General features: G+C 64.9%; 59 protein-coding genes (2 of these 59 cut by a window edge). 18 read left to right on the top strand and 41 right to left on the bottom strand.

Going from position 1 to position 55,406, the window contains the following annotated elements:
* The 26 genes from JIP62_RS07085 to JIP62_RS06965 form a co-directional block, all read right to left on the bottom strand.
* A protein-coding gene (locus tag JIP62_RS07085; RefSeq protein ID WP_201104289.1) for a hypothetical protein crosses the window boundary here: on the bottom strand, window positions 1-42 show its 5' portion. The gene continues 813 nt to the left of window position 1, outside the view; only the first 42 of its 855 coding nucleotides appear in the window; the start codon lies at window positions 40-42; the stop codon falls past the left edge of the window.
* Between the two features lie 12 nt (window positions 43-54).
* Window positions 55-1,878, bottom strand: a complete 1,824-nt coding sequence (locus JIP62_RS07080) for a hypothetical protein (RefSeq protein ID WP_201104288.1) — start codon at window positions 1,876-1,878, stop codon at window positions 55-57.
* A complete protein-coding gene (locus tag JIP62_RS07075; protein ID WP_201104287.1) occupies window positions 1,875-2,291 on the bottom strand; it encodes a hypothetical protein in 417 nt (138 codons plus the stop codon). The genes JIP62_RS07080 and JIP62_RS07075 overlap by 4 nt, the downstream gene beginning before the upstream one ends.
* A 17-nt stretch (window positions 2,292-2,308) precedes the next feature.
* On the bottom strand, window positions 2,309-4,126 hold the full coding sequence (locus tag JIP62_RS07070; RefSeq protein ID WP_201104286.1) for a hypothetical protein: 1,818 nt from the start codon (window positions 4,124-4,126) through the stop codon (window positions 2,309-2,311).
* Window positions 4,114-4,524, bottom strand: coding sequence for a DUF6950 family protein (locus tag JIP62_RS07065; protein ID WP_201104285.1), 411 nt, complete (start codon window positions 4,522-4,524; stop codon window positions 4,114-4,116). Before JIP62_RS07065 ends, JIP62_RS07070 begins: the two co-directional genes overlap by 13 nt.
* On the bottom strand, window positions 4,521-5,099 hold the full coding sequence (locus tag JIP62_RS07060) for a hypothetical protein (RefSeq protein ID WP_201104284.1): 579 nt from the start codon (window positions 5,097-5,099) through the stop codon (window positions 4,521-4,523). The genes JIP62_RS07065 and JIP62_RS07060 overlap by 4 nt, the downstream gene beginning before the upstream one ends.
* A gap of 1 nt (window position 5,100) precedes the next feature.
* Entirely contained in the window at window positions 5,101-5,691 is a 591-nt protein-coding gene (locus JIP62_RS07055) for a hypothetical protein (protein ID WP_201104282.1), read from the bottom strand.
* Window positions 5,691-8,063: a coiled-coil domain-containing protein gene (locus JIP62_RS07050; protein WP_201104280.1), complete on the bottom strand. Its 2,373-nt coding sequence runs from the start codon at window positions 8,061-8,063 to the stop codon at window positions 5,691-5,693. The genes JIP62_RS07055 and JIP62_RS07050 overlap by 1 nt, the downstream gene beginning before the upstream one ends.
* A 2-nt stretch (window positions 8,064-8,065) precedes the next feature.
* On the bottom strand, window positions 8,066-8,191 hold the full coding sequence (locus JIP62_RS15245; protein WP_269145473.1) for a hypothetical protein: 126 nt from the start codon (window positions 8,189-8,191) through the stop codon (window positions 8,066-8,068).
* Between the two features lie 32 nt (window positions 8,192-8,223).
* Complete coding sequence (locus JIP62_RS07045) at window positions 8,224-8,685, bottom strand: GTA-gp10 family protein (RefSeq protein ID WP_201104279.1); 462 nt, start codon at window positions 8,683-8,685, stop codon at window positions 8,224-8,226.
* Window positions 8,685-9,149: a hypothetical protein gene (locus tag JIP62_RS07040; protein WP_201104278.1), complete on the bottom strand. Its 465-nt coding sequence runs from the start codon at window positions 9,147-9,149 to the stop codon at window positions 8,685-8,687. The genes JIP62_RS07045 and JIP62_RS07040 overlap by 1 nt, the downstream gene beginning before the upstream one ends.
* A 38-nt stretch (window positions 9,150-9,187) precedes the next feature.
* Complete coding sequence (locus tag JIP62_RS07035; RefSeq protein ID WP_201104277.1) at window positions 9,188-9,607, bottom strand: DUF3168 domain-containing protein; 420 nt, start codon at window positions 9,605-9,607, stop codon at window positions 9,188-9,190.
* Window positions 9,604-10,116 carry an HK97-gp10 family putative phage morphogenesis protein gene (locus JIP62_RS07030; RefSeq protein WP_201104276.1) on the bottom strand — a complete coding sequence of 171 codons (513 nt, stop codon included), beginning with the start codon at window positions 10,114-10,116 and terminating at the stop codon, window positions 9,604-9,606. Before JIP62_RS07030 ends, JIP62_RS07035 begins: the two co-directional genes overlap by 4 nt.
* Window positions 10,106-10,471: a head-tail adaptor protein gene (locus tag JIP62_RS07025; RefSeq protein ID WP_201104275.1), complete on the bottom strand. Its 366-nt coding sequence runs from the start codon at window positions 10,469-10,471 to the stop codon at window positions 10,106-10,108. Before JIP62_RS07025 ends, JIP62_RS07030 begins: the two co-directional genes overlap by 11 nt.
* A gap of 400 nt (window positions 10,472-10,871) precedes the next feature.
* Window positions 10,872-11,501, bottom strand: a complete 630-nt coding sequence (locus JIP62_RS07020; protein WP_201104274.1) for a head-tail connector protein — start codon at window positions 11,499-11,501, stop codon at window positions 10,872-10,874.
* Window positions 11,470-11,856: a hypothetical protein gene (locus tag JIP62_RS07015; protein WP_201104273.1), complete on the bottom strand. Its 387-nt coding sequence runs from the start codon at window positions 11,854-11,856 to the stop codon at window positions 11,470-11,472. The genes JIP62_RS07020 and JIP62_RS07015 overlap by 32 nt, the downstream gene beginning before the upstream one ends.
* 63 nt (window positions 11,857-11,919) lie before the next feature.
* Window positions 11,920-13,176 (bottom strand): phage major capsid protein, encoded by a 1,257-nt coding sequence (locus JIP62_RS07010; protein WP_201104271.1) that lies wholly within the window; start codon window positions 13,174-13,176, stop codon window positions 11,920-11,922.
* Between the two features lie 27 nt (window positions 13,177-13,203).
* Window positions 13,204-13,986, bottom strand: a complete 783-nt coding sequence (locus JIP62_RS07005; protein WP_230974890.1) for a head maturation protease, ClpP-related — start codon at window positions 13,984-13,986, stop codon at window positions 13,204-13,206.
* A gap of 52 nt (window positions 13,987-14,038) precedes the next feature.
* Complete coding sequence (locus tag JIP62_RS07000) at window positions 14,039-15,307, bottom strand: phage portal protein (RefSeq protein ID WP_201104267.1); 1,269 nt, start codon at window positions 15,305-15,307, stop codon at window positions 14,039-14,041.
* A 10-nt stretch (window positions 15,308-15,317) separates the two neighbouring features.
* On the bottom strand, window positions 15,318-17,117 hold the full coding sequence (locus JIP62_RS06995; protein WP_201104266.1) for a terminase large subunit: 1,800 nt from the start codon (window positions 17,115-17,117) through the stop codon (window positions 15,318-15,320).
* Window positions 17,104-17,541 carry a P27 family phage terminase small subunit gene (locus JIP62_RS06990; protein ID WP_201104264.1) on the bottom strand — a complete coding sequence of 146 codons (438 nt, stop codon included), beginning with the start codon at window positions 17,539-17,541 and terminating at the stop codon, window positions 17,104-17,106. Before JIP62_RS06990 ends, JIP62_RS06995 begins: the two co-directional genes overlap by 14 nt.
* A gap of 1,671 nt (window positions 17,542-19,212) precedes the next feature.
* Window positions 19,213-19,707, bottom strand: a complete 495-nt coding sequence (locus JIP62_RS06985; protein WP_201104262.1) for a hypothetical protein — start codon at window positions 19,705-19,707, stop codon at window positions 19,213-19,215.
* 51 nt (window positions 19,708-19,758) lie between these two features.
* Window positions 19,759-20,574 (bottom strand): hypothetical protein, encoded by an 816-nt coding sequence (locus JIP62_RS06980; RefSeq protein ID WP_201104260.1) that lies wholly within the window; start codon window positions 20,572-20,574, stop codon window positions 19,759-19,761.
* Between the two features lie 66 nt (window positions 20,575-20,640).
* On the bottom strand, window positions 20,641-21,669 hold the full coding sequence (locus JIP62_RS06975) for a hypothetical protein (protein ID WP_201104258.1): 1,029 nt from the start codon (window positions 21,667-21,669) through the stop codon (window positions 20,641-20,643).
* Window positions 21,666-23,078 (bottom strand): replicative DNA helicase, encoded by a 1,413-nt coding sequence (locus JIP62_RS06970; protein WP_201104256.1) that lies wholly within the window; start codon window positions 23,076-23,078, stop codon window positions 21,666-21,668. Before JIP62_RS06970 ends, JIP62_RS06975 begins: the two co-directional genes overlap by 4 nt.
* Window positions 23,075-23,521, bottom strand: coding sequence for a hypothetical protein (locus JIP62_RS06965; protein WP_201104254.1), 447 nt, complete (start codon window positions 23,519-23,521; stop codon window positions 23,075-23,077). Before JIP62_RS06965 ends, JIP62_RS06970 begins: the two co-directional genes overlap by 4 nt.
* A gap of 107 nt (window positions 23,522-23,628) precedes the next feature.
* Between JIP62_RS06965 and JIP62_RS06960 the strand changes: the two genes are divergently transcribed.
* The 6 genes from JIP62_RS06960 to JIP62_RS15335 all read left to right on the top strand — a co-directional run bounded on the left by JIP62_RS06960 (window position 23,629) and on the right by JIP62_RS15335 (window position 27,451).
* Entirely contained in the window at window positions 23,629-24,141 is a 513-nt protein-coding gene (locus JIP62_RS06960) for a hypothetical protein (RefSeq protein ID WP_201104253.1), read from the top strand.
* 64 nt (window positions 24,142-24,205) lie between these two features.
* Entirely contained in the window at window positions 24,206-24,625 is a 420-nt protein-coding gene (locus tag JIP62_RS06955; protein ID WP_201104252.1) for a hypothetical protein, read from the top strand.
* A 199-nt stretch (window positions 24,626-24,824) separates the two neighbouring features.
* Window positions 24,825-25,931 carry a helix-turn-helix domain-containing protein gene (locus tag JIP62_RS06950; protein ID WP_201104251.1) on the top strand — a complete coding sequence of 369 codons (1,107 nt, stop codon included), beginning with the start codon at window positions 24,825-24,827 and terminating at the stop codon, window positions 25,929-25,931.
* A gap of 79 nt (window positions 25,932-26,010) precedes the next feature.
* Window positions 26,011-26,766: a hypothetical protein gene (locus JIP62_RS06945; RefSeq protein WP_201104250.1), complete on the top strand. Its 756-nt coding sequence runs from the start codon at window positions 26,011-26,013 to the stop codon at window positions 26,764-26,766.
* On the top strand, window positions 26,763-27,035 hold the full coding sequence (locus JIP62_RS06940; protein WP_201104249.1) for a hypothetical protein: 273 nt from the start codon (window positions 26,763-26,765) through the stop codon (window positions 27,033-27,035). Before JIP62_RS06945 ends, JIP62_RS06940 begins: the two co-directional genes overlap by 4 nt.
* Window positions 27,032-27,451 (top strand): thermonuclease family protein, encoded by a 420-nt coding sequence (locus tag JIP62_RS15335; protein WP_201104247.1) that lies wholly within the window; start codon window positions 27,032-27,034, stop codon window positions 27,449-27,451. The genes JIP62_RS06940 and JIP62_RS15335 overlap by 4 nt, the downstream gene beginning before the upstream one ends.
* Here JIP62_RS15335 and JIP62_RS06930 read toward each other — a convergent pair.
* On the bottom strand, window positions 27,421-27,669 hold the full coding sequence (locus JIP62_RS06930; RefSeq protein ID WP_201104245.1) for a hypothetical protein: 249 nt from the start codon (window positions 27,667-27,669) through the stop codon (window positions 27,421-27,423). The two genes, JIP62_RS15335 and JIP62_RS06930, sit on opposite strands and share 31 nt — an antisense overlap.
* Before the next feature lie 493 nt (window positions 27,670-28,162).
* Between JIP62_RS06930 and JIP62_RS06925 the strand changes: the two genes are divergently transcribed.
* Entirely contained in the window at window positions 28,163-29,314 is a 1,152-nt protein-coding gene (locus tag JIP62_RS06925; RefSeq protein ID WP_201104243.1) for a tyrosine-type recombinase/integrase, read from the top strand.
* Between the two features lie 197 nt (window positions 29,315-29,511).
* On the opposite strand, the gene JIP62_RS06920 is transcribed toward JIP62_RS06925, so the two are convergent.
* Window positions 29,512-30,996: an MFS transporter gene (locus tag JIP62_RS06920; RefSeq protein WP_230974889.1), complete on the bottom strand. Its 1,485-nt coding sequence runs from the start codon at window positions 30,994-30,996 to the stop codon at window positions 29,512-29,514.
* Between the two features lie 233 nt (window positions 30,997-31,229).
* On the opposite strand from JIP62_RS06920, the gene JIP62_RS06915 reads away from it, so the two are divergent.
* Window positions 31,230-31,562, top strand: coding sequence for a hypothetical protein (locus tag JIP62_RS06915; protein WP_143105871.1), 333 nt, complete (start codon window positions 31,230-31,232; stop codon window positions 31,560-31,562).
* Between the two features lie 503 nt (window positions 31,563-32,065).
* Here JIP62_RS06915 and JIP62_RS06910 read toward each other — a convergent pair.
* Both JIP62_RS06910 and JIP62_RS06905 read right to left on the bottom strand, forming a co-directional pair.
* Window positions 32,066-32,854 (bottom strand): SDR family oxidoreductase, encoded by a 789-nt coding sequence (locus tag JIP62_RS06910; RefSeq protein WP_201104241.1) that lies wholly within the window; start codon window positions 32,852-32,854, stop codon window positions 32,066-32,068.
* Entirely contained in the window at window positions 32,851-33,180 is a 330-nt protein-coding gene (locus JIP62_RS06905; protein WP_201104239.1) for a nuclear transport factor 2 family protein, read from the bottom strand. Before JIP62_RS06905 ends, JIP62_RS06910 begins: the two co-directional genes overlap by 4 nt.
* 120 nt (window positions 33,181-33,300) lie before the next feature.
* Here JIP62_RS06905 and JIP62_RS06900 point away from each other — a divergent pair, with 120 nt between their 5' ends.
* Together JIP62_RS06900 and JIP62_RS06895 are read left to right on the top strand one after the other, a co-directional pair.
* A complete protein-coding gene (locus JIP62_RS06900) occupies window positions 33,301-34,200 on the top strand; it encodes a LysR substrate-binding domain-containing protein (RefSeq protein WP_201104237.1) in 900 nt (299 codons plus the stop codon).
* A 116-nt stretch (window positions 34,201-34,316) separates the two neighbouring features.
* Window positions 34,317-34,646, top strand: coding sequence for a hypothetical protein (locus tag JIP62_RS06895; protein WP_201104236.1), 330 nt, complete (start codon window positions 34,317-34,319; stop codon window positions 34,644-34,646).
* A 3-nt stretch (window positions 34,647-34,649) separates the two neighbouring features.
* Here JIP62_RS06895 and JIP62_RS06890 read toward each other — a convergent pair whose 3' ends face one another.
* Window positions 34,650-35,279, bottom strand: a complete 630-nt coding sequence (locus JIP62_RS06890; protein WP_201104235.1) for a TlpA family protein disulfide reductase — start codon at window positions 35,277-35,279, stop codon at window positions 34,650-34,652.
* On the opposite strand from JIP62_RS06890, the gene argH reads away from it, so the two are divergent.
* From argH to lysA, 3 genes are read left to right on the top strand one after another with little or no spacing between them, the layout of a single operon-like run.
* Window positions 35,278-36,702: an argininosuccinate lyase gene (gene argH / locus JIP62_RS06885; RefSeq protein WP_201104234.1), complete on the top strand. Its 1,425-nt coding sequence runs from the start codon at window positions 35,278-35,280 to the stop codon at window positions 36,700-36,702. The genes JIP62_RS06890 and argH overlap by 2 nt on opposite strands.
* Window positions 36,699-36,935, top strand: a complete 237-nt coding sequence (locus JIP62_RS06880; RefSeq protein ID WP_201104233.1) for a hypothetical protein — start codon at window positions 36,699-36,701, stop codon at window positions 36,933-36,935. Before argH ends, JIP62_RS06880 begins: the two co-directional genes overlap by 4 nt.
* A complete protein-coding gene (gene lysA / locus JIP62_RS06875; protein ID WP_201104232.1) occupies window positions 36,932-38,206 on the top strand; it encodes a diaminopimelate decarboxylase in 1,275 nt (424 codons plus the stop codon). Before JIP62_RS06880 ends, lysA begins: the two co-directional genes overlap by 4 nt.
* A 121-nt stretch (window positions 38,207-38,327) precedes the next feature.
* On the opposite strand, the gene JIP62_RS06870 is transcribed toward lysA, so the two are convergent.
* Complete coding sequence (locus JIP62_RS06870) at window positions 38,328-39,203, bottom strand: alpha/beta fold hydrolase (RefSeq protein ID WP_201104231.1); 876 nt, start codon at window positions 39,201-39,203, stop codon at window positions 38,328-38,330.
* Window positions 39,204-39,315: 112 nt separating this feature from the next.
* Here JIP62_RS06870 and JIP62_RS06865 point away from each other — a divergent pair, with 112 nt between their 5' ends.
* Entirely contained in the window at window positions 39,316-39,759 is a 444-nt protein-coding gene (locus tag JIP62_RS06865) for a surface-adhesin E family protein (RefSeq protein WP_201104229.1), read from the top strand.
* A 69-nt stretch (window positions 39,760-39,828) separates the two neighbouring features.
* Window positions 39,829-41,727 carry a DNA helicase RecQ gene (gene recQ, locus JIP62_RS06860; protein WP_201104227.1) on the top strand — a complete coding sequence of 633 codons (1,899 nt, stop codon included), beginning with the start codon at window positions 39,829-39,831 and terminating at the stop codon, window positions 41,725-41,727.
* Between the two features lie 31 nt (window positions 41,728-41,758).
* On the opposite strand, the gene JIP62_RS06855 is transcribed toward recQ, so the two are convergent.
* The 9 genes from JIP62_RS06855 to JIP62_RS06815 form a co-directional block, all read right to left on the bottom strand.
* Entirely contained in the window at window positions 41,759-43,117 is a 1,359-nt protein-coding gene (locus JIP62_RS06855; RefSeq protein WP_201104225.1) for a sulfite reductase subunit alpha, read from the bottom strand.
* Window positions 43,114-44,106 carry an FAD:protein FMN transferase gene (locus JIP62_RS06850; RefSeq protein ID WP_201104223.1) on the bottom strand — a complete coding sequence of 331 codons (993 nt, stop codon included), beginning with the start codon at window positions 44,104-44,106 and terminating at the stop codon, window positions 43,114-43,116. The genes JIP62_RS06855 and JIP62_RS06850 overlap by 4 nt, the downstream gene beginning before the upstream one ends.
* A gap of 53 nt (window positions 44,107-44,159) precedes the next feature.
* Entirely contained in the window at window positions 44,160-44,963 is an 804-nt protein-coding gene (locus JIP62_RS06845; protein ID WP_201104221.1) for a DUF4198 domain-containing protein, read from the bottom strand.
* A gap of 28 nt (window positions 44,964-44,991) precedes the next feature.
* Window positions 44,992-45,501, bottom strand: a complete 510-nt coding sequence (locus tag JIP62_RS06840) for a DUF2271 domain-containing protein (protein WP_201104220.1) — start codon at window positions 45,499-45,501, stop codon at window positions 44,992-44,994.
* Between the two features lie 8 nt (window positions 45,502-45,509).
* Entirely contained in the window at window positions 45,510-46,121 is a 612-nt protein-coding gene (locus tag JIP62_RS06835; RefSeq protein WP_201104618.1) for a PepSY-associated TM helix domain-containing protein, read from the bottom strand.
* Window positions 46,122-46,222: 101 nt separating this feature from the next.
* A complete protein-coding gene (locus JIP62_RS06830; RefSeq protein ID WP_201104218.1) occupies window positions 46,223-47,212 on the bottom strand; it encodes an alpha/beta fold hydrolase in 990 nt (329 codons plus the stop codon).
* A 144-nt stretch (window positions 47,213-47,356) separates the two neighbouring features.
* Window positions 47,357-49,531 carry a 3-hydroxyacyl-CoA dehydrogenase NAD-binding domain-containing protein gene (locus JIP62_RS06825; RefSeq protein ID WP_201104216.1) on the bottom strand — a complete coding sequence of 725 codons (2,175 nt, stop codon included), beginning with the start codon at window positions 49,529-49,531 and terminating at the stop codon, window positions 47,357-47,359.
* A gap of 141 nt (window positions 49,532-49,672) precedes the next feature.
* Window positions 49,673-50,878, bottom strand: a complete 1,206-nt coding sequence (locus JIP62_RS06820) for an acetyl-CoA C-acetyltransferase (protein WP_201104214.1) — start codon at window positions 50,876-50,878, stop codon at window positions 49,673-49,675.
* Window positions 50,879-51,099: 221 nt separating this feature from the next.
* Window positions 51,100-51,588 carry an Lrp/AsnC family transcriptional regulator gene (locus tag JIP62_RS06815; RefSeq protein WP_201104212.1) on the bottom strand — a complete coding sequence of 163 codons (489 nt, stop codon included), beginning with the start codon at window positions 51,586-51,588 and terminating at the stop codon, window positions 51,100-51,102.
* 143 nt (window positions 51,589-51,731) lie between these two features.
* On the opposite strand from JIP62_RS06815, the gene JIP62_RS06810 reads away from it, so the two are divergent.
* The 3 genes in view from JIP62_RS06810 to JIP62_RS06800 are tightly spaced (at most 2 nt apart) and all read left to right on the top strand, a layout consistent with a single transcriptional unit that may run on beyond the window.
* Window positions 51,732-52,970, top strand: coding sequence for a 3-methyl-2-oxobutanoate dehydrogenase (2-methylpropanoyl-transferring) subunit alpha (locus JIP62_RS06810; RefSeq protein WP_201104210.1), 1,239 nt, complete (start codon window positions 51,732-51,734; stop codon window positions 52,968-52,970).
* 2 nt (window positions 52,971-52,972) lie between these two features.
* Window positions 52,973-54,094, top strand: a complete 1,122-nt coding sequence (locus JIP62_RS06805) for an alpha-ketoacid dehydrogenase subunit beta (RefSeq protein WP_201104208.1) — start codon at window positions 52,973-52,975, stop codon at window positions 54,092-54,094.
* Window position 54,095: 1 nt separating this feature from the next.
* A protein-coding gene (locus JIP62_RS06800; RefSeq protein WP_201104199.1) for a 2-oxo acid dehydrogenase subunit E2 crosses the window boundary here: on the top strand, window positions 54,096-55,406 show its 5' portion. It continues 429 nt past the right edge of the window; 1,311 of the gene's 1,740 nt are visible here — the first part of the coding sequence; the start codon lies at window positions 54,096-54,098; its stop codon lies off the right edge, out of view.

Raw genomic sequence — 55,406 nt, 5'->3', positions numbered from 1 at the left:
GTCGCCGACATAGGGGATGGCGAAGTCGAGGCCATAGGTCATCGATCAGTCTCCTCAGACAGCGGCAAGGCTGGGGAACCAGCGCATGGCCTGGATTTTTCGGTAGAAGCGCAGGGCGAACAGGGCGTTGCCGAAGTCGTTGAGATGGACGTAGTCGTTGTCGCCGAAGCGCCTCATGCCGGACGGCACGAAGTTGGCGGCGATGTCGGCAGCGTCCGTGCGGCCATTGCTGTAGATGCCATAGCTGTCAGGCACGAAGCCGATCAGCGCCATTTCTTCGGTCGTCGGCGCCGAGTTCAGATCGACGTAGTTGCCGGGATAGGCCGCTGCGATGGCCGCGTTCGCCGCGTTCACCCCCGCCGCGTCCAGATCACCCGGTTGCGCCAGAACCGATCCGACCAGCCACTGCGGACAATAGGCCGACTGGTGACCGACCATTCCGGCGATCGCTGCCAGCAAGGTCGATTGGCTGTAGTCGTTCCGCCCGACCACATAGAGCTGCGCCTTCGGACGAGCGGCGACGCCTGCATCCGCGATAAAGGGTGTCCCCGGCGGACAGGCGACCGCCGTTCCAGGTGTCGTCCGGGTGAAGGTCATCGCCGTCGGCCGGAAACTGACCCACGGCGACAGCGCCGTCAGCGTACCCGGAACGCCTGCCAGCGTGCCCACGATGGTCGGGAGGAACTGCATGACGGGCGCGACAGACCAAGAGGTCACGGACACGGCCCCCGACGTCGGGATCAGATTGCTGGCAACCGTCAGCAGGGCGTTGGCTCCGCCCTGTCGCGAGGCAACCTCGGCAGGCGTCTGTCCAGATACGCCCTGATTGATCACCGCCGTAACGACCGATCCCAGACGATCCTTCAGCTGCTTGGAATAGCTGCCCTGACCCGTTCCGCTGCCGCCGCTCCCCGTCTGGGCGGTGAGGCTGTCGCCCCAGGCCACGATCTCATTGATGGGATCGACGGGGGCAGCGGTGCCGCCCGTGGCCGGAGCATGCATGTAGCGGCCCTCACCGTCGGACCAGAACAGCACACGAGCATCCGGCGTCAGGAAAGGCTCATAGGCGGCGCTCGCTCCCGAAGTGATCTGGAAATGGGCACCGTCGGACCGCCGACGGGTCTGCACCTGGCGAAGACCCCCGGCATCGAGCCTGACCAGGGCGACGTGATTGGCCGTCACCGACACGTCGGCCGCCGACAGTCGACTGCCCAGGGCCACGCCCGGCTGATCGTCCACCTTGGCCCCGCGCGGCAGGGTCGCCCGCGAGGGTGTGAAGCCGCCCGCGAGCGTCCAGATGCCCAACAGCCGGTTGCCAACCCGCCAGCGATACAACGCCGCTTGCTCGGGCTTCAGTGGCTTCAGCAGGGGCCCAACCAAACCGTCGATCAGCCGCGACACGATCGACTGCGAAAGGTCGTCATCGACCCTCGCCGAAGCGGGAAGGGTCAGCTTACGCGGATACACACCCCGCACGGCATCAATGGTGGCATAGAGGCGATTGCCGATGCGGATGCGGGCGGCTTGACCGAACAGATAGTCCGACGACACCCGCTTGAAGAAACCGCCCAGGAAGCTCAGTCCTCCAAGCGACAAGGCCCAGCCCTTGGCGCTGTCCGTTCCAGGACCGCCAGGGGTGGTGCCTTCGGCCCAGGCCGCTGCCAGATCAGCCTTCAGCGTCGCCCGATCGGCCTCCTCTGTGACCGCGTCCAGGATCGGCTGGACATTCGCGCCCAGACCGATCCCGGCCAGATTGATCACCTCATCATCGGTCGCATCGGGAGCGACGGGCTGACCATTGATCTCACCCACCCGGCGCGCGATGTCAGCGATGCTCTCGCCGCGAAGGCCGCGCAGGGCCAGCTTCACTTCGGTCATGGGCGGGTCACTCCGGGATGAACGATGAAGGGGCCGGTCGCATAGACGCTCCGCGTTCCGTCGGGCGCGATCAGGACCAGATCGTATTCGAAGCGGGCCGGCTCGCCGGCCTTGGGCGACGTGGGCAGTGCGTCATGCGTTTCGTGATCGATGCGCATTTCGATCTGGCCCGCCGTGGGCTCGACGAAACGGATGCCTTCGATGGCCGTCGTGACGGTGCCCAGATCGATCAGCGGATCGCCTGCCGCCAGGCCGTACAGCCGCACCTGTAGCGCAGCCGTATAACCGGTCAGGTCGAGCGGATTGATCGCCGTGCCGGTCGCGTCATAGCCCTGGCCATCGGCCAGAACCCACGTCGCGCCATAGTCGGCATTGCGCCGTACCGTGATCGGCACGACTTCGGGATAGACCATGGCGATCTGCCTTGAGGTTAGGGAACGATGACGGTCAGGGGGCCGACGATGGCCGAGAACTCGGCCGTGATGTCGATCGCGTAGATCCAGTAGCTGTAGCTGGCACCCGCAGGCGGGCTGTCGTCGATCTCGACAAACGAACCCGGTGCGCCGGCCACGATGTCGATGACCGAACCGTCGCGCACCACGGCAACGCTGTCGAAGAAGGGACTGGTCGGATTGCGCCAGCCCAGGGTGACGATGCCGTCCGTCGCACTGGCCTCGAACTCGGTCGGGGCCGAGACCAATGGCGGCGGCGGCGACACCGTCCCGGACACAGGCGGGGCCACCCCGACCTTGGTCAGGGCCGTCTCATGCTTGGCGTCCGTCTCCTGCCGGAAGGTGATCTTCACACTCGCCGTCATCGGATCATAGGACCGCTTCAGGCAGCGGACCTTCACCCCTGCCAGCAACAGGTTGGAATCGTCGAAGGTGAAGCAATGGCCCGGCGCGATCCGGCGCATGTGCGGCTTGAACGGCACCGTGCCCGTGATCTTCTCTCGTGCCCCCGCCACATCCAGATAGGCCAGGGCCGCAGCCTGGTTGTGTTCCGGCACCATCGGATAATCGACAGCAAGGGGCCTCAGCCCGCCGTCGTCTGCGATCCAGGCGTCGTCGCTGATAGGCTTGAGCGGGACCATTTCCCAGCGATGTCCTGCGCTGGTGTGGCGGGGGGTAATGGCGTTCTTTCGTTCCAGCCGCGATTGACCCAGGGTGATCTCGACCGGCCCCGCCGTATCCGCTGCAGTCACCGTGACCAGGCTGGGCACTTCTTCGGCCAGGTTCACACAGGCGATCCGGCCAGCGGTGCGTGAGGGAACGCAGCCCGCGGCCTGAAGCATCTGCGTCAGGACTGCATACTTGTCGTCTTTCGACGAAGGAGAGGCCGTGATCTTCCAGTCCCGGACGTCGGCGACGTTCTCCGCCGCGACGAAGGACGCGACGTCGATGCCCTCGACCTGCGCCCCGATTCCGTTGATCAGCTTGCAGGCATAGGGCACGCCATAGGTGCCGCCGCCGCTGGCCCCCGCCCAGACCCCGATCGACCAGTTCAATCCCACCAGGGGCGGGCGTTGCAGAAAGACCCATGTCGTCGGGTCCAGCAGCCGACAGGGGCCGTCTCCGCCCGGATAGGTGCTGTCCAGGCGGGGGTCCCAGCCATAGACGCCGTCGATGACGTGCAGCGGCTTGACGACGCCGCCGCCGTATTCGGACTGCTTCTCGTTTTCCAGCAGGGTAATCGCGAAACCGGCGAAGCCCGAGAATCGGTTGTCGCTGTCCCAGTCGGGCGGACCAGTCGGGTCTGAACCCGGCCCGGTCGGGGCCGTCAGGGCCGTGTCCGGCTGCGTTCCCAACCGGGTCTGCAACCACATATAGCCTTCGTGCGAACCCGAAATCGACTTGCCATAGGTCGGATCGAAGGTCGTGACTTCGTCGTCCGCCTCGAACGACACGAACCCTTTGATCGGCCCGGTCGAGACCGTGCAGAAGAGCGTCTGATACTTGTTGTCCAGACCATAGGCGACGCGGTGCACGATGTTGCCCGCACACCCCACGCGGCCATAGGCCGTCACGATCCCGGCGTCAGGGTCCAGCCGGAAGTCGGTCGGCTTGCCTTCCTCGCGCCCCGCGCCGCCCAGCATGCCGATCGCCGCTTGGGTCCCGAACGCCAGCCCGGCCTGGACCGCCGCCACCGTCACCGCCTGCGCAAAGCTCGCCGTGCCCGAGGCCACGGCGGCCGAGGCATTGGCGACATAGGTGATGGCTGAACCGACCGCCGCGGCTACCTGGGGCATGGAACCCTCCACGCAGCAGCAAAGGCGAGCGGCTTGATGATCTTGCCGCGCCCGTCCTGAAAGCCAAGGACCTCGCCGTTCCCGACCGCCACGGTCAGGGTCGCCCCGAAGTCATCATGGGGCAGGGCGATCAGGTCGCCGGTCATCGCATAGGCCGGCACGATCCGCTTCAGACCCAGCCCATCCACCGCCGCGATCAGATCCCGGAACCCCGCCTTACGCAGGGCTCTCAGGGCTTCAACTTCCGTGCGATAGGACTGCCCTTTCATCGGCGGGCACCCATGGCCGTATTGGTGCAGCAGATGTGCCCCCAGCCGTGCGCAATCGCGCTTGCCGGGCTCATAGGCCGCGCCATGGAACCGATCGATGCAGGCCTGCGCCGCCTTTGCCGGGCTCACGAAATCGCCCCGGTCGGCTCGTTGGCCCGCCAATAGACCTTAAGGGGCAGGTCGGTCACCTTGCCGAACCCCAACTCGCCCGGCCACACCGACTGGTGGAAGCTGTCGTTCTGGCGACGCTCTTCGTTCGGCTCCAGCATGCGGGCCTCTTCGGTGATGCAGTCGTAAATCAGCGTCAGATCCCCGACGCTCAGCCGGGGCTGGTCCAGTTCGCCCCGCCACAGCAGTTCCGGTTCACCGACCAGAAGCCCCGTCGCCCGGTCGATCACGGCCATGTGCACCGTGACAAGGCTGCCCTGCATCTGCGGGCTCAGCGCCAGGTCCGCCACTGCCGAGAGCGACGGGGCCAGGATGGTGAGGGTCTGGGTGCCGGACTGGCCGTCGATCCCGTCTTCTATCTCCGACAGGGAGTCCAGGACCCCAAAGGTCTGGTCCCGCACGCGCCAGACCTCGCCCGCCCAGCGCACGAACCCTCCATCCGACCAGCGAACGGTATGGCCCGGCAGCGACAGCGTCACAAGGTTCGCGACGACCGGGAAGCGCGCTTCCAGGGCCGCGATCAGTGCCGCGTCCATCTCAGTCCGTTTCCTCGATCAGGAACGACAGGCCCAGAGTCTTCAGTTCGTCCAGGGCGAGGTCGGGCAGGGCGTCGATCTCGCCCTCGATCATCGGCCTTGCCATCTCGATCACATCGCCGTCGGCGAAATCGATCCGCATCATCGGCCAGATCGGCACGCTGGCCTTCCCGTCGCCATCGGCCAGCGTCTCGGCCGTGCACCAGTGCACATAGCGCCGACCCTCATGGATGACGGAAAAGAACTTCCCCTTGCGAACCGGGTACCGGGGCGTCAGCCCGACCATGGCCAGCACCGATCCGGCCTGGCCGTCGCCGTCCACGGTCGGCAGGCCACACGGCCCGGCATCCATCGCCTCGGGAATGGGCAGCAGGATCGACTGGCTGTCGCCCGAGATCAGATCGACGGCCAGTTCCACGCCGGCACCGGCTGCGCACTGGGGCGGCACGGTAACCGACAGGGCCCAGTGCGAGCCTGGGCGATTCATGCGACGACGCCCTGCGCCGAACGCAGCCCTCTGCGGCATGGCCGAGGACATGGGACGCATGACGAACTCGGTGCCGCGTGGCAGCAGGCCAGGGATGATCGCCATCAGCCCAGCCGGAACCGGTCGCGGCGCGCCGCTTCGGACGGGATCACCGTACGGGACGCCTGGAAGGCGGCTGTGGCGGCCTGCCCGGCCTGTTGCATGGCAAAGGCACGCTGTTCGGCCATGGCCTGTTCGAACAGCATGGCCCCGCGATTATCATAGGTGATGTGCTGAACAACGGTCCGCGAGATCATCGGCATCTTGGACACCGCCGAAAGACTGGGCAGGATCGAACCGGGCTCCGACGGCACGAAGACCTCGGGACGATGCTCTCCGACGATGTAGGACCGGCCGGGGCGAACCGGACCGCCGTGGGCACGACGGCCGAACCCGCCCATGAATGACGAAACGGCCGCCATGATCCCTCCGCCGCCACTGCCGTCCGGGCGGGCGCTGCCCAGCTGCATCAGATAATCGGTCAGGAGGTCCGCCAGATTGTCCTTCAGCCGATCTGTGACCCGATCGAAGATGCTCGTCAGCACGCCTTCCAGACCGCCATCCTGCAAATCGTCCAGAAGACCGCGAATGCCGTCCCGGAACCCACGCCGGGTGGCGGCGGAAATCTCAGCATCGACTTGGTCGGTCGCGATGGCGACACCTTCGCCATAGTTGAGATTCCGGTCCCCTTCGATTTGGCGAGCACGCCGGTTGATTTCATCCGCCCGTTCCAGGACCCGCAGGCGCTCTTCGTCACCACTCAGGCGCGCCATGGTGATCTGGTGTTCCAAGGCGGCATCCGCGACGATCCGCGCGGTGACCTCGGCACGGGCGCGCTGGGTGTCCAGAAGGTCCGCCTCAGCCATGGCCGTCGCGCTGACAACATCGTAGCCCTTGTCCATCAGGAACTCGATCTGGCGCGCCGTCTGGTATCGGTCCTCCATCGACTGGGCATATCGCTCGTTGCCCAGCATCCGCTCGTATTCGATGTCCTTCAGCACGGAGGCCTGCTGGACCTCGTGCATCTGGCCTTGGATGCGCGCTTCGTCGACCCGCTCCTGATCGGCCACGGCCCGCGTTCTCGCCTCAGTCGCCGACAGCTGAAGACCCAGATACTGTTCGGTCCGCCGGACGATGGCGTCCTCGCGTTCCAGCACCTGGACCAGGGCACGGTTGTTCGACAGCCGCGCGATCTCCAGCGCCAGGCTCCGTTCCAGGTCGGCGGCCTGCCGCGCGATCTGTTCGGGCGACGGACCCGACGGCCGCGCGCGACCGCCACCCGTCGAAGGGCTCGCCAGCCGCGCGCCGTCACCGTCCGGGCGGAGCTGGCGACGCGCGCCCATGGCCATCTGCTGACGCATCAGCGCCGGATCGTCGGCATTCGCCCCTGCCCAGGTCTCACCCTCTCGCAGACGCCCTGCGAGGCCACGCGTCCAGGGCAGGCGATCCCAAAGGCCGGAGTTGTAACCCCAGGCGGCCCCTGCGTTTCCGATGTCAAAGATGCCGGACTGGCCGCGCATTTGCGTGAACTCGGCCCAGCTGGCCAGGAAGTCGTTCATGGCCGATAGCGCCGTCGCGAGCGAGCCCGCCACCGTCAGGATTTCGTCCGACAGTTCGACCAGTGAGCTCTTCAGCTGGACGTTGACGATGTGCGACATCGTCTCGAACTGCTGATTGGCCTCCGCGCCCTTCTTCACCAGGTCCGCATCCATGACGTAGCCGAGGTCGCGCGCCTTTTCCCGCAGGTCCTCCAGCGCCCCCGACCCTTCCCGCGCCAGGGAGATCATCGACCCCAGGCCCAGCTTGTCCGCCACCGCTGCCCGCTCGGCCTCGCTGCCCAGGGCGGCGATCCTGTCCATCACGGCCGCAAGTGCATCTTCGGTGCTGGCGAAGGCCCGCAGGTCCTCGCCGCTGAAGCCCAGCCGTTCAAACCATTTTACAGCGCGGCCACCGGCCAGGCCTTCGCCCAGCTTCTTCTGAAAGCTTTCGATCGCGCTGTCGGCATCCTTGGCCTCGCCGCCGACCTCGGTCAGGGCGAAACGGTATTCCTGCAGGGCGTCTGTCCCGATGTTCAGCTTCTGCGCCGTGTCGTCGATTTCATCGGCAAACTGCATCGCCGCGATCGCCTGCGTCGCCGCCAGGGCCGTCGCCGCCAGTCCGCCGGCAGCGATCAATCCCGCAGGACCCAGGGCTTCCAGCGCCTGGCCAAAAATCGGAATCCGCGCGGCACCCGCCTCGAACACGGCCAGCCGCGACCGGTCGAACGTCTGGTTCAGGAACTGGCCGGGATCGGACTTGCCAATGGCTTTGTAGCGGGCTTCGATCTTCGAAGCCGTCCCGCCAACATTGTCCAGCGCGCGCCGGTTCTGACGCTCCAGCTGCCTGATGTCCGTGCTCATCTGATAGACGAGCGCTTCCAGATCGGTCCGACCGGCCATGCTTACCTCCCGGTCAGGCGACGCACGCGGTCGCGGTGTTCTTCAAGGGTCGGGGCCCTGGCCTTGGCCGGACCAGCAGGCGCATGGGCCTTGGCGAAACCGGCCATCATGGCCGTCAGCTGCCACATCGAGGTCGCCCGGACCTCCTGCGCGGACAGGCCTAGGACGGCTCCTTGTCCATAGAACCAGGACCATCGGAATCGTCCGTCGGGCAGCCGGGTTGGACTGGGTCCGGCGACCCCTCCCGCTTTTCCGCATCGTCGCCCGGCCGATCATCGGGATCGCCGCTCAGCAGGGCATCGATCACATCACCCGCCACCATCGCAGCCTTGACCAGCGTCCCCGGTTTCAGGCTGCGTTCGACCAGGCGATAAGCCGCCTCGGCCTCCATGCCCGCCCCGATCAGGCCCAGCCGAAGGGTCTGGCGCACGTCGTCGATCAGGAAGGTGCCAGAGGCCAGCCGGGACTGAATGGCCATCAAAGCCCCGGCACCGGCCCCTAATCCGGCCTGGCGCAGTCGGTCCCCGCGCAGGGCTTCCAGGTCCTCGGCCGGGCCGATGGTCAGGGCGAAGGGAAAATCGCCCTCGCCCAGGAAGCGGGTGATGTGTGCGGAATGGGACATCAGGCGATGCCGAAGTCGAACTCGAAGTCGCCGGTCGTCGAGATCGAGATGTCGAACGCCTGGTCTTCGCGATGCTCGCCGCCGATGCCCAGGCTGTCGAAGATCCACGTCCCCTCGACCTCCCAGCCGCCCGCGCCGCCCGTGTCCTGGACGATCTTGCCGGGGACGGCCTCGCCCGCCGCCCAGGTCTGGACCATGGTCTTCTGCGAAGCGGCATCGGCCATGCCGGAACCGGTGAACTTGACGTCCAGGCCCTTGACCCGCCGGACCTTCTTGGCGGGCTTGGACGGGTCCGTGCAGTTGGCCCGGCTGCCCTCATAGACTTCTGACGTCAGGTCCAGCTTCGTATTGGTGTTGATGGAGCACGAAGCCCCATAGACGGCGGGGATCACCCCGTCCGCGCTGGTGCGGATCAGGAACAGCAGCTTTTCGCCGGCGATATGCTCGGCATAGACATCGGGCATGGTGGCCTCCTGGACTTGGCCTCGCGGCCGGGTGGCGGTCAGGCGGTGCGCTGGACCGAAAGACGATAGGTCGAAACGAAATGTTCGATGCCGGGCGAGGGGTCGCCCACGGGGCGGCTGCCGTCGAACCGCGCCGACGACACGCGCCAGCCGGCCAGGGCCAACGGCTCATCCAGCGCCAGTTCCACCGCATCGGCCAGGTCCCCCGCGACCAGGCTGCTGTCCGGACCCTGCGCCCAGCTGTGAAGGGTGAAGATCAGCTCGCCGGACCGCCCGCAGGAGGCCAGGCCCTTGATCCACTGCGGCGCATCCAGGGTGACCCTCGGATAGACGTCAGGAAACCCGTCTCCCGCGAACACCGCGCGCCCGTCCGTCGTGTTCCCGACGATGGCTGTCACGGCGGCTGTATCCAGCAGCCGATCCGCCATCGCGACCTGACCCTGGCGAACCGGGTTCACTTGATCGCCGCCGCCGCCTTGGCGGCCTTGTTCGCCGTGCGGACGACGCGGCCTTTCAGACGCTTTTTCAGGGCCCGCACCGTCGGATAGAAGAAGGGCTGGGCCCGGCTGCCGGGATGGGTCCGTGCGACCTTGCGGGTGCGGCCCGTCGGATTGGTGGTCGAGGCTCCGCGAACACCGGGGGACGTGCCGAACTCGACCCAACGGGCATAGAAGGCGACGTTGTTTCCGGCAAAGACCTCGACCGCCAGACCCTCGTTGCCGAGCGCCGCAGACCGGGCCGTCGGGGTCTTTCGAATGGCCTGTGTCGCCGAGGTCTCGGGCGCCTGACCAGCGTGCGCCCAGCCGATCGAGGCGGACAGATCGCCCGTGCCCGCAGGCGCAGCCCGCGCAATCGCATTAGCCAGTTCGGCCGCGCCCTGTTCCAGAGAGGTCGCCGCTGCCTCGCGCTGCAGCCTGGGCAGGGCGGCGATCTGTCGCTTGAGGCGATCCAGTCCCTTAACGGCCATCGGTGCCTCCCGCCTCGCAAAGGATGTTCAGCCAGCGGTCACGGCCGCCCTCGACCTCGCCGATCGACTTGATGCCCCAGACGCGAGCGGGGTCGCGGGCATCGACGATCCGGTCATCGGTCGTGACCGTTCGCGTCCCACTGTCGTATCGGACCGTGATCTCGAAGGGCTGGGCCGCATTCTGGCGCGCGGCCAGCACCCCCTCGCCGCCCATGCGCGCGACGACGCGCGCCGACCGTTCGATGCCCAGGGCCACCCAGCCGCCCTTGACGACCCCGCCGATGTTCCCCCCGCTGGCCCGCCGCTCGAACCGGACCTTGTCGCGAAGCTCAGAAGCCTTCGGAGCGAGCGCCATCGGCGACCCCCGCAGGCTTGGCGGAGACAGAGGGCTGCGCCCGACTGGGCGTCGGCAGCGCATCAGCGGCACCCGCCGCGATCGCATCATCCGCGCATTTGCGCTTCACCGAAAAATCGCCCGGCGGATAGCTGAGAAACGACACACCCTTACCGGGAACGCGCCAGTTAAACTTCCTCCTGAACCTGACCCACGCCATCAAAAGGCCCTTTCACGGAAGAGGGACAGAAGATCATCACGGGTCCTGGCAGACTCGAGCCCCTGCGCCACGCCGATGGCTATCGCGCGCCCTCTCGCCTCGCGTGTCACAGACACCTCCATGCCTGCGCGATAGCCGATCGTTACCCCGGCATCACCTGAAGGCCGATAATCATAATCAACGAGGAAACGGACGCGCATGTCACACCCCGACCCGGCGGAACGGGGCGATCAGCACATGAATCGTCGGGTTGATGGCGATGGCGGAACCGTCAACGCCAGCCTCCCGGTTTGCGTATAGATCCCCGACTCTCAGCAAGAGAGCCGCCTTCAATGCGCCCGGCACGTCCGCAGCAGCCGTTCCAGCGGTGAAAGTCACCGTAACAGCACCGGATTGCGCGCGGGTCGAAGGCCAAGACACATCGAACGACGTTTCGACGAACGAGCCCAGGGCGTCATGACGCAACACATAGTCCGCGCCATCCATCGTCTGCGTGTCGCCGTCCGCGGCCACATAAGCGACGCTGGCGACCGTGGCAGCGGGGAGTGGCAGACGAAGCCGAGATTCGAAACCGTCAAACGTCTGCGACCACGATTGGGTGACCAGGGCGCGGCCAAGAATGCCGGTCCAGCCGTCCAGCTCCGACGTAGCAGCGTTGATCAGCAGGCCGATCAGCGTGTCATCGTCGCTGTGATCGACCCGAAGGTGCGCCTTGGCCTCTGCCACCGAAACCGGCGTAGCCGAAGGCGCAGACGTGCGGACGGGCGCATACGATCCGTGCATGACCCGTCCGTTCATCTTAGGCCACCGGCCCATCGGCAGGATGGCCACGCAGAACCGTGATGCCCGCGATGATCGACGTGCCGCCGTTCTTCGTGACCACGGTGCGGACGTAGCGTTTCCCGCCCTTGTAGCCGACACGATAGACACTGTCCGCAGCCAGGGACGCCGGGAACGAGCCCAAGCGATCGGTCGAAGCGGTGTCGGCAAAGTCGCCCGACGTAGCGGTGTCGGAATGTTGCAGCTTCACGGTGAAGTCGCCAGCGGAGGCGATAGCGCCGGTCTGAATCAGGACTTCGGCACTGTTGAAGCCCTGCAAATCGATTGCAGACGAGGTGGCAGTGGCAGATTGAACAGCCGGGATAAGCGCCGCAATCGGCGACAGATGGGAATGAAGGTCTTTCATGGACCTGTCCTTTAAAAAAATGGGGGAAGGGGTGGCGGACAACCGAAGTCGCCCGCCGTCAGATCAGGTCGAGCACTTCAACAGCTTGATGGCCTCGAAGTTTGTCACGCCGCCACCGACGCGCTTCGTGGTATAGAAGTGCACGAAGGGCTTGTTGGTGTAGGGATCACGCAGAACGCGGACGCCGAAGCGGTCCACGATAGTATAGCCGCGCTGGAAGTTGCCGAAGGCGACCGGGAAGGCGTTCGCAGCCAGAGCGGGCATGTTGTCGTCATTGAAGACGGGTTTGCCCAGAATGGTAGCGACCTCGGCGGTTCCCGCAGGCGGAGCCCAGATGTAGTTGCCTTGGCCATCCTTGAACTTTCGGACGCTGGCCATGACGGCATCCGACATCAGCCAGGACGCGCCGTTCCGGTAGCCGGATTTCAGCGCGTAGTAGAGTTCAATCAGGGCATCGGACGGGTTGGACGACGCGAAGGCGGCGGCAGCTCCCGAGGCGATGAAGCCTAGACCGCCCCATGCGTAGGAGGCGTTGGCAGCGTTGGTGTAGGACAGGACGCCGCGCGGCTTCAGGACGCCATCGCCGGTCACGAAGGCTTCGCCCTCTTGTTCGGCAAACTCGATCGAGACTTCGTCGGCAAGCCAGGCCGCGATGTCCACGCGGGCGTCGTCCAGCAGCGTTTGGGTCGCAGCCGGGTTGGCGTACAGTTCTTTCGCATTGATGGCGATTTCGCGAAGAGTCGGCGACGCGGTTTCGGGACGAGACTGCTCTTCGCCCACCCAGCCAGCACCCGCACCGCCCATGTTGACCAGCTTCTTGTAGGTGTCGCCCGAAATGCTGACAACGCGCGCTAGGCTGCGCATGGTCGAGACAGTGCCCAAGACACGATCAATCCCGGCTTCCGTCTGTTCGGGAACCAAGTAGCCGCCGTCCGGGTCGGACTGCGTGGTCAGCTTGGCCTTAACTTCCAGTTCGCGGATGTTGGCAGCCGCATCGCCCTTGCGGAAGAAGCGGTCGAACGCAGTAGCATGAGCGGCTTTGTCGGGATCGACAGCCGAGCCCGCTCCGCCAACGATGGCAGCAGCTGCCTTCTTGTTGGCTTCGTCCACGGCGCTTTGCAGCTTGGTGATTTCCGCGTTGATGCGGTCCACCTGTTCGGTCTGGACGACGTCGGCCTGGCCCTTCTTCAGGTCGGCCAGCTCTTTGTCGTTGGCAACCTTGAAGTCCTCAAAGGTCTTCGTCAGCGTGTTCAGAATCTTGTTCGGGTCGGCATCGGCGCGAGCGGCGACAACACCGCGAATGCGGTTCGCTTGGGTCATAGTCTTTTCCTTTGGTGAAAGTCGGCCTTAGGCCGGGGTCATGCAGTCGATGAGCCGCTGAACGGCGGCGAGGTCGGGGCCTGCATCACGCGCGGCCTCAGGCTGGCGACTTGCATCACGCGGGGTCGCGATGAGTTCGGAAAGGATCTCCGAACGGTCGTTGCGGGAGACACCGGCTTTCGCCAAGGCAGCTTCCGTTCTGCGACGAGCCATGACGGCCCGGCCAGGGGGGCCGGCGGCGCTGGCGCTCGCCTCGGTACGGTTGCTGTCCACAGTGTCCGCAAAGCCGTTCTCCACGGCCTCGGACGGACCCATGAAGGTCTCCGTATCCATCAGTTTGACGATGGCGTTCCGGTCCATACCGGTGCGGGCCTCGTAGATGTCCGCGATGGCACTGTCGAACCCGTCGAACACGGCCGCGCCGTCTCGCATGTCGTGTCGGTTGCCGACGACCACGCCCCACGCATTGTGCACCATCATGAAGGTGCCCAGGCCCATTTTGATCTCGTCACCAGCCATAGCGATGATCGACGCCGCCGATGCAGCCCAGCCCATGACCTCAATCGTCACCTTCGCAGGGTGGTCCCGTAGGAGGTTGTAGATCGCGATGCCCTCGAACATGTCGCCGCCGGGCGAGTTGATCTTGACCGTGACATCGTTCTTACCGATCGCTCGCAGGGCTGCGCCCATGCGCTTCGCCGTGAAGCCGCCGCCGGTCCAGAAATCTTCCCCGATCACATCGTAGACCGATATCGTGTTCGGATCGTCGGCTTCTGCCGCCTGGGGGCTCTCAGCCCATTTAGCCAGCACATCCGAAGGCGCGTCCCATTGGAAGTTGGAGGGCTTCTGGAAGGCCTTGGCCTCAGGCAGTTTGCGAAGGCTCATTCGTCCCTCCATTGTCAGGGGTTCCGCCAGCCGTATTCGGCGGGTCGTAATAGATATCGCCGCCCTCGCGCGGGTTCTGATCTTCCAGGGCGCGGACTTCGTTCGGGCTGGACACACCCCACTGAAGGGCTTTGACGTGCGCCTCCCAGCGAGCCTTGATGTCGCCGCGTACCAATGCGGCCCGGTTAAACAGCGCGTACAGATCGGGCTCGCTATCCGAGATCAGATCCCGGTTTATCGTCTCTTCCCAAGTCGTCAGATCATCCTCAGACGTGAAAGTGACAAAGCCTTGGGTCTGGCTATCGATGCCCGTGCCCCAGCTCGTTGACTTCTCCGTGTCTCCGATCATGTGCGGCGGAACGCCGAAGAACATGGCGATATCAGTCCGCGAGAACTTGCGGCTTTCGATCCACTGAGCATCCTCAGCCGTCATGGCCATGGGCGTGTAGGTCATTCCCTCTTCGAGGATCAGGGTCTTGCCGTCCTGCTCACCGCCGGAACGGAAGCTGTCGAGGCTTGAACGCAAAAGCTCCTGACCCTCAGGGCCGAGCTTGTTCGGATGCGAAAGCGCAGCGCTCACCCGAGCGCCATTTTTGAACGTCGAAGCCCCGTGGCTTTCCATGGCCAGCGACAGGCCAATCGTCTCGCGGGCGTAGGTGAGGGCCGAAACCCCGTGAACGCCGTCGAGGGTCAGTCCGACAAGGTGGAAAACGTCACTTTGCCCGAGCGTGACCTTCCGGCCATCCGCGCGGGTGTAGGTGTAGGACAGGGACAAGTCTTCTAGTTGCTTACACTCGACCCGATCCGGGTGCAGCGGAACCACCTCAATCACATTGCCCCGCGAGACAACCTTCATCGCATAGGCGTTGCCCCTCAACATGAGGTGCGCCTGCATCATCCGTCGGAACTGCGAAGGCGTCTGCCAACGGTTCGGGCGACGGCGGAGAACTGTCCACAACGGGTGATCTGAAGCATCTTCCCGCGTCCGCTCGTCAACACGGCGCTTCACCGCGAGCGGCATATTCGCCACCACGCCAGAGCGAAGACGGACGCACGCGAATACCGCTGCAACCCGCATCGCCGTGTCGGGCGTCACCGAAACGCCAGCCGCCGAAACCACGCCACCGCGAAGCGCCTCTTCCAGGTCCTGCGAGGTCCTGATCAAAACCCCGCCGGTCGCATCCTGAAAGGTGTTGCGAGGCTGTTCGGCGGGCCCTTTTGAGAACCAGCGATCCCAGATTGCCATCGGCCCTCCTTCAGAGGATCAGGAGTCCGCGACCCTGGTAGACAGAAGGCCCTTCGCCAGGACGTTCATTTGAAAGCGCTGCACCAACCGCCATGGCAGAGGTAACCAGGCCGTCGATCCAGCCGCGGGAGCGTTTTTTGTCGAAAGCCCGGTTTTTCTGGCCGTCCTCGACCACAAGGGCGTTGCCGGCGCAGAAGTAGGTCACCGGGTTGTTGTCGATCACCACCGTCTTTTTAAGGATCGCGTCTTCGAAGCGCTCGATTGAGCGCGGCATGCAAAGCTGCCGATCCTCGAACATGATCCGCGTGCCTTGGGCGTGGGCGACCAGCTTCAAGCCTTCGCCCTCAGTTTCTTTCGGCCCTTTCCAGCGCCAGACCGGGAACCCGATTTGCTCACAAGCGGCGATGAAATCCTCGATCATCGCAGCGTCGAAGGCCAGGAACTGCAGTTCGTGCTGGTCAAAAATCTGGGCGACCTGAGCCGCCACGAATGTCTTGTCGATCACCGCGCCGGGGTTGGCGGTCACATGGCCATCGGCGACCCACTGCTCGATTGGCGCACCGGACCTGCGCTCCCGGTCGGCCAAGCCGTCCTTCGTCGTCCAATACCAAGTCTTGGCGTAGAGCTTCCCGGCCTTCAGCCAGACGATCGTTAGGGCCGTGAGGTCGTTTTTTTTCGAGAGGTCGAGGGACGCCCAGCATGGGCAACCCCGGAAGTCGTCTGGATCAACCTCGCCAAGCGAGGCGGCCCACGCCTCCTCCTCAATCCAGAAATCAACAGCTCCGGTTGGGATGCCGAAGTAGAGGCGCTTCACCGACATGGCCGTGGAGGTCATCGACCGGGCCGAAATCACCTCGCCGCGGATGTTCTCGACTGGGAATGTGATGTCGAGCGCGGGTAGGGCCTTCACCCATGCCGCCTCGTTGTCGAAGATCGTCTCGCGGTCCGCCTTATCGACGCGAGCAATGAAGGCGAACGCCTCGTCGTCCTGAATCTCGCCCTTAAGGACCCGCTGGAATAGCTCGCTGAAGCTGGTCCCGACTAGCTGGGTTGAGGCTGGGGTGTTGGTCCCAAGCAACATCATGGCGTCGCCGGGCATCTTCGCGATGGCGCGCTGCCAAGTTTCGATCGGCGTGGAGAATTTGAACTCGTGGATCTCGTCGGCGGTGACGAGTGTGGGGCGCGGCCCCGAGATCGCCTCGCCGTTGGCCAGAGCCTGAAACTTCGATCCGGTGTCGGGGTGTTCGATCTTCCAGGCGTTGTCACCTTCGCCTCGGATAAGCACCTCACCCCGGCTGACAAGGCTGTCGCTTTCGTTTTCAGGAGTGTCCGGCAAGTTGGCGCGGCACATGGCGACCGCATCCTTGAACAGCACGTTCGCCGTGGCCCGGTCCTGGCCGATGGCATAGACCTCGCTGCGCGCGGTGCCGTGCCATCCCATCATGTAGAGGCCGACTGCCGCCATCAGAGGCGACTTGGCCTGGCCCTTGCCCGTCTCCAGCCATGCTCGCCGAAACCGGAGCCGACCGCTGGCCTTCTTCCAACCGAACAGGCTGCCGACGACGAAGACGTGCCAGGGCAGAGGGAGGAACGGCTGACCCTCCTTGGCACCGGCAGTGACGGTGAGAACAGCGGGGAAGAACCCCAACGCGCGCTCCGCTGCCTCGACATCGAACCGCAATCCATTGCCAGGGCTCTCTGCCAAGTCCTTCAGATGTCGGGCCGCCGCGAGTTTCGCGAACTCGCCCGAGATGATGCGGCCAGCAACGACGTCCTGCGCCCACCGCGTGGTGGCGTCAGGAACGGGCAACCGGTTTGAGATACGAGTCCGACGCACGAGCCGACCTCGCTTTCCGTTCGACCTTTCCCGCCGTGGCCCGGCGGCGAGGCGATAGACCCAGCTCAGCCTCTAGCGCCGCTGCGTCCGAACCCGCCTCGCGCATGGCGGTGAAGTGCGGGCTGATACGCGCGATCGCTTTGGTGTTACCCCGTCGCGGCTTCGTCACTGCGCCTTGCTCGGCGACCTCGCGGCTCGACCGGTCGAAATTGATGTAGGCCAAGACGAGCCTTTGAACAGCGTGGCGGTTCGTTGGCGAAAGCGTGTTCCGCTCCCGCATCTCCGTAATCACGACCCGCCAGTAATCTCCAGCCGCTGCGACCTCTAGGTCATCGGTCAGGAGCATCCGCCAGTGCGGTTCCGGGACGATGTCGCCAGTGCCGGGAATGACGTCCATGCAAGTCCCCTACTACGTAGGGGTCCCAACTTTTAGGTTCGAAACACGTCTCGGTGCGAACGCTGGGACCCCGCCGGTCTTCATCCGACTGGTTTCTGAACTTCTCTGTGCCCCCCCCTGACTATGGGCGGGGTCGGTTCCAGGGGTGGGCTCGATCCTTTGGCCGTCCAGAAGAATCACAGCCTGGTTCATATCCCAGGGCTTCGATCTTCTGCTTCCTGCTGGAGTGGCAGCGCCATGGTGAGGCATCGCAGAGCGTCTGGAGCTCACCTTCCCAGAACAGGCTTAGGTCGCCTTTGTGAGGGATGACGTGATCTGCGACGGTGCCGACTGTGGTGCGGCCCTCTGCCTTACACATCTGGCATAGCGGTTCGATCCTTAGCTGTTGTCGCCGCCGACCGTTGGGCCCCTTCCATCGGGCTTGGTTGTAAAGGTGGCGATAGGTTTGAGCCTCAGCACTGCGCTCAAGTCTGTGCGATCTGGCCGTCACGTCCCCTCTGGCCGATGGAGTGGTCTGCCCACAGCGAAGATAACGTCGTGCGTTGAGACGACTCATGGACGGGTATCCGATGGCCTCGACCACCACCGGTCATTCAAGGAGCCATCACCATGGCCAAGAAGTCAGCGCCCACGCCCAACTACCGCAACTCTGAAACGGGTCGCTTCACCACCAAGGAAAAGGCCGAGAGGAAGCCGAAAGAGCACGAGAAGGAAAAGCGCAAATAGCTCGAGCTCGATGCAGAGCGTCCTAAGCTGTCATGGGCGTGGGACGTTCTGCATTCAGCCACCCTGCCCAGAAACAGAAAGCCCCGGCCCTGCAAGGTCCGGGGTTTCTTGCGTGGAACGGTCCACGATGAACTTTGTGCAGTCACTGTGGTACGCTTTGACCGGTCCGTCAAGTGGACGCGATATCATCAAATGTCTAACCTTGAGACCGAAGCCGCTAGGGAACCACGCAGTCGTAGATCGCCCGATAGCTCTCCATACGATTGAAGCGCGCGACTTTCTGATACTGAGCACAGTGCCGGTCAGCTAGCGGGAGCGCATCCATCTCATTCCAGACGTTGCTAATCGTCACGTAAGCAGCGTTCCCAACTACATTTTGCCCAAACAGACCGGGATAGATTTTGTTATCGGAAGTGGCGCAGCCCCCTATAGAGAGCGCTGCGAGCAACATCAAAAAGCGCACCAAAATCCCCTATGCCAGCCGGACTTTGACGAAGCTAACAGGCTTTGCCCTGGTTGTAAGGGCCACGTTTCGCGTGTTCGGGCACGAAGGCTTTGATCGAGCCAACGATGTCTTCGAAAGACCAGCGCTAACTTAAGGTGCAGGCTGCAAAAAACAAAGCCTTCGCGGTGTCCAACGGCTTCTCCGCGCGATGCCGTTTAGTCATCGCTCCCATACCCCAAAAGCTCGAGCCGTCTGGTCCAGTAGGCGACGTTCGCCTCATCGTGCTCTTTGCTCTTGGCCGTCACATCCGTGGTCGGCTGACCAGGCACGCCTCGCATATATCGGACGCCGCGCTTGATAAGGGCGAGGCGGTCAAGCGCCGCCTGCCTCTGGTTGACACAGTGCAGGAGCTCTTCTTCATGGGTCATGCCCCAACATAGCATCCCCGTGCTGAAGCGCGACGGTCTGTGTCAGACGCTCGATTGACCGGCCCACTGCGATCAGCCGACACGCCGCCGCCGTTCTCGAGGCCCGAAATCCAGAAAGGCACGGTTCTGCTTCTTGAGGCGCGGGTCGGTCTCTCCAGCGAGAGCCTTCTTTTGCCTGAAAAGCTCAGCTTCTATCGACATCCTATCAAGTGGTCCTTGCCCCACTTGAACTGCGATCATGGCCCGGACGACGGACCAGTAGAAGCTCACAACTGCCCCGTTAGGCGCGCGGATGTCCCAGCCCTTCAAGCGCCAAAACTCGATCAGCGTTGCAGCGTCATATTCATCGAACTCATCCGATGCGCCGGTCAGGTCATCGGCTTCCTCTTCCGGTGTTGGCTGCGGAATGTCGGCTGCGCCCCAATAGTCCAGACCGAAGCCTAGTGACTTGAGGACGCTCACGGTTAGCTGCCGGGTTCTTTCGTCGGATGAGGTGTCGAGATGGGGGCACAGCTCGAGGCGCGCGTGAAGCTGTTCGGCACCTGGCAGATCAAGCAGTCGGATCAAAGGAATCGCTCCTGTTGTTCTTGCTATGTTCCTGGGATTGAAGGTGTGCAGTCAAGCTGCCGCGCGCCTCGAAATGCGTTCGACCTCAAGTACCTGTGCACCGGTCTCTTCATCGACATAGACCGTGCGCTCGGTGTAGGCCCGACCGTTGGCTTGCGCTGACGGCTGAGGAGCGGTGTACGGCTCAGCGGCTCGGGGCGAACGCAACGCTTGCCGCACCTTGCCCAAGCCGCTCAGCAGCAGATCCCGCTTCCGCTCCCAGGCCGTGCCTTCACGCCCTGCCGACCGCTGAATGAGCCACTGCGGAAAACTGTCGTTGACGCACACATCGGTGACCTCCGATCGCTCCGACAGCGTCATCGCCGAACAGGCGGCTTTCCACTTCAGCATTGCGGTCACCGAGGCCTGATCAGACTCGACTGGGTCGCGCTCGGCCCGATCAAACACCCTGTCCCACAGTGCCACCAGCTCAGCGTGTGGCAGGCCTGCAAAAAACGACTTCGCATGCAGGGTGACCGAAAGAGACACCTCCGTTGGAACGTCGACTTCCAGAAGCGAAGACACGGTGCCGCCAGGACGGGCGAACCCAGCAAGGCGGTGCAGGCTCGCGAAGCGGAGTCCCGTCAGATAATCTTCGTTCGAGATCCAGCCGTTTGCATGGGCCACGTCCAAAGGGACCAACCGCTGGTTCAGCTTGTTCAAGCCGAAGGCCTGGCGGACCTCGACACTCCGCGCGTTGGGGCCGGGCGGCTTCAGCCGACCGTTCGGATAGCGTTCGCCATCTTGGCGAGGCCTTCCTCCGAGGGGGCCCTTCCGGATGCGGTTCTTGGTGCCTTTGGCCATTTTTAGGCTGCCTCTCTCGGTCATGGGCTGGTGGCCAGCGTCGCTGGCAAGGGGAGTTGGGAGTGTGTTCTCAAGGGGCCGCGACAGGCTTCATGCTGCGATCGCCAAGTCACCGCCTGATGCGATCAAACTGGCAGGAGCGCGGCATCCGGGCTCGTCGGGAGTGGGGCCCAGATGGTCGGGCCACGCCTCTCCATGTCGCCAGAGATCGATCACCTGGACCCAAACGTCGTCGCTGACGTCGTCAGGCCTCTCCTGGGTTCGCCAATTCAGGTGCCGACCATCCCTCAGCCACCGGGCCATGCACGGGGCACCACGATCTCCGCAGACCTCACTGACGCGCGACCGGAACCGCTGAATGAGCGTCGGTAGCTCCTCGCGGTCTGCCGGCGGGAGCTTGCGCCACTGCGCCAGCGTCTCCGCCTTTCGCGATCGGCCGGTGACGTGCGGATAGGCCTTCCAGACCGCCTCGAAGGGCTGGGGGTAATCGAGCTTGGGCTTCGGTTCGGGTTCGGCTGGCGTCGCGTCAGCGACAAGAGCGAAGCTCTCTTCTTCTTTAGATGTCCCTGTCCCTGTCCCTGTCCCTGTTCCTGTCTCTTGGAGCAATTGTCCCGAGAGACATGCGCCCGTGTCCCCAGGGACAACCGGGGGACCTGGAGGCTCTGGTTCGGGGGACACCCCTGCCAGAAACTCCTCGTAGGTCGGGGACGGATAGTTCGTGTTGTTGCGCTGGTTCGCCTTCTTGATGCGGGCCAGTTCGCTGCGCCAACGCTGCTGCCTTTTGCGTTCCCACGCCTCCAGAACCTGCTCGGCCACGACCGGGTGATACAGCCTACCGTCGGAGCATTTCACAAAGCCGCGCATGGCCCCAGCGCGATGCTTCCGAAAGGTCCGGACGTCACGGCCCAGGCCGATCAGCTTGGTCAACACTGCCTCATTGTCGGGCAGAGAACCGGCTGGGATCTGGTGCCAGGACGCAGCCCAGAGCAACAAGGCATACCAGCAGGCTTCCGGGCATTCCTCGCTCGCCAGATCGCTATCGCGGAGGCGCGCCACATGCAGCGGCATGAACGGGAAGTCCTGCAGGTCGCAATCGGCGGGGGTCAGGGGCTCGGTCATGAGGTCCAATCCCGGACCGCCGAGCAGTCCGTCATGCAGTAGGACAAGGCTTGGCCACGCGGCCCGTTCGAGTTCTTGTCGATGATCCAGTAGAAGTGGTTCTTCACCTTCTGGAGCTCGGCCAGGCGCTCGGCCTTGGCCATGATGTCTTCGTGCTCGAACGGCTCCCGGTAGTAGTACTCGGGCCGGTAGATGAAGATGACCTGCCGGGCATTTTCAGCGATCGCTCCCGAGTCCTTGATGCTGGACAGGCTAGGGCGCTTGTCCTTCGAAGGGCCGTTTTCGACGGTTCTGTTGAGCTGGCACAGGGCGACGACCGGGACGCCCAGGCGCTTGGCCATGATGTCGAGATCGTTTGAGACGTCACGCGTCTCCGCTGTGACATTGCCCTTGCGGTCCTGCGTCGGGCGTATCTTTCCGATGTGGTCGATGATGACCGGGCCGGGTTCGATGCCGACGCGTCGCCACTCGCGGTGCAGCCGGACGGTGGCCGCCTCGATCTGCTGGACCGTCCTGCCAGGTCGGACGTCGAAATGGATCGGCCATCGCGACGCGGTTTGTTGCGCGACTGTCAGTCTGGCGAACTCGTCCTCACTCAGGTCACCCGCAATCGCGCGGTTGATCGTGATGTTCGTGGTCCGCCCGCTAAAGGCTGGAGCCGAGCGGTCATAGGCTAGGTCGCAGGCCAGCCTCATGCCCATGGGAGCCGCGCCCATTTCCAGCGAGAAGAAGGCGACGCCCTTGCGCAGACTGCCGTTTGCTTTGGCGATCTGAAGCCCTGCGATCGTCTTGCCCATGCCGGTCCAGGCCGCGACGATTGTCGTCTCACCCGCATTCAGGCCGCCAAGGATTTTGTCGACGTCCCTGATACCCACCGGGTAGCGGATGGCTCCGTTTCGGGCACGGGCGGTCGCGATGGCTTCCTCGATCATGTCACCGGCCTGCAGCCAGGCGGTGTCCACACTCGTCTTTTGAGCGACCTCGGCGGCACGGCGTTCGAACGTGGCCAGAATCGCATCGCCGGTTTCATCGGCCGTATCTCGGGCCCGTGCCACAAGTTCCACACCCAGGGCATCGAGGGCGCGTCGGGTCTGAAGATCGCAAAGGATGCCGGTGAGCGAGTCGATGGCGAGCGGCGAAGCCTTTTCGATGACATCGAACAGCGCCCGGACACCGCCCCATTCGTTAAAGCCTCTGTCGTCTCCCAAACGATGGGCGATCGCCTGCGGGTCCATACCCGAACCCGAGGATCGCAGATCGAGAACGGCAGCCCATATCCTCGAATGAACCGGGTCGACGAAGGCCTCGGGCGTAAGGCGCTCGAAAGCGGTATCGCACTGGCCAGGTGAATAGATGGAGGCCGCAAGCGCATGGAGCTCGACCTCGGCATTCCACAGGGACTGGATCATGCGGCCTCTCCAAGCTTCTGCACCGTGGCGGTAATGGCGGCGGCTGCTTCCAGACCCTCACGCACGGCGATCTGCCTATCGACGCGTGACGCACCCGGTTGGGATGCCGCCATCATCGCCGCGGTGAACTCTCCCGCTTCCCTTGCGGCGAGCGCAGCGGCAGCGGTGAGCTCGGCAGCATCGGCGGCAGGGGCAGCCGCACGCTCCAGCCGCAGCTGATAGACTGCCAACATGGGGGGCTCACCACCTCCCGCCGCCAGATACTCGGCATCCAGGCGCAGGGCATCCTCGACGGTCGGCTGGGCACCCGTGTCAGGGTCGGACCAGTTGCGAACCGTGCGTTCTGCCTTGCCCACAGCCTGGGCCGCACCATCCCAGCCCAAGCGGCCGGCCACTCGGGTCACGGCATCGGCGAATGACGATGGGCAACGGACCTTCGTCATGCCGAACACCGTTGCAAAATGCCCCGCCGTTCGCACGCGACAGTGGACGCATAGGCGATCATGGTCAGCCTCGACAGACGCCAAGGACCACCCCATGCTCTCGATTGATGGAAACCTCGACTATTACCGACTGGCTGCAGTCTGGTGCCGCTTGGGCAGCACTGTTGATCAGTGTCGGCCATCTCTCTTGGCAGGCTTGGGCGGGCTGGGACGCACGCAACAACCGCATAAGGGCGGAAGCCAGTCGTTTCGGGCCAGGAATCTGGCGCATTTTCATCACATACGATGGGAAGGACCGGTCCTCGCAGCTTCAGCTGAGGGCGAGGATAATCAAAAGCCAATTCGAGGCGGCGCTGATAGCGGAACGCCAGGTCCCAGTTCGCCGCGACAGTCACAACGAGCCCGATGTGGATACGGTGGCCCTGACCACAATGACGGCAGCGCGCGAGATTCTTGTCGAGATGGATCACCTGCCGTCCCCGTCATTTGCTTCGGAGGCCGCAGTGTTTTTGAGGTGGGTAGACGAAGAAGAGCCATTGCGTCTGCGGATGGAGGTCGAAGCGCAAGGCCGACTTTTTTCGCTGAGTGCGAGAACAATGTTGATCACACCCACGAGGTAAGCACCGCCTATCAGTGCCCAATTGATCAAGTGCAACGCGTCATGCGTCATGCAGGCCCCCTGTGATGGACGACCAGAACGAGGCTTGGCGTCGCCTGACAGACGCGCGGCTCAAGACGCTGGAGGCAGCCGTAATGCCGCGTCGGGTGCGCCGAAAAATGGACGGCAAACCGCTCCCGGCTCTCTCGTATGAGCCGGGCGATCGCAGACCCCTGACCAAATGGATGGAGCTGCGCATCCTCGCGCTGGAAATGATCCTGCGGCTTTGGCTAGATGCCGACGTGGCCAGGGCCGACGAAGTCGACTGCGAAACGTATGAGACCCTAATCAGCGGCGAGCTGGACCTGATGGAGGTCTGGTCCCGCTCACAGGTCGAACCGGACTTCGGCAGACGCGAAGCCATGGCCATGATCCAGCAGGCCCGCGCCATCCTGACGGAAACGCATACCTGGCCTCTGATTGAGATCGAGGAGAAGGTTCGATGAGGATGGGGCCGGGAAACGATGGGCCGGAGCCTGATGCACTCTTTCTCCAAGCAATCAGACACGCCGTGGCGGCTGGTGCATGCTCTCGAGCTGCTCAGGTCGATCGTACCAGCAGCCGGAAATGGTTTCGCGTGGCTGAGGCCCAAAGGTGCGCGTTGCGAGAGACCTTGGGTCACGCAGCCCTCACCATTGAAACGGCATGCGTGGCTGCCAGCACCTCGAGCGTCACGCCCTTTTGGGAGTCGCCCGAATAGGCAGAGATGGCTGCCCAATACTGGCCGGGTATCGCGTTTCTTTGGCACCAAGCGCGAACACGCAAAGCTCCCACACCATAGGCTGGCAGGCCGATTGCATCGGCAAGAGCGGCAGCACCGCCGAGCCGCTTCACGATTTCGGAGACAGTCATGGGCACTACGTTATCATTTGTATCGCACAAATCAATACGCATCGTATCGTGTTGGATGGTATGGGCGATATGATGGAAGCCCATTCTAAGGAACAGGTTGGCGCGCGGCTCAAGCAGGCCAGGAAGCGCATTTTCGCTACCGCCAAAGAGGCCGCTGACGCCCTGGAGATGAAGGACGTTACAGTTCGGGCCCACGAAGCGGGGCGCAACGGCGTCAGTTATTACGATCTAGAGCGCTACGCCCGGCGATACGGAGTTGCGCAAATGTGGCTTCTAACTGGCAAGGGACAAGATGAGCCTTCAACGGATTTCACCTCAGAGATAGGCGAGTTCGTTTATGTCAGTGGCTGGGTCGATGATAACAGTTGGTTTCCTGCCAACGAGGGTCAAGGCGGCGACGGTTATGTGCGGACCGATGAGGGTTATGCTGAACGCGTGAGCTACACTGACCCCCGGTTTCCCGAGGGAATGGTAGAGGCGTTTAAGGTTCGAACCTCAGCTAAAGCAGCAACCTATATAGACGGAACAATCATCTTCTGTGTTGACCGGTCTGCCGTTCCTATAGGCCTTGGCGATCACGTCATAGTGGTCCGGACGAGAGGCGAATTCGACAATGTCTCCGCACGTGTGATCGACGTTGACCGGGACGGGGTTAGGTTGCTCAGATCTCTTACTAGCGACAGTCCGCCCATCAGAATGGAGGAAACCTCAAAAGAGGATTTGCCCCATATCAGCGCGCTGATTGTCGGCAGCCTGACCCGCCGGCCCGCTCCAAAGATCGGGATCGAAGAAATTAAGCGCTGGGAGCAGGACAGGGCGGGGCAACGCCGTATGATCCATGAAGAGAATAGCGAAATCGCGGCCGCGTATTGGGCGAAACGCGAGGACGAGCCATCGTAACGATACGAATAATATCGTGCGCTATTGACGGCTTGCGATACGATCTGTAGCGTTATTCATCAACTCGATGGAGCTATAGATGTTGGCCCAAACCCAAACCTCGCGCGTGACCGATGCAGTATCAGTTGTCACCGCGGCCGAGCGTGCACTGGCCGCCGCCAAAATGCCCCCGAAGCGCCGCCAGTCAGCTCTGGACAAGGCCATAGCCGCCGCCGACGCCTTCATGCAGGGCGAATACGCCCGAGTGAGGGATACCCACACCGCTGCAGAGGCGGCTGCCATGGTCTGGAACGACCATGACGACCTCGCCGATGAAGCCGAGGCATTAGTGCCTGCGCCTGCCAAACTGCAGTTCCCTCTCGATCCGGCCAAGGAGATGGTCAGCATGGAGCTGCGTTATGCTGACGGCAGCAGCAAGGTCGTCGACTGTGCCAAGCGGGACGCCTTTGTCCCATCCGATCGGGCCAGCCTGATCAAGCATTGTGCCGAGGCCGGCCTCAAGGCGAAGCCCCATCTGGCCGCTTGGGACCAGTGGGCCAAGGACAAAGAGTCAGCCGTTGCCCGGGCAATGCCCGACGGCTGGCAGGCTGACATGGACGCATTAGATGCGGCTGATGCGGCCTGGCAGGCCGCACTGGACAAGCGGGATCTACTGGCCATCGCCATCATGAACGTGCGTGTGGACAGCGCAGCGGAAGCCGTCCGCCAGGTTGAGGCCTATTCCCGGCTCATGGAGATCGAGAACGGCCATTATCCTACCCACACTGACGCGCTGACGATCGCAGCGTCCCTGTACGAGTCGCTTCGCCGTCTGGCCAAGAGTGAGGTCCAATGAGCATTCCAGCCTCCGTTGCGAACGACCAAACGCCCCTCATTGCGGAGCTTTCCGCGTCCGAACGCGCCCTACGAGCAATCGCCTTCACCACCGACCGGCTCCTTGAGCGTGCACGTCTCAGGCCCTCCGATCGGGAGGCCCGCGCTGCCTATTACGACGATCGAGCGGCGAGCTACGTCAGCTTGGCAAAGGACAGCCCAAAGCTGCTCGAAATGGCCGGCCTCAACCAACTCGCCGCAAACATCATGCGGTCGGAGGCAACGACATGATCGTCCTCCCCCTCATCTGTGCCACGCTCCTGATGTCGGACGGTGACTCCGGTCGCTGCATCACGGCGGACGGCGAGCAGCATCGGATACGCCTCCAGGGCATCGATGCGGGGGAGGTCAGTCCCTTCACGCGGTGCCGCCAGCAGCCGGGCATATGGGCGTGCTCCGACGTGGCTAGGCGCTGGGCTCCTGCTGCGCGCGAGAGGGCTCGTGCGCTGGCCGCCGACGGTGCCTCCTGTACCGAGGTTGATCGCGACCGCTATGGACGCATCGTCGCTGTCTGCACCGTCGGAGGCAGGGACATGGGAGAAACCCTTGTCCGGGAGGGTTTGGCGATCAGCGACCCCATTCACCGGAACACCTATGGCGATGAGCAGAGAGACGCTCAGCGCGCTTCCAGAGGGGTTTGGCGTTGAGGGCCCGCGCTGATCTCGGGCCGCCGCAACGGCACCTGCATGCCGGGTTCGCTCATCGCTTCGGAAGCAGGCCCGGCGCGAAGGCTCACTTCCAATTCGCCGTCCTCCCGACCATGGGTCTGACTGAGCGCGATCCCTCCGAGGGTGAAGGCGCCCAGGATGATAAGCGCGCCCAAGCCCACGCCATTGCCGATCTTCAGTTTCAGGTCGAGTTCCACGTCGGTCTCTCAGCGGTTAAGCCGCCAGTCTCAGACCGTCCTGAAACCGGCAACGCGCTTGCGAACCTGACGCTTTGCGAAAAGGGGGTGGACCGGCAACGCACGGTGACCTCGCGGAATCGAAAGGCTGCCGCTTCGCTCTGTCATGGTCGGCGTACCCCGGTTGGATTTCCGGCTACCAAATGGGGGGTGGACAGAGGACAGCCCGCCGACCGACAAGCCACTTCACATTGGAGAGTGGACTAATGGGTGCCACTCTCGAGGTACAGGTGCCTAGAATTGGCCCCGCAACCGAGGCGCTGATCTTCGCAGCCTTTGGGAACGCCTGTACGATCACAGCCGACGCTGCCGCGCGTTTGCTCGGCTACGACGTGAAGACCCTACGCCAAATGACGGATGCCGGATTGATCAGGGCCGTCCTTCGCGGGGCGCGAGGCGTCCGTGCTTACACCGAAGGTGACATCCGTGCCTTCCTGACAGAAAGTGCGAACCAATGTCCGTCTATCGCACCCCGAAAAGTCCGTACTGGCAGTACGACTTCCAGCAAAAGGGTCGCCGATTTCACGGCTCGACGGGCGTCGAAACGCGCCGCGCAGCTGAAGAAATAGAACGCCGCATCCGCCGCCAGGCGGCTATGGGCGAACTGGACGACGCGGCCCAGATGACCCTCGACCAGGCTGCCGGCAGATGGTGGGCAGAGCATGGATCCACCCTTCGCGGCGGAGACCGGCTGGAAGCCCGCATCGAGCGCGCCGTGATGGCCGTCGGCCCCCAGACCCGCATCGGGGCTATCACCACCGATGTCGTTGCCCGGGCCATCCAGACCCGGCGAGGGCAGGGGTTCAAACGGTCAAAGGCCGACGACGCCCGCGAGTATCTGCCCAAGCCCGGCACGGTAAACCGGGACATGATCGACTCCCTTCGCCCCATCCTGATCCGCGCGCGAAAGGTCTGGGGTGCCAAACTCCCCGAGATCGACTGGCAGGCGCTTCGGATGAAGGAGCCCAAGCCCAAGCCGCGTGAGTTCGCCGGCGACGAGCTGGACCAGGTGAAGGCGCAGCTGCGGCCTCACTGGCATGACCTGGTCGACATGGCCGCCCGCTACGGCTGCCGCCTGTCCGAACTATTCTTTCCCCTCGATGACCTCGACGTCTTCGACTTGGGCAATGCCCGTGTGAAGCTGCGCGAGCGCAAGGGCGGCGACGATCACATCGTGCCGCTACTGCCTGAGGATGCCGCCATGCTGGCCGCACGGAAGGGACGGGCCCAGGCGGCCAATCTGGAAACGGTGTGGTTTCGGGAGCGGCGCCTGCCCGGGCCGGGCGGCAAGACGGTCCTGCGGGCCCTGACCTATGCCGGGGCCTCGATCGCGCTTCGCCGCGCCATGACGCGGTCGGGCCTGCGCGCGGCCAAGGGGATGAAGGGTGCCCACGATCTTCGCCACCACAGCGGCATGCAGATGCTGCGGGCGACCGGCAATCTGCGCCTCGCCCAGGCCCTGCTGGGGCACGCCGATATCAAATCGACCATGGTCTATGCCCATGCTGTAGAGGGGGACGTGCGCAACGGCTTAGCCAAGGTTCACGCAAACGCATTTTCTGCCGCGTCGAGCGACACCACCTCAAGTGACAAAAAGACCGGGTGATGGGGATTTTGTCTCACGCCTACGGGCCCATTTTGCGGCACAGCAGGCGGCGGTGCGGCCGGAGAGGTACAAAAACCGGGGCGTTTGGCTAGGCCGCCAAGCTGACCCTATAAATGTCTGAGATGGGTGGTTAGCGGACTCGGCTGGCGGCGTTCCAAAAAGGCCGTCGATCGACACCACAACGCGATCTACTTGTGTCAAAGCTCGGTTTCTTCGAGGTCGCGAAGGTCCCGCCCTCGAGTCTCGCGACCCAGCCAGAGGATTAATATTAGAGCTCCAGCCATCGGTACGCCAATTAATGCCGCCGCTACCCCGAACGGCGGCGTCAGGGCCGCGACGCTCAGCCCCTGAGCCAGCAAGCCGCCGAGCTTTGAACACCCGGCGATCCAGCCCGTTGCTCGGCCACGTATCCGCAACGGATAGTTCTCGGCTGTGTACGGTAGAATGATCGAAATTACGCCGCTGGACCCGACGATCAGAAGTGCAAGGGGAGCGATTGGGTCCGCCAGCCACTCTACGCCCGCACCCCGCATGAGGAACCCGACGAGGCCCAACGCAGTGACGCCCAACATCAAGGCGAGCGACTTCTTGGTGGACCATCGGCTGTACAGCCAGACAGATACCAGCACGGTCGGAGCGGCGATAAGGGTCGATTTGGCGATCAGGCCCCCCGCAGCTTCCATGCTGCGTCCTTCGGCGACCAGAGCACCCGGCAGCCACAACAGAAGACCAAAGTTGACCAGCCCCCAACTTAGCGCTGCAAGCGTGAGCGCGACGGTCACGCCCAGGTGCCGACGATCGACGGGGGGGAGATGCGAGTGATCTCCCCGCGTCGGCCCAGGCTGATCCTCGGCGTTTGAGCGAACGACCGCTCCGAACCGGGCCAGCACGGCTCGCGCCTCGTCTATCCGGCCGATGTGCTGCAGAAACCGAGCGGACTCGGGCAGCAGTGGGCTGAGCGCGATCAGCAGCAGGCCTGTCGGCAGGTTCAGGAACCACATGATGCGCCAGCCCCAATCCGGTTGCAGCCAAGCGGCCAAGACGCTGGCGGCGAAATAGCCACCTACCGCCCCTATGCCCCCCACTAAGACCAGGGCCCAGCCGCGATGCTTAGTCGGCATGATCTCAGCCAAGAGAGCGTAGGCCACCGGCAACATGCCGCCAGCCGCCGCGCCCATGAGAAAGCACATGCCGACATTCCACCAGAAATCCGGCATGGCTCCGCAGATCGACGTACCGATAAACATCACGCTGGACAGCAGGATCGTGGCTCGGCGACCGTAGATGTCGGCGAGCCAACCCCAGACGAAAGAGCCAACCACTGTTCCCGACAGTGCAGCGAAGGGCAGAACCGCCACCATGGCACCGCCGACGCCATACTCGGCGCTCATCCCAGGCGTAACAAAACCCAAGCTGGCCGGTTTCATGATGTCGATAATCAAGGCCAAGGCCAGCAACGCCATCATGCCCCAGTGCGCTCGCGTCAGCGGCGCATCCTCCGGCGGGGCTATGATTTCGGCGGTCGCCGCAACCTCGATCGTTGCCGGCAACAGACCATAACCGGTCAGCGCAATCCCAACCAAGATCGCGGCCATGCCCCACATCATCCCGGCGTCCATGGCCATCCCGACTAGCTGGAACCCCATGTCGCGGCCCATCCAGTACATGGGCAGGTGCAACACCACCCCTATCGTGACTACCAAGCAACCCAGCCAGAAGGCCCAGGCATTTCTGCGAGATTGAAGCAAATTTCGTTCCCCCAAGGATCACTCGCGCGTAGCCGAGTTCGATCTCGAGGCAAAGCTACTACTTGGCAACCGTTGGATGAAGGTCCGATATGGGTCGGGAGCGGACCGTCGCTTAAGGGTGGGATGCGGACGTTGACGGCCCGCTTCGCCGACCATACGCCGTGGGCATGAAGGCTGCTCTTACCCTGTCCTTGTATTGCGTTGCCGGAACGATGCTGACGCTGTTGTCCACGTTCGTCGGAGAGCGTTCGGCCTCGGCTGTTTATCCGGAAATCATGGGATGTGAGTCAGGGTGCGCCGTCGTCGCAACCGGCTGGCCCCTGATGTTTGTGCGCGACTATCTCGGTATGTCGGTCGTCCGCACCGCCGACATCATGGAGGTTTGGTTTGCCGCTGATCGGTTCGATTGGCCTCCATTCCTGATCAACGCAGTCTTCTGGAGCCTTGCTCTTCTGGCTGCTCATGCCGGTCTCCGTCGATTGCAGGCGGCGCAACGGTAGTCCGATCGGTCTATATCGGTCTAAGACCGCAATGGGTCGGTAGCAGTCCTAGCGTGTCGGGCGCGAAGCGGACATGGAGCGATCAATAACCGAAGACATCGAGTTTCCACCCCTGTCCGGCAACAGACTCTTGGCACAGTTCGCAGACTGGTCGGCACACCAGCCCTGCCACATAATCACCTGGTTCCGCCATTCGAGGCAGGTGTCGAAGTTGCCGACCAGAAAACTCGGGCGCAACACAATGGCCCCGGAATAGTCCCGGAGTGGGCTTAGGGGGAGCGGAAAAGTCCCTGCCGGATCAATCTGCTAAGGCCTCCTGCGCAAAGCCTTCATAACCCACAGGTCGGCGGTTCGAGCCCGCCTCCAGCCACCATTTTCCTTAGAGACCGCGATACGCCGCTGGACGGCTTGCCCGTCGAGCGGTGCGGACGGCAGGAAACCCAACCGGCGCGGAATGATGGAGGATGAAGGCTCCGGCGCCAGGCAGCCTTCATCCCATCGGCCTACACGGACGGTACCGTGCCGCCGTCGATGACGAACTCTGCACCATGGATCGCGGCGGCGCGGTCCGAACCCAGATAGGCGATCAGGTCGGCCACTTCGCGCGGTTCGGCCCCGCGGCCGATCGAGATGCCGCCAAGAGCAGAGAGGACGGACTGTCTGGCGTCTTCGAGCGTTCCGCCGTTGGCCGCCTGTATGCGTTTGAGGAACACATCGGAGCCTTCGGTCATGATCCAGCCCGGAGAGACCGTGTTGACCCTGACGCCTTTGGGGCCGACCTCCTTGGAGAGGGACTTGCTGTAGGTCCGCAGGGCCGCCTTGGCGGCGGCATAGGCCGTCGTGGCCTCCGGCAGCGGCAGGACGGACTGGATCGACGTCACATGGACAACCGCCCCCGAGCCGCGCTCTATCATCTGGGGAATCAGCAGGCGATCCAGGCGGACCGTAGCCAGCAGGTTCAGGTTCAGCTCCGACAGCCAGTAGGCGTCCGTCAGGGCCGCAAAGCCGCCGCCGGGGGTCGTGGAGCCGCCGATCACATGCGCCAGAATGTCGACACCGCCCATGTGCCTGAGAGCGGCAGCGGCGACAGTTTGGCCGCCCTCGGCCGTTGTCAGATCGGCTTGGACGAACTCGACATTGTCGAGCGGCTCGCTCGCGCCGCGGGCGGCTGCGACCACCCTGGCACCGCCAGCCCGGAACCGATCAACGGTCGCCCGCCCCAGTCCCTTGGTGCCGCCGCTGACGAGCACGCGTTTGCCTGCAAACTCAGCAGGATCGATGGGCGCGCTCATGCCGTGATCTCCAGGGCCGTGATGGCATCGCCTTCGAGGTCGAAGCGATAGGTGAAGCGAATGGGGCTGCCCTTGAAATCGCCATGCGCCGGGCCCTCGACGACCACCTGACCGTCCTGATGCCGGAGGCTGTCGGGGGTAAAGATGGCTTTGACGGGCAGGACTTGGTCTTCGAACAGGGCCCTCAGCTCTGCGCGCCCGGCATGGCGGCTGCCATTGTCGATCACCACGGCGTCAGGAGCGAAAGGCTCCAACATGGCATTGATGTCCAGTCGGGCATTGGCCGCGACAAAGGCGGCGATGGGATCCGGAAGTTGAAGAGTCATGGTTGTCCTCTGCTGTGCGCGAAACCGAGCGAGGCTTCGTTTCATCACCCCAAGGTAGCCCTAGACATCTGCCGCGATAATCGGGACAAAGTGGCATGATGTGTCGCGAAAAACGGGACAATGCCGAAAAATAGCCTCTCAGAGCTGGAAGCGGTTCTCATGGTCGCCCGACATGGGAAGTACCGAACGGCCGCTATCGAGCTTGGCATGTCCACGACCGCGCTCAGCAATGCGATCGGAAAGCTGGAGCGGACGCTGGGTGTCCGGCTTTTCAATCGGACCACGCGGAGCGTTTCCCTGACCGAGGCAGGCGAGCAGTTCGTCGCCCAGGTCGCTCCGGCCCTCCGTGACATTCATGCCGCCATGGATGGCGTCCGATCACGCCAGGAGACCCCTTCGGGGACCCTTCGCATCAATGCCTTTCCGACGGCGGCGCGAGAGATCTTCGTCTCGCTGATCCTGCCGTTTCAACGCCTGCACCCTCAGATCCATATCGATATCGTCACGGAGGGACGGTTGGTGGACATCGTCGCGGGCGGGTTCGACTTCGGGATCAGAAGTGCCGATCTCGTGCCAGCGGACATGTTTGCCCTGCCGCTAGGTCCGGAGCGGCGAAATGTCGTGGTGGGCTCGCCGGATTATCTGCGAGCGCGGGGGACGCCGCTGACCCCTCAGGCGCTCGCCGACCATGCCTGCCTGCGTGTTCGGCTGCCCAACGGGGCCATCCACCGCTGGCCGTTCGAGATAGGCGGGAAAACGGTTCATATCGACGTCTCCGGCCCACTGACCCTGGACGAGGCGAGCTTGGCCCGCACTGCCGCTCTGGGCTCGATGGGCTTGGCCCTGGCCATGGAGTCCGACGTGCGCGACGACATCGAGGCCGGCCGCCTCGTCTGTGTGCTGAACGACTGGATGCCCGCCCTGCCTCCCTTGAGCCTCTACTATCCCAATTGCAGGAACCCCACGGCCGCCTTTATGGCCTTTATCGCCTTTGCCCGCCGCTCTGGGGCGAGGGACTGACGGAGGCACAAGGGCCCGGACGGGCAGGGGGTGACCCTTTGGCAGGTGCTGCCCTGCAACCGTGCGGAAGGATCGGCGTTGTTGGCTTAACTCCGAACCTTCAGCGAGATCGCATCATGACCTTTCGTCCCCGCACCCTGATGGCCGTCGCCGTGGCTATGTCGCTGGGCCTGGTGGCCTGCACCGAGGCTGAGCAAGACGAAGTTCAGGCCGAGACCAATGAGGCGGCGGCCGAGACCGGCGCGGTGGCCTCGGAAGTCGGCAACGACCTCCAGGCGGGCGCGGCCCAGGCCGGCGAGGTCATCGAATCGGGTGCCATGAAGGCCGCTCAGGCAGTCGAAGAAGGCGCCGGCGATCTGGCGGATCGCCTGGAAACCAATCAGGCCGAAGCTGCGGCCGAAGGGCGGCCGGGTGCCGTCGATCCCGCGACCGACACCCGCCAGTAAGGCTTAACCTTCCTCGGCCAGGACGGCATCGACCAGGGCCCGCGCCTCGGCGCTGGCCCAGTCTGCCTCGCCCGAAAACGACGCCCGAATCCGCCCCTGGCGATCCAGCAGGATCGTCTGAGGCATCTTGCCGGCACCGGGGAAGAGGAAGGGCAGCTGGAAGGCGGGATCGCTGTACATCGGCAGCGGCTCGTGCACGTCGATGAAGCTTCTGGCATCGGCGATGGCGTCCGGCGTGGCATCGACATTGACCGGCAGGACGATCAGGTCGGTCCCTTCATAAACCTGAGCAAGGCGCGCCAGGGTGGGCATTTCCGTGCGGCAGGGCGCGCACCACATGGCCCACAGGTTGACCACCACCACCTTGCCCCGGAAATCCGAGAAGCGGACATCGGCACCATTGCGGTCCTTGAACCCATGTTCCGGCGCTGTGGTCAGGGCCGCGGGCGTCTCCAGACGCGCCAGAGACCCCACCGCATAGCGGGAAAGAGCGCTCTTTTCCGTTGCCGCAGGCGCGGAGTCTTTGAACGGCCCGGCTTTCATGGCGTATAGCGACCCGGCCCCGGCCCCGATCAAAACGATCAGCGCCATCCCCGCCGCCACCATCCAGCCGCCTCGTTTCGAGCCCCCCATGCCCCAGACATCCGATCCTGCTTCGCCCGAAACGGACGGTCCCAAGGGACAGACACTATGGGGTGGACGCTTCAACGCCAAGCCCAGTGAAATTATGCAGGCGATCAACGTCTCCATCGGCGTCGATCAACGCCTGTGGGAACAGGATCTGCGGGGCTCACGGGCTCATTGCCGCATGCTGGCCGCGACGGGCATTCTGACCGGATCGGATGCTCAAGCCATCCTGTCGGGCCTGGACACGATCGAGGCCGAAATCCGGGAGGGCCGCTTTCCCTTCCGCGACGCGTTCGAGGACATCCACATGAATGTGGAGGCCCGGCTGTCCGAGCTGATCGGCGAACCGTCAGGTCGTCTCCACACGGCCCGCAGCCGTAACGATCAGGTGGCCACCGACTTCCGCCTGTGGGTCCGCGATGCCTGCGACCGCACGATCGAACAGTTGCAGGGACTGCAACGGGCTCTGCTGGCCCGGGCTGCCGACCATGCGGCGGACCTGATGCCCGGTTTCACGCACCTGCAACCCGCCCAGCCGGTGACGCTGGGTCATCATCTGATGGCCTATGTGGAGATGTTCGGCCGGGACGTTTCTCGTTTTGCCGACGCCCGCGCGCGGATGAACGAGAACCCGCTGGGTGCCGCCGCCCTGGCCGGCTCGCCCTTTCCGATCAATCGCCACGCCACGGCCGCCGAGCTGGGTTTCGACCGGCCCATGGGCAACAGCCTGGACGCCGTGTCCGATCGCGATTTCGCGCTGGAGACCCTGGCCGCTGCCTCGATCTGCGCCGGGCATCTGTCGCGGCTGGCCGAGGAGATTGTGATCTGGATGACGCCGCAGTTCGGCTTCGTCACCCTGCCCGACGACCTGACGACGGGTTCGTCGATCATGCCGCAGAAGCGCAATCCGGATGCGGCCGAACTGGTGCGGGCCAAGGCCGGCCGGGTCATGGGGGCCTTCGTCGCCCTGTCCACGGTCATGAAGGGCCTGCCGCTGGCCTATTCCAAGGACATGCAGGAGGACAAGCCGCCGGTGTTCCAGGCGTTCGATGCGCTGGACCTGGCGACAGGGGCCATGACGGCCATGGTTGCGGCCCTGATTCCGAACACGGAACGAATGCGAGTAGCGGCCGGATCGGGCTTTTCCACCGCCACGGATCTGGCCGACTGGCTGGTCAGGGAACTGAACCTGCCGTTCCGCAAGGCGCACCATGTGACCGGCCATGCGGTGAAGCGGGCCGAGGGCCTGGGTGTGGACCTGTCGCAACTGCCCCTGGCCGAACTGCAGGCTTTGGAGCCCGGCATCACGTCAGAGGTTTACAAGGTGCTGACCCCTGAGGCTTCCTGCGCCAGTCGCCAGAGTTTCGGCGGCACGGCGCCGGAGCAGGTCCGCGCGCGTATCGCCGAATGGAAGTCGCGTCTGTCATGAGCAAGCTCCTCCCCCTCAGCGCCGTTCTCCTGATCCTGGCCGGGACCGCCGCCTGCGGTCGCATGGCCGATCTGGAAGCGCCCGAGCGCCGCACCGAGCGCGGCATGCGCAGCAGCAATGCCGAGGACCTGCCCGAACCGGCGACGCAGAACCGGCCCAACAGCCAGGTGCCGATCGATGGGGGGCCGTCCAGCCCCTATGGCGGTTCGGGCGCGACGCCCAACCAAGGATGAATCATTTCGACGTTCGCGACGGGGCCTTGCACGCTGAGGCCGTCTCGCTGGAAGCCATAGCCGAAGACGTCGGCACGCCGGTCTATGTGTATTCCACCGCCACGCTGGAGCGGCACTATGGCCTGATGCGTGATGCTGTGGCCGCGCACCGTCCGGCGCTGGGTGAGGCGTTGATCGCCTTTGCGGTCAAGGCGAACAGCAATCTGTCGGTCCTGGCCACCCTGGCCCGGATGGGTTGCGGCGCCGATACTGTGTCGGAAGGCGAGATGCGCCGGGCCCTGGCCGCCGGCGTGCCTGCCGACCGGATCATCCTGTCCGGCGTGGGCAAGACCGATGCCGAACTGGCCTTTGCCATCAAGACTGGCGTTCGCCAGATCAATGTCGAATCGGCCGTCGAGCTGGAGCGGCTGATCGTCGTGGCGGCGGGCCTTGGCGTGCGCGCGGACATTGCCATCCGGGTGAATCCGAACGTCGGCGCGGGTGGGCATGCCAAGATCACCACCGGCGGATCGGGCGACAAGTTCGGCGTTCCGGTGAGTGAGGCGCTGGATCTCTATGCGCGCGCCGCAGCTTCGCCTCATGTCCGTCCTGTCGGTCTGGCCTGTCACATCGGCAGCCAGATCACCACGCTGGACCCGCTGCGGTCGGCCTTTGGCGTGTTGCGCGACATGACGCTGGCGCTGCGAGCCCAGGGAATGCCCGTCGAACGGCTGGACCTTGGGGGCGGTCTGGGCGTGCCCTATCACGGCATGGCCGCTACCCCCGCGCCGACCGACTATGTCGCCATGGCAGCAGAGGTTCTGGACGGCCTGGGTGTCGAGGCGGCCTTTGAGCCCGGGCGCCTTCTGGCCGCCAATGCCGGACTGCTGTTGAGCCGTGTGATCCAGGTCAACGAGCGGTCGGACGGGCGGCGGTTCCTGGTGCTGGATGCCGCCATGAACGACCTGATGCGTCCGGCCCTTTATGACGCCTTCCACGAGATCGAGCCGGTGCGGACCCGGCCAGGCGACCCCGTGCTCCATGACGTCGTGGGGCCGGTTTGCGAGACGGGCGACACCTTTGCCCGTGACCGCTCCTTGCCGCCCTTGCAGGCCGGAGACCTGGTCGTGTTTCGCGGAGCCGGGGCCTATGGAGCCGTGATGGCCGGCGAGTACAACAGCCGCCCCCTGGTGCCCGAGGTGCTGGTCCAGCAGGATCGCTATGCCATTACGCGCCGCCGTCCGTCGTATGAGGAGATGCTGTCGCGAGAGCTCAAGGCCTACTGGCTCTAGAGCGAAATCGGTTCGGATGCGATCGCATCCGAACCCAGATCTTCGCTCCAGGATCAATGCTGGAGCCTGATTCACGGCATCGGCGGAATCGCGAAGCGATTCCACCTCAACCGATCAGGCTCTAGGCGAGAAAGCGTTCCACAGCGGCCATGAAGCGCGTCGGCTGATCGATCATCACCATATGCTCGGCCCCCTCGATGGGTTCGAACCGGGCAGGGCGGCGCAGGGTGGAATAGGCGGCGCGCAACAGCCGGTCGATGTCGCGGCGGGGCGAGCGGTCGTCCCGGCTCCAGCCATAGACGACGGTCACCGGTGCCGTGATGTCGGGCAGCCGGTGCCTCAGATCCAGAGTCATCACCTCATACAGGCCCCGCGCCAGTACCCGGCGGTCGCCGCCCTGCCACCCCATGCCGTTGAACAGGGCCTCCGAAGCGTTGCCCAGTTCCAGCCTAAGGGCGCGTCCACGATCAACCAAGGCCTGATCGCCAAAGAAAATCAGGGCCTGATAGGCGATCTGGGCAATCGGTTCGATATCGCCGACCGTAGCCCCCGGATTGACCAGGGCCGGAAAGAAGGGCGAGGCATCCACCACCATGACCCGGCCCACGCCATCGCGGGCATCGGCCGCGATTCTCAAGGCGATCTGACCGCCCATGGAATGACCGATCAGAGCGGGGCGGCTCAGGCCCTGGCTGGCGATATAGCGACGGACCTCGCCCGCCACCGGTCCGCTGATCGCGCCTGACTGATTGGCTCCGACCGGCAGGTCACCGAACCCCCGGACCGACACCAGATGCACGCGGTAGCGATCGTCCAGTCGGTCCGCCGTCCGGCGCCAGACCTCCGCAGTCGAGGCCAGGCCGGGGATCAGGATGACATCAGGGCCGCGACCCTGCACCTCCACCACGATCCGGTCCGACCGGAAAGGTGCGACCTGGGCCTGGGCGGTCCCGGCCGCGAACAGAACGAAAAGGGCCAGAAGAAAGCGGAGGGTCATGAGCCCAGATTAGGCCCCAATCGCGGCGATGTCGCGACGACCCGACCACTTGCAAAACGGCGTGAGCGGAGGATCATACGGGCTTGTCGCTTTCCGGGGGAGGAGACTTACGATGAAGACCCTGTTGGCCGCTCTGGCCGTTTTTTCTGCAGTGGGCACCAGCGCGATTGCAGAGGATTGGCACCTGTTCTCCAGCAATAACACGACGGCCTATCTGGCCGATGTCGACAGTATCGCCGTGGTGGATGGCGTCACGACCATGCGGATCGCGCGCGTTCGCAAGGCCCCTGCCAATCCCGGCGACCTCAGCCATGTGGTCGACAGCTATGCCTTTCGGTGCAGTGCCAGACAGGTCCGGTTTCTGGGAGCCAGCGAATACGGCCCGGATGGAGCCCTGATCGATCAGTTCGACGAACCAGAGGCCCCGTGGGATGACATCGGCCGCTCCAACTTCTTCGACTATATGCAGGCGGTGGCTTGCGGTGGGGATCGATCGCCGCAGTCGCAAACCTGGCCCAGCCTGCAGGCCTATATGACCTCGGGCCGGGGGAGCTGACCCAGGGCTGGGCTTGAGCGGCCAAGCCTGCCCCTCGCCAGCCGACGGCGATTCAGGCAAAAGCCGCCCATGCCGACCGACTCAGTTTCCATCGATCCGCTCGCCCCGGATCCGCTGACACAGGCGCGGGCGACGCTGGAGCGGATCTGGGGGCATTCCGACTTTCGCGGACTGCAGGCCGAGGTCATCGCCGAGGTCCTGGCCGGACGCGATGCGCTGGCGGTGTTGCCGACCGGGGGCGGAAAGAGTGTCTGCTATCAGATCCCGGCCCTGCTGCGGCCCGGCCTTGGGCTGGTGGTCTCGCCGCTGATCGCCCTGATGACCGATCAGGTCGAAGCCTTGAGGCAGCAGGGCGTGGCCGCAGCCCGTCTCGATTCCAGCCTGTCGATGGACGACCGATCGGCCATCTGGCGTCAGGCGGCGGCGGGCGATCTGGACCTTTTGTACGTGTCGCCCGAAGGTCTGGCCCAGCCCCACCTGATCGACCGGTTGGCGAACCTGCCGCTGTCGTTGATCGCCATCGACGAGGCCCATTGCGTCAGTCAGTGGGGGCACGATTTCCGGCCCGACTATCGCGCCCTGGGCCGTCTTCGCGACCTGTTTCCGGGCGTGCCGCGCATCGCGGTCACGGCCACGGCCGATGCCCGAACGCGTGAGGACATCCTGGCTTCGCTGCGGCTGGAGGGGGCGCGGGTCTTCGTCGACAGCTTTGCCCGGCCAAACCTGCAGCTGAGTGCCGAGCGCAAGGTGAACGGTTCACGAGCCCGCACCGATGCCCGGGTCACCGAACTGGTGCTGGAACGCCGGGGCCGATCAGGCGTCGTCTATTGCGGGTCGCGCGATGGCTGCGAGCGCGTGGCCGACACCCTGGTGGCCGCAGGGGTCAACGCCATCGCCTACCACGCCGGATTTGACGCCCGAGCCCGTGACCGGCGTCTGGAGCGTTTTCTGGCAGAAGACGGGGCTGTGATGGTGGCGACCATCGCCTTTGGCATGGGGGTGGACAAGCCGGACGTGCGTTTCGTCATCCATGCCGATCCTCCCGCCTCGATCGAAGCCTATTGGCAGGAGATCGGCCGGGCCGGGCGGGACGGCGAGCCGGCGGACGGAATCACCCTGTACGGTCCATCCGACATCGCCTGGAGCCTGAAGCGGCTGGACAGCCGCCCGATGGTCGAGGAGGTCAAGGCTGTGCAGGTGCGCAAGGCGCGTCAGCTGTTCGCCATGCTGGACGGCGCGACCTGCCGGCCCCAGGCCGTGCGGCGTTATTTCGGCGAGGCGAGCGCCGATGTGTGCGGCGTTTGCGACCTGTGTATGGACCCCCCGACCCTCAGCGACACGACGGTGGCGGCGCAGAAGGCCCTGGCCGCCGTGCAGCGCCTGGGCGAACGGTTTGGCCGAACCCGGGTGATCGATCACCTGCTGGGCAAGACCAAGGACGTCCGCGCTGACGAGGCTGCCCTGTCGACCTGGGCGATCGGCCGGGACATCTCGCCTGACGGCTGGCGCGAGATCATCGACCACCTCTTGTTTGAGGGCCTGCTGGTCGAGGATGCCAATGAGGGGAAGCCTTTGCTGCAGCTGGGCGAAGCCGAGGCCGTCCGGGCCGTCTATCGGGGCCAGCGGACCATCCACACTCGCCGCGCCCCGCGTGTCTTTGATGCGTCGAGCCGGTCCGGCAATCCCCGCCAGCGTTCGCGCGACGGACGCAATGTGGCGCTGGATGCAATGGATGCCGATGCCCGTGCCGTGTTCGAAGCTCTGCGGGCCTGGCGGCGCGAGCGCGCTGCCGAACAGCATGTGCCGCCCTATGTGATCTTCCAGGACAAGACCTTGCTGGACATCGCGATCCGTCGCCCGCGCGACATGGCGGCGCTGGCCCATATCGCCGGCGTCGGAGCCGGAAAGCTGGACCGCTATGGGCCCAGTCTGCTTCAGGCGCTTGCTCGGTCGAGCGAGACATCCTGAGTATGGCCTTCAATGCCGATGGGCGGTGGCGTCAGTAGACGTCGCGGCGATAGCGGCCGGTTTCGGTCAGTTCCATCAGGCGCTCGCGGGCCAGGGCCGCCTCCAGCGCGGCGTTCACGCCGAGGGCCATGCCTTCCAGGCTGCCGCAGACCAGGATGAATGCTCCGCGCTCGACCCAGGCGGCGATCTCGGCGGCCTGTTCGGCGACCAGATGCTGGACATATCGACCGTCGCCCGGATCGCGCGAATACGCCCGGTCCAGGCGGCTCAGAATGCCCGATGTCCGCCAGGCCGTCAGTTCATCGTCATAGAAGGCGTCGTGAGCCGATGTCCGCTCCCCGAACAGCAGCCAGGTCTCGGCGCGGTTCGGGGACAGGGCCCGGGTCTTCAGATGGGCCCGAAGTCCCGCCAGGCCCGTCCCATTTCCGATCAGGATCAGCGGCACATCGGCCGGCGGTCCATGGAATCCGCGGTTGGTCCGAACCCGCAACGCCACCTCGTCGCCGATCGCCGCCTGCTGCGTCAGCCAGCCAGAGGCCAGTCCCGGCGTTCCGTCGGGCCGCATCATCAATCGGACCAACAGCTCGATCCGTCCGTCCGATGGCAGGGAAGCCACGGAGTATTCGCGCGTGGCGAGGGTCGTCTGGTCCTGACCTGCGGCGACGGGAACACCGATCTCGGCGATATCGCCAGCCTGCCAGTCCGGGGTGCCGTCCACCGGCTGGAAGGCCAGGTGCCAGGCTTGGCCTCCCGGACTGGCGGGGTTGAGAAGGCGGCGCTCGATCAGCGTCCAGCGATCCAGAGCGGCCGGGGCCCAGTCGGGCTCAGTCGTTCCGCCGGTCAGCAGGCCGATCTGATGCTGCCAGTGGCGGATGGCCCCTGGATCGCCGTTGTCGACCTCGACCGGGTCAAACAGCACCTCGGCCCCCGAACGCCGCAGCCAGCTGTCCAGGGCCCGACCGAAGCCGCAATACTGGCGATAGCTGCGATCACCCAGAGACAGCAGGCCATAGGACACGCCCTCAAGACCCGCCGGTGCCGCCATGGCCTGTCGCACGAAGCGCGCGGCGCTGTCGGGCGCATCGCCCTCGCCCGTCGTGCTGACGATCCACAAAAGGTGGCGAGCCTGCTTCAGAGCGTTCAGGTCGACATCGGAAATCGAGATGAGGTTGGCCACCTTGCCCGCCTGGCGCAGGGTTTCGGCGGTCATGACCGCCAGTTCCTCGGCAAAGCCGGTCTGGCTGGCAAACACGACGGTCCAGCCGTCTGCGGTCGGCGTCTGGAGTGGGCGGCGCGCGCGCCGCTTCTGCAAGACCATCAGGGCGATCAGCCCCAGCCATGCCAGCAGCAGTCCTGCCGCCCAGGCCCAGCGGATCGGATCGGTGGTCACGCGGCCGTCTCGTCCTCTTCCATCATGGCATGCCATGCGGGAGTGACGATCTCGATCAGCCCTTGGTCGTCGCGCGAGGTGAAACAGGCGGCCAGGCCCATGGCATCGGCAAACGGCGGGCCCTCGACCGGTCCCATGACCGTCAGGGCCGTGGACCAGGCATCGGCCATCATGGCCTGTTCATGAAAGACGGTGACCGACACCAGTCCATGGTCCACGGGTCGGCCCGTGCGGCCCGAGATGGTGTGCGGATAGGTCCGCCCCTGATGCTGGAACGCCCGGCGATAGTCACCGGACGTGGCCACGGCCAGGTCGAACAGAGCCACGACGGTACGCTGTGCCGTCGAACCGGGCGGGCCCTCGATCTCGACCCACCAGGGCTGGCCGTCCGGCTTGACGCCCCGCCCCTTCAGCTCGCCGCCGATCTCGATCAGGTGCGAGGTCGCACCCTCCTGTTCGAGGCGGGCCGAGACCCGATCGACGGCATGGCCCTTGGCAATAGCCGACAGGTCCAGTCGCATGCCGCCCGGCTGCATCACGCCCCGGGCATCCCGGTTCAGCCGCAGGGCCTGGAAACCGCTGACCGACAGGGCCGCCGCTATGGCCTCGTCGCTCGGCACGGGATCGTTGGCGGGACGCGGACCGGGCGGGCCGAACCCCCACAGATCTACGACCGCTCCCAGCGTCGGATCGACGGCACCATCCGTGTCGTCGGCGATGTCCAGTGACGCGGTCAGCAGGTCCCAGAAGCCCTGCGACACCGCCCACACCCCGGCAGGCGCATTGTTGAACCGCGACAGCTCGCTGCGCGGCTCCCAATGACTGAACAGATTGACCACCGTCGTCAGCTCGGCCTCGATGGCGGCTTGAAGCGCGGCCTGATCGGAGCCGGGCGCAGGCACGACGCGTGCCGACCACGTCGTGCCCATGGTCTGGCCCTGCAGCGACCAGACCAGGTCGCTGGGCGGCCGCTGGGGCGCGGTCCGCATCGGCGGAATCAGGACGCGGTTGGTACGATCCTGGACAGGGGGAGCGGCGTCGGTCAGGGGAGCACTTCCAGCGAGCCGTTGTACTGGGCGCTGGTGGCAACGTCAGCGCCTTGAGCAGGTTTGCGAACCTGGGCGTTCACCCAATACATCCCCGCCTCGGGCCAGGTGACCGAGAAGGCCCCATCGGCCCCGGTCGTCACGGTCATCTCCTCGGGATTGTCGCGATAACGCGAGCCGCCGCGTGCGATCGTCACTTCCAGGCCCTGGGCCGGCAGACCGTCGACGGTCAGCTTGAAGGTGGCGGCTTCACCGGCGACCAGGTCGTTGGGGTGGGTGACGGGGACCAGTTCGATGCCGTCGCCCTTGATCGTGAAGACGCTGTCTGTCGGGGCCCCCAAGGTCACATAGGTCTCGATCCGGTTGGCATTGCGGGTGGCGACCACGTCCGTGGCCCCGGCCGGAATGGCAGCGGGGAATTCAGCCGCCGAGCCGCGCCAGCGCTGGTCCTCGCCGTTCAGCTTGTAGGTCGCGCTCATGCCGCTGGTCACGTTCGCGATGCGATAGGTTCCCTGCTGCGTCAGGTGCAGGTCGAAGGTCGAGCGATAGCGCCCGCGCATCATGTTCTGCGCCTCCAGAGCTGAGCCGTCGGGCGCGGTGATGGTCAGACCATCCAGGCGCATGGCCGCATGGTCGGCGATGAAGACGCCGTTCGACATGCCCGCGTCGAACGTCACCCAGGCTTCTGCCCCGGACAGGACGGTGGAGCTGGGCGCCAGCCAGGCGCGGTGGGCCTGGGCTGCGAAGGGCAGGGCCAGGGCGGCGGCGGCCAGGGCGACCAGGGCGAAACGCTTCTTCATCACAGACGGTCCTTGTTCAAAGATCGATTCAGCGGGCGACGGTGACGCGGACGGCACCCAGTTCGGTCGAGCCGGTGGCATTGGCCGTATTGGCCCCGCCCCAGCGGAAGGGTACGCGCACCGCTTCGCGGCCGCCCAGTTCGCGGGCGGCTTCGACCACCATCACATATTGACCGGCGGGCAGGTTGCGCAGGCGGGCGGCGGGGACACTGACAGTGTGACGGCCAGGCGCGCGGGTGGCCCCTGAAATGCCGTCGGCCGGCATGGTCATGGCCCGGCCGCCGCGCCGCCACCAGGTCCGCATGTCCTTCAGCCAGTCTTTGCCCTCACCGGCAGGCAGGGCAATGTCGTACCAGACGGCCAGGGTCTGGACCGCCGTCTGGTCCGGGCGCTCGATCCAGATCGCGACATAGGGCCGGTGATAGGAGGCGCTGGCGATGCGCGGGATCTCGACCGACACGTTCAGGCTTTGCGCCAGGGCGGGCGTGGCCGTCAGGCCCAGGCCAGCAGCGGTCAGGATCAGCGGCAGCGAACGCATGGCAACTCTCAGTGAATGAAGATCAGGGCGATGACGGCGGGGATCAGAAGACCGGCCGCGACTAGGGGCCAGGTCGAGGCACGGTTGCGGGCGTGCAGCCACAACAGGGCCAGCCCCGTAAGGGCGAAGACCACGCAGGCCACGGCGAAGACGTCGATGAACCAGTACCAGACCGGCCCGGTATTCCGGCCCTTATGCAGGTCGTTGAGGTAGGCGATCCAGCCGCGCGTGGTGGTCTCGCGCAGCGCCTCGCCGGTTGCCCGGTCGATGGTCAGCCAGCCGTCGCCGCCGGGGGTGGGCAGGGCGACGTAGATTTCATCCACCGTGGTCTCGGTCGGGCGGCCTGCGATCGGCGCGTCCAGTTCTGTGGCGGCCCAGCGGGCGACAGCGTCCGGAACCGGGTCGGTCGTCTCCTCGGCCATTTCGCCCAGACGGCCCAGCAGGGGAGCAGGCAGGGTCGCGGTCTGTTCGACCGTCACGGGCTCGGCCGGAATCTGTGCTGCGTGGTTCAGGGTGATGCCGGTCGCCGCGAACAGCACCAGCCCGACCAGGCTGATGGCCGCCGAAATCCAGTGCCACTGGTGCAACTGCTTCAGCCAGAACGAACGCGCGCCATTCATCGCGGCCTTGGGCCGGGGTGTCGGATTGGGGGCGGGCGCAGCGGCGTCGGTCACGTCCGGCTTGTGCCCAAGTTGCGAACGATTTTCAATAGTGGTTGTGGCTATGCGGCCTTTTGGTCTTCGACCTGGGCCAGAAAGCCCAGCAGGGCGGCGTTCACCTCGGCGGGACGTTCCTGCTGAATCCAGTGTCCTGCGCCCGGCACCACCACCTGACCTCGCAGATCGGTCAGCCAGTCCTTCAGTCCCGCCTCATGCTGACCGGCATAGTGGCGGACGGGATCGCGTTCGCCGACCATGAAGAAGCTGGGCTGATGGATTTTCTGTCCCTGGAGAAAGCCGGTCAGGGACCAGTTCAGGTCCAGGCAACGATACCAGTCCATCGGCCCCTTGAACCCGCTGCGGGTAAAGGCCTGGACGTATTCGTCCATATGCTCGGGCGTCATCCAGGGCGGCAGGGCGGCGTCGTCCGCGACCTCTGACACGAAATCATGGCCCGGTGCTATGAAGCCGGTCGATTGCCGCGCATCGGGCGTCGCGCCGTCATAGGCGTAGAAGCTCTTTCGCAGGGCGGTCGCGACGTCGCGTTCAAACGTCAGATGGGCATCCGGAGCCTGGAACTGGCTCATATAGAGCTCGCCCCGTCCCAGGCGTTTTGCGATCGCGGCCATGGCCGGCGTCGGAGGACCGGCGGCGCGGCGCGGCTGAAAGGGCACCGAGAGGCCGAACACCGCCCTGAAGATATCGGGACGCAGCAGGGCACAGTGCCAGGCGACGGGGGCACCCCAGTCATGGCCGACGACGATGCAGTGTGTCTCCCCCAGCGCTCGCACCAGTTCGACCATGTCGCCGACAAGGTTCAGGATGGTGTGCTGATCGGTCTGGCTCGGCTTGTCCGTACCGCCATAGCCGCGCATGTCCGGCGCGACGGCGCGGTAGCCCGCCTCGGCCACCGCCTGGACCTGGGCGCGCCAGCTGATACCCAGTTCGGGAAAGCCGTGGATGAACAGCACCAGAGGCCCAGAGCCATCGCCCGGCCCGGCTTCCAGCACCTGCTGTGTCAGGCCGTCGGTCTTGATCAGGCGGGTATGCAATCAATCCTCCCCCGAAGAGCGCAGCGAAACGGGGGAGGGGACCGCCGCAGGCGGTGGAGGGGACAGGCCCCGGACACCGTCACCGCGTTTGTCCCCTCCACCACTTCGTGGTCCCCCTCCCCACTGGCGTGGGGAGGAGAGCGCTTACGCCGCTGCCTTCTGGCCGGAGAACTTGCCGTAGAAGGTCTCGCCGCGGGCGGCCATGTCGCGCAGAAGCTGGGGCACCTTGAAGCGGTCGCCATAGCGTTCGGCATAGTCGTCGCAGATGCGCACGAACTCGGCCACGCCGGTCTGGTCGATCAGGGTGATCGGGCCACCGGTCCAGGGCGCGAAGCCCCAGGCCAGGATGGCGCCGACGTCCGCCTCACGCACGTCGTCGATGACGCCCTCTTCCCAGCAGCGCGCGACCTCGACCGCCTGGCGGAACAGCAGGCGCTGCTTCTGGTCGGCGATCAGTTCGGGCGTCGAATCGTTGATGCGGACGGGGGCCAGATCGCCGAGGCCCGACCACAGGGTCTTGGGCTTGGTGTCGTAGTCGTAGAAGCCCTTGCCGTTCTTGCGGCCGTAACGACCCAGGTCCTCGACCATCTTGCGAACGATCTCGTGGCCCTCGATCGGCACGTATTTGTCGCCGAGGTCCGCCGCCGTCTGCTTTGCGATCTTGACCGACAGGTCCAGCGCGACGTCGTCGTGCATTTCCAGCGGACCGCGCGGCATGCCGGTCATGCGGCCGATGTTGTCGATCAGGGCGGGGGCATAGCCCTCTTCCAGCATGGCCAGACCTTCGGCCACATAGGTGCCGAAGCAGCGCGAGGTGTAGAAGCCGCGCCCGTCGTTCACGACGATCGGGGTCTTCTTGATCTTCATGACATAGTCCAGCGACTTGGCGATCGCCGCCTCGCCGGTCTTTTCGCCCAGGATGATCTCGACCAGCATCATCTTGTCGACGGGCGAGAAGAAGTGGATGCCGATGAAGTCCTCGGGCCGCACGCTGGCCTCGGCCAGGCCCGTGATCGGCAGGGTCGAGGTGTTGGAGCCGAACACGGCTCCGGCTTCCAGCTGGGCCTCGGCGCGCTTGGTCACGTCGGCCTTGATCTCGCGGTTCTCGAACACCGCCTCGATCACCAGGTCCGAGCCCTTGATCAGGTCATAGTCGGTGGTGGCGGTGACGGAGGCCAAGAGGGCGTCATACTTGTCCTGGGTCAGCTGCCCGCGCGACAGGCGCTTCTTCAACAGGGCCTCGACATGGGCCTTGCCCTTGTCGGCGTCTTCCTGGCTGCGGTCGATCAGGATGGTCTCGATCCCGGCGAGGGCCTGCACATAGGCGATGCCCGCGCCCATCATGCCGGCCCCGATGACGGTGACCTTCTTCGGATCGGACTGGGGGATGCCGGCGGGACGCACCGCGCCCTTGTCCAGTTCCTGCTTCGACAGGAACAGGGACCGGATCATGGCCTGGGCCTGGGGCGTCATCAGGGTCTTGATGAAATAGCGGGTCTCGATCCGCAGGGCGGCGTCCATGGGCACCTGGATGCCCTCATAGACGGCCTTCATCAGATTGGTCGCGGCCGGATAGTTGCCATAGGTCTGCTTGCGGATCATCGCATTGCCGACCAGGAAATTCTGGATGCCAACGGGGTGATAGGGGCCGCCGCCGGGCTGTTTGAAGCCCTTGTCGTCCCAGGGCTGGACGGCCTTGCCGCCGCCCTTGATCCAGGCCTTGGCGGCCTCGACCTCGGTGCCTGCGGCTACGACCTCATGCACCACCCCCGCGCCCTTGGCGTCGTTCGGACGCCAGGAGGAACCGGCCGTCATCGCCGTCATCGCCGCCTGCACGCCGATCAGGCGCGTCAACCGCTGGGTGCCGCCGCCGCCGGGGAACAGGCCGACCTTGATCTCGGGCAGGCCCAGCTGGATCTTGGGGCTGTCACCGACCACGCGATAATGACAGGCCAGCGTCAGTTCCAGACCTCCGCCCAGAGCCAGGCCGTTGATGGCTGCCGCGACCGGCTTGCCGCAGGTCTCCAGGGCGCGCAGGGCTCCGTTCAGCTTCCACCCGGCGTCATAGGCCTGCTGCAGCGAGCCCCCGGCCAGCATCCCGCCAGCCATGTCGCCCAGGTCCGCCCCGGCGCAGAAGCCGCTGGCCTTGCCGCTGGTCAGGACCGCGCCCTTGATGGCGTCATCGGTCTTGATAAGTTCGACCACCTGCGGGATCTCGGCCATCACGCCGCTGGTCAGGGTGTTCATCGACCGTCCGGGGACGTCGAAGGTGATCAGGGCGATGCCGTCGGCGTCGACGTCGATCTTGAAGTTTTCCATGGCCTCTTTCCTTATTCCTCCCCCACCGGGGGAGGGGGACCGCGAAGCGGTGGAGGGGGCCCACCGCAGACACTGGCGTACGGGGCCAGCCCCCTCAGTCAGCTTCGCTGACAGCTCCCCCAGCGGGGGAGCAATGAGAAATCAAACGCGCTCGATCACCGTGGCGGTGCCCATGCCGCCGCCGATGCACAGGGTGATCAGGGCGGTGGACTTGCCCGACCGTTCCAGCTCATCCAGCACGGTGCCGGTGATCATGGCCCCGGTAGCCCCAAGGGGGTGACCCATGGCGATGGCGCCGCCGCAGACGTTCATCTTGTCGTGGTCGATGTCCAGCGCCTGCATGAAGCGCAGCACGACGGCGGCGAAGGCCTCGTTCAGCTCATACAGGTCGATGTCGGTGGACTTCATGCCCAGCTTGGCCAGCAGCTTGTTGGCCACGAACTCGGGGCCCGTCAGCATGATGGAGGGTTCCGACCCGATCGAGGCGGCGCCCAGGATGCGGGCGCGGGGCTTCAGCCCTGCCGCCTGACCGGCTTCCAGGCTGCCGATCAGCACGCCAGCCGAGCCGTCAACGATGCCGGACGAATTGCCCGGGGTGTGGACGTGGTTGACCCGCTCGACCTCGGGGTAGCGCTGGTTGATCACGCTGTCGAAGGCCATCTCGCCCATCATGGCGAAGGAGGGGTTCAGCGCGCCCAGGGTCTGCATGTCCGTGTTCGGACGAATCGTCTCGTCATGGTCCAGCCGGATCAGGCCCAGCTGATCCTTGACCGGCACGACCGATCCCTTGAACCGGCCCTCGGCCCAGCTCTTGGCCGAACGCTTGTGGCTTTCGACGGAATAGGCATCGACGTCGTCGCGGCTGAAGCCCCATTTGGAGGCGATCATGTCGGCCGAGACGCCCTGCGGCACGAAATAGGTCGGGAAGGCCGACGACGGATCGACCGGCCAGGCCCCGCCGTCGCTGCCCATGGGCACGCGGCTCATCGCCTCGACGCCGCCGCCGACGGCAAAGTCGGCCTCGCCGGACTTCACCTTGGCCGCCGCCATGTTCACCGCTTCCAGGCCCGAGGCACAGAAGCGGTTGATCTGGACGCCGGCCACCGTCTGGGCCCATCCGGCCGACAGCACGGCGGTGCGGGCGATGTCGGCCCCCTGTTCGCCGACGGGCGAGACGCAGCCCAGGATCACGTCGTCGACCTTGGAGGTATCCAGGTCGTTGCGGTCACGCAGGGCTTCCAGCACCTGGGTGGCCAGGCTCAGGCCCGTGATCTCATGCAGGGACCCGTCCTTCTTGCCCTTACCGCGCGGCGTGCGCACGGCGTCATAGATATAGGCTTCGGCCATCGGACTCTCCCTTGCTGTCCCGGACGCTCGGCATGCGGTGCCTGGCGGCATGAGGGACTGTGTTTGTCCCCTCTCCCTCACGGCGCGAGGAACAGGGTGCGGATTTAAAACTCACCGTCACAAACCCTACGTTTACGTCAACGTCAAGTAACAAGCTAGCGACAGTCGTGGCCCTGACGGGGTGAAACGTCATGGTTTTGCAGAAGGCGGGGCCGCTGCCCCTATTTGACGTGCGGCGTCACAATGCCCAGCGGAAGGGAGGTGACGTTCTTGACGCCCCGCGTGACGATATGGCTCTCGCAGTCCGAAACGATGCCCAGTGTCAGCAGCTTTTCGCGCAGGAATTTATCGAAGGCGTGCATGTCGGAAGTGATCACCCGCAGCACATAGTCCTCGCGACCTGTGATGGTGGCGCACTGCACCACCTCGGGCCAGTCGGCGACGGCGGTTTCGAACCGGTCCAGGTTCTCGCTGGACGGCAGGCTCAGCTTGACGATGGCATAGACCTCGAAATCCAGGCCCAGTTTGGCCGCGTCCAGCAGGGTGACGCGCTTTCTGATGAAGCCCGAATCCTCCAGTCGCTTGATCCGTCGCCAGCAGGGCGAAGCCGACAGTCCGACCCGATCTGCGACCTCGGCGACCGACAGGCCGGCGTCCTGTTGCAGGATGTCCAGAATGCGGGCGTCGATGGGATCGAGTTCGTCAGCCAATGCGTTTCTCCGTTTATTGTTATGACGCAATAAAATACCGCCCATCGGCACAGCGCAAGGTCGGATTCGCGCAAGCCTCTCCAAACAGGCCATGCTATCCAGCTTTCAAAAGACGATAAGCGGACGGAACGACCGGACCATCCATGACCCAGCACAAGAATGCCCAACCCCTGTCGTTGCGCGTGCCCGAACCTTCGGGCCGGCCCGGCGATACGCCGGACTTCAGCCACCTGAAGCTGGATGCGCCCGGTGCCGTCGATCGGCCGCCGGTGGGCAGCACGCCCTATGACATGCGTGACCATGCCTTTCGCCTGATCCGGGTTCTGGATGATGCGGGCGTGGCGGTCGGACCGTGGAATCCGCGGCTGGACGCCGAGACCCTGCGCAAGGGTCTGAAGGCCATGATCCTGACCCGCGCCTTTGACGACCGGATGCATCGCGCCCACCGCCAGGGCAAGACCAGCTTCTATATGAAGTGCACGGGCGAGGAGGCGATTGCGGTCGCCCAGGGCATGATCCTCAGCCGCGAGGACATGGGCTTCCCGACCTATCGCCAGCAGGGGCTGCTGATCGCGCGCGGCTATCCGCTGGTCGATATGATGAACCAGATCTATTCGAATGCGGAAGACCCGATCAAAGGGCGCCAGCTGCCGATCATGTATTCCAGCCGCGACTATGGCTTCTTCACGATCAGCGGTAACCTGGGGACCCAGGTGCCCCAGGCCGTGGGTTGGGCCATGGCCAGTGCCTACAAGGGCGACGACAAGATCGCCATCAGCTGGATCGGCGACGGCGCGACGGCCGAAGGCGACTTCCACAATGCCCTGACCTTCGCCTCCGTCTATCGCGCGCCGGTCATCCTGAACATCGTCAACAACCAGTGGGCCATTTCGAGCTTCCAGGGCATCGCGGGCGGGCTGGAGACGACCTTTGCGTCCAAGGCGATCGGCTATGGCCTGCCGGCCCTTCGCGTCGACGGCAACGACTTCCTGGCCGTCTGGGCCGCGACCCAGTGGGCCGAGGAGCGCGCCCGCTCGAACCAGGGCGCGACGGTGATCGAACTGTTCACCTATCGCGGGGCCCCGCATTCGACCTCGGACGACCCCAGCCGCTATCGCCCTGGCGACGAGCATGAGAAATGGCCGCTGGGCGATCCGATCGCGCGGCTGAAGCAGCATCTGATCGCGCTCGGCGAATGGTCGGATGAACAGCATTCCGAGGCCGAGGCCGAAGCCGTTGCCCAGGTCCGTGCGGCGGGCAAGGAGTCCGAGGCCATCGGCACCCTCGGCCAATCGCGCCCCTCGGTGAAGACGATGTTTGAAGAGGTCTTTGCGACCGAGGACTGGCGCCTGATCGAACAGCGCCGCGAGGTCGGAGTTTGAGCATGACGGAACAGACCTTCACCGAATCCGACCGCACAGACGGCATCGAGCCCGACATGGTCACCGCCGATCATGCGCCGCCGTCCGAAGCGCCGACGTCCGGCACCCAGCCGATGAACATGATTCAGGCGCTGAACTCGGCCCTGCACGTCAAGATGGCCGAGGACCCGAACGTCCTCAGCTTTGGCGAGGATGCGGGCTTCTTTGGCGGCGTGTTCCGCGTCACCGACCAACTGCAACAGAAGCACGGCCTGACCCGCAGCTTCGACGCCCCGATCAGCGAATGCGGCATCGTCGCCGCCGCCATCGGCATGGGGGCCTATGGCCTGCGTCCCGTGGTCGAGATCCAGTTCGCCGACTACATCTATCCGGCCTATGACCAGATCGTCTCGGAAGCGGCCAAGCTGCGCTATCGGTCGGCGGGCATGTTCACCGCCCCCATCACGGTGCGCAGTCCCTATGGCGGCGGTATCTTCGGCGGCCAGACGCACAGCCAGAGCCCCGAAAGCCTGTTCACCCATATCGCGGGTCTGAAGGTCGTCATTCCGTCCAACCCCTATGACGCCAAGGGGCTGCTGACCGCCGCGATCGAGGACGACGACCCGGTCATCTTCTTTGAGCCCAAGCGGCTGTACAACGGTCCGTTCGACGGCTGGCACAAGAACCCGGTCAGTCCGTGGAAGACCCAGGACCTGGCCCAGGTCCCGACCGGCAAATACACCCTGCCCATCGGCAAGGCGCGGATCATGCGCGAGGGTTCGGACGTGACCATCCTCTGCTACGGCACCATGGTCTGGGTGTCGCTGGCGGGGGCCGAGCACGCGGGCGTGGACGCCGAGGTCATCGACCTGCGCACCCTGGTGCCCCTGGACATCGAGACGATCGAGGCCAGCGTGAAAAAGACCGGCCGCTGCGTCATCGTGCACGAGGCGCCGAAAACGAGCGGCTTCGGGGGCGAACTGTCGGCCCTGGTCCAGGAACGCTGCTTCTATCATCTGGAGGCGCCGATCGCGCGGGTGACGGGTTGGGACACCCCCTATCCGCATGCCTTTGAGTGGGAATATTTCCCCGGCCCCGAACGGGTGGCCGAGGCCTTGAAATCCGTCATGACGGGGGGGCGCTGACATGGGGCGTTTCGTCTTCAAACTGCCTGACGTGGGCGAGGGCACGGCCGAGGCCGAACTGGTCGCCTGGCACGTCGCAATCGGCGACACGGTCGAGGAGGACCAGCTGCTGGCCGAGATCATGACCGACAAGGCGACGGTCGAACTGACCTCGCCCGTCTCCGGTCGTGTCACTGCCCTGCACGGCGAGCCCGGCGTGATGTCGCCGGTCGGCTCGGCCCTGGTGGAGTTCGAGGTCGAGGGGGCTGGGAATGCCTCTGCGTCTGACGCCGGTGTCACCCCCTCCGTCATCGGCCCAGCGCGCGATGCTACCTCCCCATCCGCAAGCGCGGATAGGGAGGAGACGTCTCCTCCCCATGCCAGTGGGGAGGTGGCGCGGAGCGGTAGCGACGTGACGGAGGGGGCGACTCCGCTGTCGAACGGAAACTACGTCTTCAAACTGCCCGACGTGGGCGAAGGGACGGCCGAGGCCGAACTGGTCGCCTGGCATGTCGCGGTCGGCGATGCGGTCGAGGAAGACCAGCTGCTGGCCGAAGTCATGACCGACAAGGCGACGGTCGAGCTGACCTCGCCGGTCGTGGGCGTCGTGGCCGCCCTGCATGGCGATGCGGGCCAGCAGGTGCCGGTCGGAGGTCCCCTGGTCAGCTTCGAGGTCGAGGGCGCGGGGAATGTGTCCGCCCCGGTGAAGGCCGAGGCCGCCCCGGCCCCCTCAACCGTTTCGCGGTCCCCCTCCCCCGACGGGGGAGGAATAAAGGGTGCGATCACCGTTCCTCATTCTCCCCCCGTTGGGGGGAGTACCCGCGAAGCAGGGGAGGGGGGTAAGCCCGTCGCACGCACCGCACAGACCCCCGGTGTCCGGCCCCTGGCCTCGCCCGCCGTGCGCAACCGGGCCCGCGATCTGGGTATCCCCCTGCAGGCCGTGCCGGGGTCGGGCCCCGCCGGCAGGATCAGTCACGCCGATCTGGATGCCTTTCTCTCCGGTGGTCAGACGCAATCGTCTGTGTCCGGATCATCGACGGGTTCCGCCTATCGAAAGGCCGAAGGCACGACCGAGGTTCGCATCATCGGCTTGCGCCGCAAGATCGCGGAAAAGATGGCCGAGAGCGTCCGCCGCATTCCTCACATCACCTATGTGGAAGAGATCGACGTCACGGCGCTGGAAGAACTGCGCGCCCACCTGAACGCCGAGGCCAAGAAGACGGGCAAACCCAAGCTGAACGTCCTGCCCTTTATTGCCCGCGCCATCGTGGTGGCCCTGCGCGACCAGCCGCAGATCAACGCCACCTATGACGACAAGGCGGGGGTCCTGACC

Origin of the sequence: Brevundimonas vitisensis (assembly GCF_016656965.1) — a bacterium.
Taxonomy (GTDB): domain Bacteria; phylum Pseudomonadota; class Alphaproteobacteria; order Caulobacterales; family Caulobacteraceae; genus Brevundimonas; species Brevundimonas vitisensis.
Note: the sequence above shows the minus strand (reverse complement) of the source record. Positions and strands in the feature narration are given on the sequence as shown.

Coding starts and splice junctions, on each gene's coding strand:
- JIP62_RS06960 (WP_201104253.1), top strand. CDS start 23,629: ATGGAAACCTCGACTATTACCGACTGGCTGCAGTCTGGTGCCGCTTGG.
- JIP62_RS06915 (WP_143105871.1), top strand. CDS start 31,230: ATGAAGGCTGCTCTTACCCTGTCCTTGTATTGCGTTGCCGGAACGATG.
- JIP62_RS06965 (WP_201104254.1), bottom strand. CDS start 23,521: ATGACGAAGGTCCGTTGCCCATCGTCATTCGCCGATGCCGTGACCCGA.
- JIP62_RS06910 (WP_201104241.1), bottom strand. CDS start 32,854: ATGAGCGCGCCCATCGATCCTGCTGAGTTTGCAGGCAAACGCGTGCTC.
- JIP62_RS06990 (WP_201104264.1), bottom strand. CDS start 17,541: ATGGACGTCATTCCCGGCACTGGCGACATCGTCCCGGAACCGCACTGG.
- recQ (WP_201104227.1), top strand. CDS start 39,829: ATGCCGACCGACTCAGTTTCCATCGATCCGCTCGCCCCGGATCCGCTG.
- JIP62_RS07070 (WP_201104286.1), bottom strand. CDS start 4,126: ATGCCCCAGGTAGCCGCGGCGGTCGGTTCAGCCATCACCTATGTCGCC.
- JIP62_RS07080 (WP_201104288.1), bottom strand. CDS start 1,878: ATGACCGAAGTGAAGCTGGCCCTGCGCGGCCTTCGCGGCGAGAGCATC.
- JIP62_RS06865 (WP_201104229.1), top strand. CDS start 39,316: ATGAAGACCCTGTTGGCCGCTCTGGCCGTTTTTTCTGCAGTGGGCACC.
- JIP62_RS15245 (WP_269145473.1), bottom strand. CDS start 8,191: ATGTGGCAGCTGACGGCCATGATGGCCGGTTTCGCCAAGGCCCATGCG.
- JIP62_RS06940 (WP_201104249.1), top strand. CDS start 26,763: ATGAGCATTCCAGCCTCCGTTGCGAACGACCAAACGCCCCTCATTGCG.
- lysA (WP_201104232.1), top strand. CDS start 36,932: ATGAATCATTTCGACGTTCGCGACGGGGCCTTGCACGCTGAGGCCGTC.
- JIP62_RS07000 (WP_201104267.1), bottom strand. CDS start 15,307: ATGGCAATCTGGGATCGCTGGTTCTCAAAAGGGCCCGCCGAACAGCCT.
- JIP62_RS07025 (WP_201104275.1), bottom strand. CDS start 10,471: ATGGCGCTCGCTCCGAAGGCTTCTGAGCTTCGCGACAAGGTCCGGTTC.
- JIP62_RS06835 (WP_201104618.1), bottom strand. CDS start 46,121: ATGAATGGCGCGCGTTCGTTCTGGCTGAAGCAGTTGCACCAGTGGCAC.
- JIP62_RS06895 (WP_201104236.1), top strand. CDS start 34,317: ATGACCTTTCGTCCCCGCACCCTGATGGCCGTCGCCGTGGCTATGTCG.
- JIP62_RS07010 (WP_201104271.1), bottom strand. CDS start 13,176: ATGACCCAAGCGAACCGCATTCGCGGTGTTGTCGCCGCTCGCGCCGAT.
- JIP62_RS07060 (WP_201104284.1), bottom strand. CDS start 5,099: ATGGACGCGGCACTGATCGCGGCCCTGGAAGCGCGCTTCCCGGTCGTC.
- JIP62_RS07030 (WP_201104276.1), bottom strand. CDS start 10,116: ATGGCCGTTAAGGGACTGGATCGCCTCAAGCGACAGATCGCCGCCCTG.
- JIP62_RS06970 (WP_201104256.1), bottom strand. CDS start 23,078: ATGATCCAGTCCCTGTGGAATGCCGAGGTCGAGCTCCATGCGCTTGCG.
- JIP62_RS06805 (WP_201104208.1), top strand. CDS start 52,973: ATGACGGAACAGACCTTCACCGAATCCGACCGCACAGACGGCATCGAG.
- JIP62_RS06975 (WP_201104258.1), bottom strand. CDS start 21,669: ATGACCGAGCCCCTGACCCCCGCCGATTGCGACCTGCAGGACTTCCCG.
- JIP62_RS07055 (WP_201104282.1), bottom strand. CDS start 5,691: ATGGCGATCATCCCTGGCCTGCTGCCACGCGGCACCGAGTTCGTCATG.
- JIP62_RS06825 (WP_201104216.1), bottom strand. CDS start 49,531: ATGGAAAACTTCAAGATCGACGTCGACGCCGACGGCATCGCCCTGATC.
- argH (WP_201104234.1), top strand. CDS start 35,278: ATGCCCCAGACATCCGATCCTGCTTCGCCCGAAACGGACGGTCCCAAG.
- JIP62_RS06820 (WP_201104214.1), bottom strand. CDS start 50,878: ATGGCCGAAGCCTATATCTATGACGCCGTGCGCACGCCGCGCGGTAAG.
- JIP62_RS07015 (WP_201104273.1), bottom strand. CDS start 11,856: ATGAAAGACCTTCATTCCCATCTGTCGCCGATTGCGGCGCTTATCCCG.
- JIP62_RS06880 (WP_201104233.1), top strand. CDS start 36,699: ATGAGCAAGCTCCTCCCCCTCAGCGCCGTTCTCCTGATCCTGGCCGGG.
- JIP62_RS06890 (WP_201104235.1), bottom strand. CDS start 35,279: ATGGGGGGCTCGAAACGAGGCGGCTGGATGGTGGCGGCGGGGATGGCG.
- JIP62_RS06980 (WP_201104260.1), bottom strand. CDS start 20,574: ATGACCGAGAGAGGCAGCCTAAAAATGGCCAAAGGCACCAAGAACCGC.
- JIP62_RS06810 (WP_201104210.1), top strand. CDS start 51,732: ATGACCCAGCACAAGAATGCCCAACCCCTGTCGTTGCGCGTGCCCGAA.
- JIP62_RS06945 (WP_201104250.1), top strand. CDS start 26,011: ATGTTGGCCCAAACCCAAACCTCGCGCGTGACCGATGCAGTATCAGTT.
- JIP62_RS07045 (WP_201104279.1), bottom strand. CDS start 8,685: ATGTCCCATTCCGCACACATCACCCGCTTCCTGGGCGAGGGCGATTTT.
- JIP62_RS06925 (WP_201104243.1), top strand. CDS start 28,163: ATGTCCGTCTATCGCACCCCGAAAAGTCCGTACTGGCAGTACGACTTC.
- JIP62_RS06900 (WP_201104237.1), top strand. CDS start 33,301: ATGCCGAAAAATAGCCTCTCAGAGCTGGAAGCGGTTCTCATGGTCGCC.
- JIP62_RS06905 (WP_201104239.1), bottom strand. CDS start 33,180: ATGACTCTTCAACTTCCGGATCCCATCGCCGCCTTTGTCGCGGCCAAT.
- JIP62_RS06950 (WP_201104251.1), top strand. CDS start 24,825: ATGCGTGGCTGCCAGCACCTCGAGCGTCACGCCCTTTTGGGAGTCGCC.
- JIP62_RS07040 (WP_201104278.1), bottom strand. CDS start 9,149: ATGCCCGATGTCTATGCCGAGCATATCGCCGGCGAAAAGCTGCTGTTC.
- JIP62_RS06850 (WP_201104223.1), bottom strand. CDS start 44,106: ATGCGGACCGCGCCCCAGCGGCCGCCCAGCGACCTGGTCTGGTCGCTG.
- JIP62_RS07075 (WP_201104287.1), bottom strand. CDS start 2,291: ATGGTCTATCCCGAAGTCGTGCCGATCACGGTACGGCGCAATGCCGAC.
- JIP62_RS06955 (WP_201104252.1), top strand. CDS start 24,206: ATGGACGACCAGAACGAGGCTTGGCGTCGCCTGACAGACGCGCGGCTC.
- JIP62_RS15335 (WP_201104247.1), top strand. CDS start 27,032: ATGATCGTCCTCCCCCTCATCTGTGCCACGCTCCTGATGTCGGACGGT.
- JIP62_RS07050 (WP_201104280.1), bottom strand. CDS start 8,063: ATGGCCGGTCGGACCGATCTGGAAGCGCTCGTCTATCAGATGAGCACG.
- JIP62_RS06840 (WP_201104220.1), bottom strand. CDS start 45,501: ATGCGTTCGCTGCCGCTGATCCTGACCGCTGCTGGCCTGGGCCTGACG.
- JIP62_RS06845 (WP_201104221.1), bottom strand. CDS start 44,963: ATGAAGAAGCGTTTCGCCCTGGTCGCCCTGGCCGCCGCCGCCCTGGCC.
- JIP62_RS06870 (WP_201104231.1), bottom strand. CDS start 39,203: ATGACCCTCCGCTTTCTTCTGGCCCTTTTCGTTCTGTTCGCGGCCGGG.